Genomic DNA, 44,808 nt, shown 5'->3' with positions numbered 1-44,808 from the left:
GAAAAGATCACCATGCTGACCTGCTATGACGCGACCTTCGCCCACGCCTGCAACGAGGCCGGTGTCGAAGTGCTGCTGGTGGGCGACTCCCTCGGCATGGTCCTGCAAGGTCACGACAGTACTTTGCCGGTGACCACCGCAGAAACGGCCTACCACGTCGCCTGCGTCAAACGTGGCAACAGCGACGCCCTGATCCTCGCCGATCTGCCGTTCATGGCCAATGCCACCCTTGAACAAACCATGACCAACAGCGCCATGCTGATGCAGGCCGGCGCGCACATGATCAAGGTTGAAGGCGCGTTGTGGCTGGCCGAGTCGATCCGTCTGCTCGCCGAACGCGGTATCCCGGTCTGCGCGCACATGGGCCTGACCCCGCAAGCAGTGAACATTCTCGGTGGCTATAAAGTGCAGGGCCGCAACGAAAACCAGGCGCGGCAGATGCGTGCTGACGCGATTTCGCTGGAGCAGGCTGGCGCGGCAATGCTGCTGCTCGAATGCGTGCCGAGTGAACTGGCCGCTGAAATCAGTCAGGCCGTGAAAATCCCGGTCATCGGTATCGGCGCCGGCAACGCCACCGACGGTCAAGTCCTGGTACTGCACGACATGCTCGGCCTGTCGATCACCGGCCGCGTGCCGAAGTTCGTGAAGAACTTCATGAATGGCCAGGACAGCATCCAGTCCGCGCTGAAGGCATACGTCAGCGAAGTCAAAGCCACCACGTTCCCAGGCATCGAACACGGATTCTCTGCATGAACACCGTCAAAACCGTACGCGAACTGCGCGCCGCCGTAGCCCGCGCCCGTAGCGAAGGCAAGCGCATCGGCTTCGTGCCAACCATGGGCAACCTGCACAGCGGCCATGTCGCGCTGATCACCAAAGCCTCGCAACGCGTGGACTTCGTGGTGGCGAGCATTTTCGTCAACCCGCTGCAATTCGGTGCCGGCGAAGACCTCGACAAATACCCGCGCACCCTTGCAGCGGATCAGGAAAAACTGCTGGAAGCCGGTTGCGACCTGTTGTTCGCGCCGACAGTTGAAGAGATGTATCCCGACGGCATGACCGGGCAGACCCGGGTCAGCGTGCCGCAACTCTCCGAAGGTCTGTGCGGCGCCAGTCGTCCGGGGCATTTCGAAGGTGTCGCGACCGTGGTCAGCAAACTGTTCAACATGGTTCAGCCGGATCTGGCGATTTTCGGCCAGAAGGACTTCCAGCAACTGGCCGTGATCCGCGCGCTGGTGCATGACCTGAACATGCCGATCCAGATCATCGGCGAGCCGACCGTGCGTGCCGCCGATGGCCTCGCGCTGTCGTCGCGTAACGGCTTCCTCAGCGAAGAACAACGTGCCGTGGCGCCGGTGGTTTACCGCAGCCTGAACGCGATTGCCGAGTCGATCAAACAAGGGGAACGCGATTTCCCGGCGTTGATCAATGCACAGTTGCAAGCGCTGGAAGCCGCGGGCCTGCGTCCGGACTATCTGGAAATTCGCCATGCGCTGACCTTGCGGCCGGCGGTGGCTGAAGATCGTGATCTGGTGATTCTGGTGGCAGCGTTCCTGGGCACCACGCGGTTGATCGATAACCTGCACCTGAATCTCGATAGCGCTGTCTAAAAAACACCGCAATACCCCCTGTAGGAGTGAGCCTGCTCGCGATGAGGGCCTGACTTTCGACATCAATGTTGAATGACAGTCCGCTATCGCGAGCGGACTCACTCCTACAGTGCTTTTCAGCGTCCTGAAAATTGCATTTCAAGCCATATTGCCGCCCTCAAAGCCTTCGGGCACACTGCCCGCCGTTCGATTCCAACCCGGGAAACCCTCATGCACGCCATCATGCTCAAGGCCAAACTGCACCGCGCCGAAGTCACTCACGCCGTGCTCGATTACGAAGGTTCGTGCGCCATTGATGGGGAGTGGCTGGACCTGTCCGGCATCCGTGAGTACGAGCAGATCCAGATTTATAACGTCGACAATGGCGAGCGCTTCACCACTTACGCCATCCGTGGCGAAGAAGGTTCACGCATGATCTCGGTCAATGGTGCCGCCGCGCACAAGGCCAAGGTCGGCGACCGGGTGATCATTTGCGCTTACGCCCATTACAGCGAAGCGGAACTGCTGAATTTCAAGCCGCGCATGCTCTACATGGCACCTGGCAATGAGCTGAGCCATACCAGCAACGCCATCCCGGTTCAGGTCGCCTGAGCCGCTGAGCATCCAGCTCACCTTCCGTTGGTCGGCCCGTTCCCGGTATCAATGTTAAAAAAGTACAGGGAACGGGTCAGACAAAGTCAAGACAGAACGCAGCGCGAGGTTTACTGTATTCGCCCTGTGTCCAGAAACCGAGGCGACACAGTTGGCCCATGCCCAATCATGGCGTGCTGGTCTGTACCGTGTTCAAAAGGCCGTTCAAGTAAAAAGGAAAACCGCAGCGATGGCGTACTACCGCACTCCTCACGACGTTACCGCTCTGCCTGCCTGGCAAGCGTTGAAAGATCACCGCCAAGCCATGCAGGATTTCAGCATGCGCGAAGCCTTCAACGCCGATCCGCAGCGCTTCAATCAGTTCACCCTCAGCAGCTGCGGGCTGTTTCTCGATTATTCGAAGAATTTGATCAACGCCGAGACCCGCAATCTGCTGGTGGGTCTGGCTAACGAAGTCGATTTGAAAGGCGCGATCAAAGCGCTGTTCGACGGCGAAATCGTCAACGCCTCCGAAGGTCGCCCGGCGCTGCACACCGCCCTGCGCCGCCCGGTCGGCGACAAGCTGTCGGTCAACGGCGTCAACGTGATGCCGGAAGTGCATAAAGTGTTGAACCAGATCACCGATCTGGTCGGCCGCATCCACGACGGTCTGTGGCGTGGTTACACCGAGAAGCCGATCACTGACGTGGTCAACATCGGCATCGGTGGCTCGTTCCTCGGCCCTGAGCTGGTGTCAGAAGCACTGCTGTCGTACGCGCAGAAAGGCGTGCGTTGCCACTATCTGGCGAACATCGACGGCAGCGAGTTCCACGAGCTGACGCAAAAACTGCGCGCCGAAACCACGCTGTTCATCGTTTCGTCGAAGTCGTTCAATACCCTCGAAACCCTGAAGAACGCTCAAGCCGCACGCGCCTGGTACCTGGCTCAGGGCGGCTCGGAAGCCGAGCTGTATCGTCACTTCATCGCCGTGTCGAGCAACAATGCGGCAGCCATCGCGTTCGGTATCCGCGAAGAAAACATCTTCCCGATGTGGGACTGGGTAGGCGGCCGTTACTCGCTGTGGTCGGCCATCGGTCTGCCAATTGCTCTGGCCATCGGCATGTCCAACTTCAAGGAACTGCTGTCCGGTGCCTACACCATGGACCAGCATTTCCAGACCGCGCCGTTCGAACAGAACATGCCGGTGCTGCTGGCGCTGCTCGGTGTCTGGTACGGCAATTTCTGGGGTGCGCAAAGCCACGCGATCCTGCCGTACGACCACTACCTGCGCAACATCACCAAGCACTTGCAGCAGCTGGACATGGAATCCAACGGCAAGAGCGTGCGTCAGGACGGCACCTCGGTGTCGACCGATACCGGTCCGGTGATCTGGGGCGGTGTCGGCTGCAATGGTCAGCACGCTTACCACCAGTTGCTGCACCAAGGCACCCAACTGATCCCGGCCGACTTCATTGTGCCGATCGTCAGCTTCAACCCGGTGTCCGACCACCATCAGTGGTTGTACGCCAACTGCCTGTCGCAGAGTCAGGCGCTGATGCTAGGCAAGACCCTGCCGGAAGCCGAGCAGGAACTGCGCGACAAAGGCATGAGCGAAGAGCAGGTGCACAAACTCGCACCGCACAAGGTGATCCCGGGCAACCGTCCGAGCAACACCCTTGTGGTTGAGCGCATCAGCCCACGCCGTCTTGGCGCGCTGGTGGCCATGTATGAACACAAAGTGTTCGTGCAAAGCGTGGTCTGGGGCATCAATGCCTTCGACCAATGGGGCGTGGAGTTGGGCAAAGAGCTGGGCAAAGGCGTTTACAACCGTCTGGTCGGCAGCGATGAAACCACTGCTGATGATCCGTCCACCCAAGGCCTGATCAACTACTTCCGCGGTCGTCACCGCGGGTAATTGGATGTCTCTGCCCACAGGATTTGGCCCAACCCAAATCCTGTGGGCAATCAAAATCCCTTGTAGGAGTGAGCCTGCTCGCGATCGCGGTGTATCAGTCAGCATTGATGTTGAATGACACACCGCGATCGCGAGCAGGCTCACTCCTACAGTTGTTTTGGGGTGCATTCAAAATCAGCTTCAGTCATCGGATTCCGAATCCGGCTTGAACCTGTCGACCGCTCGGCGCATCTTTATTCTTCGCACAACAAGAATAAGGAACCGTCATGTTCGATATCAGCACGTTCCCCAAAGCCGATGCCGTCCGCCGGGCTGCTCAGTTGAGTCAGGACGACTACCGACGCCTGTACCGCGAATCCATTGAACACCCCAGCACTTTCTGGGCCGAACAGGCCACGCGCTTCCTCGACTGGAGCACGCCATGGCAGACCGTCCAGCGCTACGACCTGAAAACCGGTGAAGCGGTCTGGTTTGCCGGCGGCCAGCTCAACGTCAGTTACAACTGCATCGACCGCCACCTCGAACAACGCGGCGATCAGACCGCCCTGCTCTGGGAGGGCGATGACCCGGCCGAATCGGCGCAAATCACCTACCGAAAACTCCACCATCACGTCTGCCGACTGGCCAACGTGCTGAAAAGCCGTGGCGTGAAGAAAGGCGACCGGGTGTGCATCTACATGCCGATGATCCCCGAGGCCGCTTACGCCATGCTCGCCTGCGCGCGGATCGGCGCGATCCATTCGGTGGTGTTCGGTGGTTTCTCCCCGGATTCACTGCGTGACCGCATCCTCGATGCCGACTGCCGCACCGTGATCACCGCCGACGAAGGCGTGCGCGGCGGCAAGTTCGTACCGCTGAAAAGCAATGTCGACAAAGCCCTGCAAAGTTGCCCGGACGTCAGCACCGTAGTGGTGGTCGAGCGCACTCAGGGCAAGGTCGACTGGGTCGAAGGCCGCGACCTCTGGTATCACCAGGCCGTGCGCGATGTCAGTGATGATTGCCCGCCAGAGCCGATGGACGCCGAAGATCCGCTGTTCATCCTCTACACCTCCGGCAGCACCGGCAAACCCAAAGGGGTTTTGCACACCACCGGCGGCTACCTGCTGCAAGCAGCGATGACCTTCAAATACGTGCTCGATTACCGCGACGGCGAAGTGTTCTGGTGTACCGCCGATGTCGGCTGGGTCACCGGCCACAGCTACATCGTCTATGGCCCGCTGGCCAATGGCGCGACCACATTGATGTTCGAAGGCGTGCCGAGCTATCCGAGCAGCTCGCGATTCTGGCAGGTGATCGACAAACACAAGGTCAACATTTTCTACACCGCCCCCACCGCCTTGCGCGCGCTGATGCGCGAAGGTGCCGAACCGTTGAAGGAAACGTCGCGCGCCAGCCTCAGATTACTCGGCAGCGTCGGTGAGCCGATCAACCCGGAAGCGTGGGAATGGTATTTCAACGTGGTCGGCGAACAGCGCTGCCCCATCGTCGATACCTGGTGGCAGACCGAGACCGGCGGCATCATGCTCAGCCCGCTGGTCAGCGCACAAAGGATCAAACCGGGTTGCGCCACCCAACCGATGTTTGGCGTGCAGCCTGTGCTGCTTGATGAACACGGCAAGGAAATCAAAGGTGCCGGCAGCGGCGTACTGGCGATCAAATCCAGCTGGCCGGCACAGATTCGCAGTGTGTACGGCGACCCGCAACGAATGGTCGACACCTATTTCAAACCTTATCCCGGCTACTACTTCACCGGTGATGGCGCGCGGCGCGATGAGGACGGCGATTACTGGATCACCGGGCGTATCGACGACGTGATCAACGTTTCCGGGCATCGCATCGGCACGGCCGAGGTGGAAAGCGCGCTGGTGCTGCACGACAGCATCGCCGAAGCCGCCGTGGTCGGTTATCCACACGACGTCAAAGGCCAGGGCATCTACGCCTTTGTCACACCAATGAACGGTGCCGAACCGAATGACGAATTGAAGAAAGAATTGCTCGCCCACGTCAGCAAGGAAATCGGCAGCTTCGCCAAACCGGACCTGATCCAGTGGGCCCCGGCCTTGCCGAAAACCCGTTCAGGCAAGATCATGCGCCGCATCTTGCGCAAGATTGCCTGCAATGAGCTCGACAGCCTTGGCGATACCTCGACCCTGGCCGATCCGAGCGTGGTGCAGGGCCTGATCGACACGCGCCTCAATCAGTAACATCCGGGTGCGGCCAAATAGCCGCGCCCGCCCCTCATTAATGAGTGCCATGGAATTTATCCGCAGCCGTATCGAAAACCAGCTCATGAGCCTGACCGGTCTGTCCCTCGGTCAGCTCGACCTGGAAAACCCCAAGGGCGATCCCGGCCTGTTCGGCCCTGACTCGATCAGTTGGCAGGTGCACGGCGATTTCAGCAGTATGCTGATCGGCGGCATCAGCGCGTTGTTGCTGCAAGCCCTGCATCCGCTGGCGCTGGCCGGGGTCTGGGACCATTCGAATTTTCGTCAGGACATGCTCGGGCGCCTGCGCCGTACCAGCCAGTTTGTTTCCGGCACCACGTTCGGCTCGCGCCGCGACGCCGACTGGCTGATCGAGAAGGTTCGCACCATTCACCTGCAAGTGGTCGGCACCGCGCCCGATGGTCGGCCCTACGCGGCCAGCGATCCGGGTCTGCTGACGTGGGTGCATGTGGCGGAAGTCAGCAACTTCCTTGCCGCGCATTTGCGTTATCGCAATCCGCAGTTGTCAGGGGCGGACCAGGATCGGTACTACGCGGAAATCGCCGTGGTCGCCGAGCGTCTGGGCGCACGCGATGTGCCGAAGTCTCGGCTAGCCGTGGCGGATTATCTGCAACGCATGCGCCCGCAGTTGCTGTGCGATGAACGCAGCCGGGAAGTCCTGCGCTTGTTGCTCGACGCGCCGGCACCGAGCGTTCTGGCGCGACCGTTTGGCGATTTGATGATGAAGGCTGGCATTGATCTGCTGCCGGACTGGGCCAGCGACATGCTCGAGGTCCGCCAGAGTTCGCTGCAACGCCAACTGATCCGCGCCAGCGTCAAACGCAGCGCGCCGATGCTGCGTTGGGCGATGCGCAATGGTTCGGTGCAGCGGGCCAAACGCCGAATGGGCTTGATCACCTGAAAGCATCGCGAGCAGGCTCACTCCTACAGGACATTCGTATGCAACATATATCCCTTGCAGGAGTGAGCCTGCTCGCGATGGTAGCCACTCGATTGCCCGCCAAGCTGCTAAACTCCCGCGCCCCAATTCTCACCAGCAAGGCGCCCGCATGTCTTCCTTGAATCAGGCGCTGCGCGCCGCCCTCGATCAACGCCAGGACTTGCTTGCCGAACTGCACAGCCAGGGCACCGACTGCTATCGACTGTTCCACGGCAGTCAGGAAGGCGCTGGTGGTCTGACCATCGACCGCTATGGTCCGCAACTGCTGGTGCAAAGCTTTCACCAGACGCTGGAGCGTGACGATCTGCTGCAATTGCATGCCATCGTCAACCAGACTCTGGGTTTCGAAACCCTGCTGGTCTACAACGATCGTTCCCGGGGCAACTCGCGTATTGACCGTGAAGACACCGTCTACCGCGCCGACGACGCGGCGCTGGCCGATCTGGTCGGTCACGAATGGGGCCTCAACTACCGCGTACGCGGGCGCCATGCCGGGCAGGATCCGCTGCTGTTCCTTGACCTGCGAAACACCCGCGGCTGGGTCAAGGAGCACGCCAAGGGCAAATCCGTCCTCAACCTGTTTGCCTACACCTGTGGCGTTGGCCTCAGTGCGGCGGCCGGTGGCGCACGCGAGGTGTGCAACCTGGATTTTGCCGAAGGCAATCTGGCGGTCGGTCGCGAAAACGGTCAGCTCAATCCGCAACTGCCGGAGATGCAATTCATCCAGTCCGACTACTTCCCGGCAATCCGCCAGCTTGCCGGCCTGCCGATCAGTCAGCGACGCGGGCAGAAACTGCCGAGCTATCTACGCCTCGAACAGCGGCAATATGATCTGGTGTTGCTCGATCCGCCGGCCTGGGCCAAGAGTGCGTTCGGCACCGTAGATCTGCTGCGCGATTATCAAAGCCTGCTGAAACCGGCCTTGTTGACCACCGCTGACAACGGCGTGCTGATCTGCTGCAACAACTTGGCAAAAGTCAGCATGGATGACTGGCGTGAGCAGGTGCTGCGCTGCGCGGAGAAGGCCGGGCGCCCGGTGCGCGAATGGAGCGTGATGACCCCGGGCGCGGATTTCCCGTCCATGGATCAACAACCGCCACTGAAAACCCTCATCCTCCAGCTCTGACCAAAAGCTGGCAACGGCGCACAACCTATGGGAGCTGGCTTGCCAGCGATTGCGGTGGATCAGACGACATCCCTGTCGAATGAAATGCCCACATCGCTGGCAAGCCAGCTCCCACAGTGTTTTGCACTATCGGAGAAGAATCTGAACAATCCTGTGCCACGCCAGGTACTTCGGAACCAGAATCGCGTGCCATACTCCAAGGCACTCCGATTCAGACAGATGAAGCCGCACATGCCCAAAGGATTGATTCGCGCGATTGGCGCCCTGTTGACTGCTCTGGCCCTCTACAGCCTGCTGGGGTTTCTGATTTTGCCGGGCATCGCCCTGCGCATCGCCAACCAGCAACTGGCCAATTACGCCACGGTGCCTGCGCATTTGCAGCGCATCGAACTCAATCCGTTCAGCCTTGAAGTCACCTTATGGGGCCTGGTCATCGGCGAGCCGGGCAAGGAGCAGATCGGTTTCGAACGCCTGTACGCCAACCTGCAACTCGACAGCCTGTGGACAAAAGCGCTGCACCTGTCCGATATCGAGCTGGAAAAATCCAAGACCGAAATTCTCTTTGCCAAAAACGGCCAGCTCAACCTGCTGGGTCTGTTCAAGCTCCCGGCCAGCGAACCGACCCCGGCCGCCCCTGACGCCAAACCGTTCCCGCTGCGTATCGACCGCATCAAACTGGCTGGCGGCGCTCTGCACTTTCAGGATGAGCGGCCCAGCGAACCGATCGAATTCCTTTACGACAAACTCGACTTCGAACTGAAAAACCTCAGCACCCTGCCCGAAGACAGCGCCGACATGACGTTGGTCGCCGCTGGCCCGGCCGGCGGGCAGATCGACTGGAAAGGCAACTTCAGCCTGATCCCTATCTCTTCCGAAGGCACCCTGAAAATCACCGACGGGCAGATGAAGTCCTTCTGGCCTTATGTGCGCGACGCCGTGCCGCTGGTGCTGGAGAACGGCGTGGTCAGCCTCAGTACCGAGTACAAACTCAATCTGTCGAAAGAAACCGAACTGCTGCTGAACAATGTCGCGGTGAGCATCGCGCCGTTTGCGATCAAGGCACCGGACGGGCGCCCACTGGCGAAGCTCGAACGCCTCGATATCAGTGAAACCACGGTCGATCTGGCCAAACAGCAAGTGGTGGTCGGCAAGATTCGCAGCCACAAACTGGAAACCTGGGCCGCTCTGGAAGCCGATGGTCAACTGGACTGGCAGAAACTCTTCGCCAGCCAACCGTCGAAACCCGCCGCCAAAGCCGCCGCCGAGCCGGCAAGTACGCCGGCCGCCGCCGACTCGCCGAAAGCTGAACCGACCGCGCCGAGCAAGCCGTGGCAAGTGCTGCTTAAAGATGTGCAACTGCGCGACTACACCGTGCATGTGGCCGACCGCTCGGCCAATCCACCGGTAGCGCTGGATGTCGGCCCGCTGAACGCCGACCTGCAGGATTTCGACAGCCTCAACGGCTCGCCTTTCAAGGTCAAGCTCGACACCGGACTGGGCAAGCAAGGCAAGGTCATGGCCGACGGCGTGGTCAATCTCGCCCCCGTCACCGCCCAGCTCAACGTGAAAACCCAGGACATCGACCTGCGTGTCGCGCAGTCCTACATCAATCCGTTCATTCGCCTGGAACTGCGCAGCGGCATGCTCGGCAGTGATCTCAAGGTCAATCTCAAGAGCACCAATCCACTGGCGCTCAGCGTGACCGGCCGCGCTCAGGTCGATCAACTGCATACTCTCGACACCCTGAAGACCCGCGACTTCCTCAAGTGGCAGCAAGTGGTCGTGGAAGGCCTGAATTATCAGCACGGTGACAGCCTGTCGATCGACAAGGTCAACCTGTTCCAGCCGTATGTGCGCTTCATGATCAACGATGATCGCACCACCAATATCGACGACCTGCTGATTCCGCAACCAGCTGACAGCGGCACAAAAACCGCCGCGGCCAAACCGGCCAGCAAAGACAAACCGCTAGGCATCCACATCGGCGGCATTGCCATCAACGATGGTTCGGCCAACTTCGCCGACTTCAGCCTGACGCCGAACTTCGCCACCGCCGTGCAGCAACTCAACGGCCAGATTGGCACCATCGACAGTCGACAGGTGAAACCCGCCACTGTCGATATCAAGGGCAAGGTTGATCGCTATGCGCCAGTGACCATCAAGGGCGCGGTCAATCCATTCGACCCGATGGCCAGCCTCGATATCACCACCAGTTTCAAACGGGTCGAGTTGACCACGCTGACGCCCTACTCCGGCAAGTTCGCCGGTTACCGCATCCGCAAGGGCCGGCTCAACCTCGACCTGCATTACCTGATCACCAAGGGCCAGTTGAAAGCCGAGAACAAAGTGGTGGTCGAGCAACTGCAACTCGGTGAAAAGGTCGACAGCCCGGATGCCGTGAGCCTGCCGCTGAAACTGGCGATTGCCTTGCTCAAGGACGTCGATGGCAAGATCTCCATCGAACTGCCGGTAACCGGCGACCTGAACAACCCGCAATTCAGCGTGATGCCGATTGTCTGGCAAACCCTGCGCAACCTGATCGTCAAAGCCGCGGCGGCGCCGTTCAAGCTGATTGGCGGGCTGGTCAGCGGTGGCGGTTCCGAAGACCTCGGCACCGTATCGTTCGCACCGGGTTCCAGCGAATTGAACAAGGATGCCGAGGCCGCACTGGTGAAACTGTCGCAAGCCCTCAAGGAACGTCCGGCCCTGCGCCTGGAAATCGAAGGCACCGCCGCGAAAAGCAGCGACGGCCCTTTGCTCGCCGAACAGCGTCTGGAACGCGAATACCAGTACAACTACTACAAGATGCTCCAGCGTCGCGGCGACAAGGTTCCCGCCCAGGCCTCCTTGCTGCAGGTACCAGACAGCGAAAAGGGTCCACTGCTGGAAGGCATCTACCGCACGCGTCTGAAAACCCAGCCACCGGCCGAATGGAAGGACTTGGGCAAGGAAGAACGCACGGCGAAAATGCGCGCAGGTGTGATCCAGTTCTGGAGTTCGAGCGATGTGTTGCTGCGGCAGTTGGGCCAGGACCGCGCCAGCAGCATCAAGGATTATCTGGTAGACAAGGGCCAACTGGCTGACGATCGCGTGTACTTCATCGACGCCAATCTTGGCGAAGCCGAAAGCGATGGTCGGGTGGTGACGCAAATGCACCTGGATGCCGAATGATGAAGGGTAAGTGGCTCGCCGCGATGGCGCTGACGCTCGTTGCAGGGCAGGCCTCAGCGTCCGATACCCTGCGCTGCGGCAGTCAATTGGTCAGCCTTGGCGACCGCGCTAGCGAGGTACTGCAGAAGTGCGGTGAACCGGTCAGCCGCGATGCACTGGGCTACAAGAGAAGCGCCAATCGTCGAGAAGAGTTTCAGGTCGAGGAATGGACCTACGGCCCGAACAACGGCATGTATCAATACCTGCGTTTTGAGGGCAACCGCCTGCGCGAGATCACCAGCAAGCGCGGTAACTGACCCGACACCCAAACCCATATGGGAGCGAGCCTGCTCGCGAATGCGTTGCGTCAGTCGACATCTTCGTCGGCTTACAGAGCGCTTTCGCGAGCAGGCTCGCTCCCACATTGTTTTTGCGTGCCAAATAAAACAGGCCCCGACACAAGTGCCGGGGCCTGTAATGGTCACATCCGTGTGACCGTTCGCATGAACTCTAAAGTTGCGGCAGACGTATTGCTCGGCCCGTCTGTCGCGCCTTCTCCCGGTCCAGGCGAGAAGTCATGCCTTACTCGGCTTTCAGGCCGTCAGCGGAGACCGCTTTGACGCCTTTGATTTTCTTGGTGATCGCTACAGCGGTGGCTTTCTGAGCGTCAGTTACAGCAACAGTCGACGACAGGGAAACGACGCCTTTGTTGGTTTCTACTTTGATGTCGGTGCCTGGGATGCCTTTTTCGGTGACCAGGTCGCTTTTCACTTTGGTAGTGATCCAGGTATCGGAAGTAGCTTCTTTAGCCTTGGTGACTTCGCCGGCGGCCAGGGTCATAGGAGCCTGGGTAGCCTGGGTGGATTGTGCAAATGCACCGGAAGCCATGGTCAGGGTCAGCGCGGTAGCAGCAGCGGCAGTGATAGCGAACTTCTTCATACGAGTAACTCCTGTTTTTCTGGAAAGTCTGCTGGATGTCTTGTCAGCAGGGTTACTGGAGATATTGCGAACGCTGTGCCAACTTTTCAAAACATATAAAATAGTTATAAATCAATATCTTACAAATAACGCAAATTTCCGGATTCATGCAAATTGCATGACATGTGCAAAATTCACATGCAAGTTGCGGTTTTTTGGAAAGTTCCTAAAGCGCTGAAATTATTGAAGCTTTTGTGAAGTGCTACGCAATGAAAAATGCCCCGCAAAGCGGGGCATTTGACGACACTAACCCGAATGATCAGGTACCACTGCCAGGGCAACCTTTAGGCGCGTAGTCGGCGTTTACCGTCGATGCACAGCTCCAGACGCCGGCCGTGTTACCCGTCGCACCGCCAGAACGGGTCAGCGTAATGGTTTTGCCCAACACCGGAGCGGGCGCATTGGCCAATGTGCAAACGATGGTGCCTGCCCCCGAAGACGCTGTACCCGAAGCAGTCACCGTACCGCAGTTGGTCGTCACATAAGTTGCACTACCGGTTACCAGCGTCAGCGTCGGGTCGGTCCCTTGATTGATGGTGTCCTCGAACGGCACTTTCAGCGCGCTGATTTCCGCCAGCCCCGCCGTCACCTTCGACCGTGCCTGGTACTTGGTGTACTGCGGCAAGGCGATGGTCGCCAGAATCCCGATGATCGCCACCACGATCAGCAGTTCGATCAGAGTAAAACCTTGTTGTTTTTTCATAGACACGCTCCATGCATGAGTCGAAATCTCATGATCTGAGATGAACTGAGCATAGCCCATGCCAAACCGGTCAACGCCCGGAAGACTGAGCGCGTCCTCGGGACGCCGCCATTTCCTACAACCTGCAACCGCACTATCTGACACTTTTTGTCACCTGCACCGAGGGGGTTTGGCGCTGTCACTTGACTAGGCTATAAGTCATGAACTGCAAGCGTGCGGAATCCCCATGAATGACATCGCTCTGAGCGGTCTGGCCAAGCAATTGGTGCAGGCCGAACTGCTTACGGAAAAAAGCGCCCAGCAAGCCTGGCAACAGGCCCAGCGCAATCGTCTGTCGCTGGTCAGTTATCTGGTGCAGAACAAACTGGTGAAGAGCTGGCAGGTGGCCGAGATCGCTTCGGAGCACTTCGGCATGGCTTTCATGGACCTTAATTGCCTGGACAAGGAAACCCAGCCCAAAGGCCTGGTCAGTGAAAAACTGGTGCGCCAGCACCACGCCCTGCCCTTGTGGCGACGCGGCAACAAACTGTTCGTGGGCATTTCCGACCCGAGCAATCATCAGGCGATCAATGACATCCAGTTCAGCACCGGGCTGAGCACCGAAGCCATTCTGGTGGAGGACGACAAGCTCACCGATGCCATCGAAAAGTTCTTCGACACCCACGCCAGCGGCCTCGAAGACATGGCCGATGTCGACCTCGATGGCGTTGATGTCGAGTCCATCGACGACAGCAAACAGGACGCCATCGGCGGACTCGACGCCGACGACGCGCCGGTGGTGCGCTTCGTTCACAAAATGCTGCTGGATGCGATCAAAAGCGGCTCCTCCGACCTGCACTTCGAGCCCTACGAAAAGAACTACCGGGTGCGCGTACGCACCGACGGCATTCTGCGCGAAGTGGCCAAGCCGCCGATTCAACTGGCCGGGAGAATCGCCGCACGGTTGAAAGTCATGGCCAGCCTCGACATCTCGGAACGGCGCAAACCCCAGGACGGGCGGATCAAGATGCGCCTGTCGAAGAGCAAGTCGATCGACTTCCGGGTCAACACCCTGCCGACCCTGTGGGGCGAAAAAGTGGTAATCCGGATCCTCGACCCGTCCAGTGCACAGATCGGCATTGATGCGCTCGGCTATGAGCCGGCGCAGAAAGACCTGTACATGGCCGCACTCAAACAGCCACAAGGCATGATTCTGGTCACCGGCCCCACCGGCTCAGGCAAGACCGTGTCGCTGTACACCGGGCTTAACATTCTCAATACCGTCGACATCAACATCTCCACCGCCGAAGACCCTGTGGAGATAAATATGGAAGGCATCAACCAGGTCAACGTCAATCCCAAACAGGGGCTGGATTTCGCTCAGGCCCTGCGTTCATTTCTGCGTCAGGACCCGGACGTCATCATGGTCGGTGAGATCCGTGACATCGAAACCGCCGAGATCGCCATCAAGGCCGCGCAAACCGGCCACCTTGTGCTTTCGACCCTGCATACCAACAGCGCGGCGGAAACCCTGACCCGCCTGCACAACATGGGCATCCCCGGCTTCAATATCGCCACCTCGGTCAGCCTGATCATCGCCCAGCGACTGGCGCGCAAGCTGTGCAGCCATTGCAAGAAAGCCATCGAGATTCCCCGCGAAACCCTGATCAAGGAAGGTTTCCCCGAGGAACGCATCGGCAGTTTCACGATCTACGAACCGGTCGGATGCGATCACTGCAACGGCGGCTACAAGGGGCGCGTGGGGATTTATGAAGTGGTGAAGAACACACCCGAACTGCAGCGACTGATCATGGCCGAGGGCAACTCGCTGGAAATCGATATCCAGATGCGTCGCGACGGTTTCGATGACCTGCGCACTTCCGGCCTGCACAAGGCCATGCAAGGCATCACCAGCCTGGAAGAAATCAACCGGGTCACCAAGGACTGAACATGGCGGTCAAGGCAGCGAAAACCAGTGTTTATGCCTGGGAAGGCACGGACAGGAAAGGCAGCAAAATGACTGGTGAGCTGAGTGGGCTCAACCCGGCGCTGATCAAGGCGCAGTTGCGCAAACAGGGGATCAACCCGGGCAAGGTGCGCAAGAAATCCGCCTCGATACTGAGCTTTGGTAAACGCATCAAGGCGCAGGACATCGCCCTGTTCACGCGGCAGATGGCGACCATGATGAAGGCTGGCGTACCGTTGTTGCAGTCATTCGACATCATCGGCGAAGGTTTCGAAAACCCGGCGATGCGCAAAGTGGTCGACGAGGTAAAACAGGAAGTCGCCGCCGGTAACAGTTTCGCCAACGCGTTGCGCAAGAAGCCGCAGTATTTCGACGAGTTGTACTGCAACCTGGTGGATGCCGGCGAACAGTCCGGTGCCCTCGATACGTTGCTTGAGCGGGTCGCGACCTATAAGGAAAAAAGCGAAGCGCTCAAGGCCAAGATCAAGAAAGCCATGACCTACCCTACCGCTGTGGTGCTGGTCGCGGCGGTGGTGACCGGGATTCTGCTGGTGAAAGTGGTGCCACAGTTCCAGTCGGTGTTTTCCGGCTTCGGTGCCGAGCTGCCGGCGTTCACCCTGATGGTCATCAGCCTCTCGGAATTCATGCAGCAATGGTGGTGGGCGATTCTCGGTGTATTGGCGGCGGCCATTTTCGGCACCCGCCACGCCCTGAAAACGTCTCAGGCCTTGCGCGACCGCAAAGACACCTGGCTGCTGAAACTGCCGCTGGTGGGCACACTGATGTACAAGTCGGCCGTCGCCCGATTCGCCCGCACCCTGTCGACGACTTTTGCAGCCGGCGTACCGTTGGTGGAGGCCCTCGACTCGGTGGCCGGCGCCACCGGCAACGTGGTGTTCAAGCGCGCGGTGTTGCGTATTCGCCAGGATGTTTCCACCGGTATGCAGTTGAATTTTTCGATGCGCACCACCGGCGTCTTTCCCAATATGGCCGTGCAAATGACGGCGATCGGCGAAGAGTCTGGCGCGCTGGACGAGATGCTCGACAAGGTCGCAGGGTTTTACGAGGACGAAGTGGATAACATGGTCGACAACCTCACCAGCCTCATGGAGCCGTTCATCATGGTGGTCCTGGGGGTGATCGTCGGCGGTCTGGTGGTGGCCATGTACCTGCCGATTTTCCAACTCGGCTCAGCGATCTGACATGCCTATAGACGAACTGTTTGCCCTCTATCCGTTGGCTTTTGTCTGCACGGCGTTGCTGCTCGGCCTGGTGGTCGGCAGTTTTCTCAATGTACTGATCTGGCGCCTGCCGAAAATGCTCGAGCGCGATTGGCGCCAGCAGGCCCAGGACGTCCTCGGTCTGCCCAGCGAAACACCGTTGCCCACCTACAACCTGATGCTGCCCCACTCCGAGTGCCCGCATTGCGCACATCGAATCCGTGCCTGGGAGAACATTCCGCTACTCAGTTATCTGTGGCTGCGTGGACGCTGCTCGGCCTGCGCCACGCCCATCAGCAAACGCTATCCACTGACCGAACTGGCCTGTGGACTGCTCTCGGCATTCATCGCCTGGCATTTCGGATTTGGCTGGCCGGCCTGTCTGTTGATCTTTCTCACCTGGGGCTTGCTGGCGATGAGCCTGATCGACACCGAGCATCAACTGCTGCCCGATGTGCTGGTGCTGCCGTTGTTGTGGCTGGGGCTGATCGTCAACAGTTTCGGCATGTTCGTGTCGTTACACGAGGCATTATGGGGTGCGGTGGCCGGGTATCTGGCGCTGTGGTCGGTGTTCTGGCTGTTCAAGCTGCTGACCGGCAAGGACGGCATCGGTCACGGTGATTTCAAGCTGCTGGCGCTGCTTGGCGCTTGGGGAGGTTGGCAGATTCTGCCGCTGACGATCCTGCTGTCATCGTTGGTGGGGGCGATCATCGGGGTGATTCTGCTGCGTGTGCGTGAACAGAAAACCTCGGCGCCGATCCCCTTTGGCCCCTTTCTGGCAATTGCCGGCTGGATTGCCTTGCTCTGGGGTGGTCAAATAACCGACTTCTATTGGCAGTTTGTCGGTTTGCAATGAATACCCCTGTGGAAAAACCCTGGATTCTCGGCCTGACCGGCGGCATCGGCAGCGGCAAAAGCGCTGCGGCCCAGCACTTCATCGACCTTGGCATCCATGTGGTCGACGCCGATCACGCGGCGCGCTGGGTGGTCGAGCCGGGGCGCCCAGCCTTGGCGAAGATTGCCGAGCACTTTGGTGCTGGCGTATTGCAGGCTGACGGCACGCTGGATCGCGCCGCCCTGCGCAAGCTGATCTTTGAGGTCCCGGAGGAACGCCGCTGGCTCGAAGCCCTGCTGCATCCGCTGATCGCCGAGGAAATCGCTGATCATCTGGCACAGGCAAAATCGCCCTACGCGATTCTGGTTTCGCCGCTATTGATCGAGTCCGGGCAATACGCCATGACCCAGCGCATCCTGGTGATCGACGCCCCGCAACAACTGCAGATCGAACGCACCTTGCAGCGTGACCAGACCAGCGAACAGCAGGTTCAGGCGATCCTCGCGGCCCAGTCGAGCCGTGAAGACCGTGTGAGCCGTGCCGACGACGTGGTGGTCAACGACCGCGACCTCGCCTGGCTGCACAGCGAGGTCGAGCGCCTGCATGACTTTTACCTGACTTTAAGTGGAGGCCAATCATGAGCCCGATCCCAACCGTTGAATGCCCGACCTGCGGCGCACCCGTGGAATTCACCCCCGAGAACAAATTCCGCCCGTTCTGCTCCGATCGCTGCAAACTGATCGACCTCGGCGCCTGGGCGTCGGAAGAGCACAAGATCCCGGTCGCACCGGACGCCGAAGATGAAATGTTTTCCGGCGATTTCGACCCGCGTCACTGATTCCGATCAGGGGCGCATGAAGCCGTAGTCCTGATCATCGTCGAGGTTTTCCGCGAGAAAGCGCAACTCGTCGGCCAAGTCCTCGGCATTACGCACCGCCTTGCTCTGTTGCACCACCGCACTGAGCAAGGCGCGCAAGCTCAAGCCCGGATCGAACCCCACCTCCTGCGCCATCTCCAGACTCTGCCGGGTTTCCTGCCTCGCCCACTCGTAAACACTCATGCCGCTGCTCCTGAAGGGATTTGCGCGAGCATGAAATTTCCGGCGCGTGGCGGGTTTGATGTGGATCAAGACTTCGGATCGTCGTCCTTCCACGGCGCCGAAAGGTAGCGCGTGCGGTTGAAGGTCTCCAGCCATTCCGGGCAGAACACCACCAGTGCGCTGATCACCATGCCGTTGATGAACGCTTCGGGAAACAGCAGCAACCACAGATACCCGATGAAATCTTCCAGCCACTCCGGCATGGCAAAAAGACCGTCGTACCACAACAGTGTCAGGCTCAGGATCAAGCACAACAGGGCTGAAAGCGCCGCAGCGAAGAATCCTGAACAGAAGATGTACACGAACGGATTACGGGGCTGAGCGCGCTCGACGAGAATCGCCACGCACTCGGTGATCAGCACCGGCAGCAGAATAAACAGGGCACCGTTGACCCCAAGCGCCGCGAGATCCTGACGCCCAAGCAGCAACAAACCAACTTGCGCCACCACTCCGCCGACAATCGCCAGCGGCCAGTCGAGCAGCAGCGTCACGGCAGTCATGCCGATGAAGTGATACGACACACCGGTGTCGAAATCCCTGCGCACCAGCCACAACAGAAACAACGCGAACACCGTGCCGAACAGTAAATGCTGACGGCGGCTGTCACTGAACAACTCGACCCACGGTGCGCGAAAGATCGCCCAGAGCAGCACTGGCACATAAATCAGCCAGCCCAGCACCAGGCTTGCATTTGACAGCACCTCGGCACCGATCATGGCCGCGCCTTCTCCAAAGCCTCGCGCAGTTGGATCGCGTTGGCGTACTGATGTTGTTCGAGCAGTCGGCCGTCCTTCAGTTGCAGCCACAACACCTGGCCTTCTACGCCGGGATAGCGCGATGCGACCCGGCCCTCTCGGTCGAGCATGACCCGATAGTTGTAGTCACGCATGGCGGGCACGGCAAACATCTTGGCGATCAGCGCCGGCATGCGCTGGATATCTGCAACGAATACCGCGTGGCGCGCCTCCAGATAGCCCTTGGGCTGATCTTTCAAGGCTTCCTTGATCAGTTTGGCGGCATCCATGTCCCGCGCCACCAACAGCGTTGTGGCGCCGTTATCGAGTGTGTAGGCCTTATCGTACTGATCCAGCAATGTCCAGGGTGCGAGTCGTTCGCCGGTATCGAGTGCATGGGCAAACAGCGGAACTAAAGCAAACAACAGTAGCCAGCGTGAATTCACGTTCAATCTCCTCGATTTGGTATCAATGGACGCTTTCCACCAGTCTATACCGCCTCTTCGGATTGCCCACTGACGCACTTTGCCACGCAAGGCTTTCTGCTTGTCGCATTTGAACGCTAAGCTTGGGCCTATGGATGACTCAGATTATTTACGCCTGCTGACCATCGCGGCCGAGCAGGCCAACGCGTTCCTGTCCAATGCCCGCAAATGGGAGCGTGAGCGTTGGGTCTGTCAGCGCCTGCTGCAAGGCCTGAACATTCCCTACCGCGCCGACGAATTCGCGCCCGCCGGCGAGCCGCCGGATGTGCTGTTTCGTGATGCCAATTTCGAGGTGTTCTTCGTCCTTGATGAAGGCCGACGCCTCAACGACGAATGGCGCGATGAATTGCAGCGTCGCCGTAGTGCCTTCTCCCTCAGCCAACTGGTGCGCCGTGAAGCCAAGCCGCGACGGATCCCGGCCAACGAATTTCTGATGAGGCTGGCGCCGACCCTGCGCAAAAAAGCGCACAACTACAAGGAGCGCGGGATGGATCTGGGCGAACTGGACATCATTGCCTTCGCCAGCCTCAAACGTGAGGTGCTCGACCTGAACAGTCATTTCCCGCCGCCCACCGAATATTTGCGTCAGGGCTGGCGTTCGCTGTCACTCGTCGGCCCGACTTTCGCCCGCGTGCTCTTCGCCCACCCGGATGCACCGGATTTCCTGCGCAGCAACCTGGGCCGCAGCATTGTTTTTGATGTCGGGATCAGCCTGTGACGCCACTTCAGCAGTTGATCGCCGATGTTCCGCAAACCGGCACGGTGCGCTGGATTGGTGTGCGTCCTGAATCCCGGGGGCCGATGATCGAACTCGATGCCGTGGAGGCGCGGCTGGAAGCCGGACTGACCGGCGATCACGCCCGCCCCGGCGTGCGCAACGCGCGGCAGGTGACGCTGATTCAGTGGGAACATCTGGCGGTGATCAGCGCATTGATGGGGCGCCCGGCCGATCAACCGGTGAAGCCTGAAGATCTGCGGCGCAATCTGGTTATCAGCGGTATCAATCTGTTTAGTCTCAAGGGTCGGCGCTTTCGCATCGGTCAGGCAATATTCGAAACCACCGGCTGGTGTCAGCCCTGCGCACGCCTGCAAAACAACCTCGGCCCCGGCACTTTTCAAGCAGTGCGCGGGCATGGCGGAATTACTGCGCGAGTGTTACAAAGCGGGATCATTCGCCTTGATGATGGCGTGTCCGTCGAGCCTGTTCCGGACAGCGGCTATGCTGCGTTCAACCCCGGTTGAAAACCGCTGTAGCTTCTGCACATTCAGCAACGTCTACCTGACGAGGCCAATATGACCAGCCGCCTGAACCCCGAAGACCAAAAGCATGTCGAAGAGTACCTGCAACTGTCCCAACACCGTGTCGAGCGCCGGCCTTTCCGGCCGTGGATGCTCCTGGTGCTGGTGCTGGCAGTGACCATTGGTCTGGGCCTGTTGAGCCGGCTTATCAGTTACCTGACGCTATGAGCTGCCTCGCGCTCGCTCGGTTAACTGCACCGATTTCCTTTAAAAACCTTGCGAGTTATCCCCATGTCCCATCGTATTGTTATTGTCGGCGGCGGCGCCGGCGGTCTGGAGTTGGCTACCCGTCTGGGTAAGACTCTGGGCAAGCGTGGCACGGCCAGTGTGATGCTGGTCGACGCGAACCTGACGCATATCTGGAAACCGCTGCTGCATGAAGTGGCCGCCGGATCGCTGAACTCTTCCGAAGACGAACTCAACTATGTTGCCCAGGCCAAATGGAACCACTTCGAGTTCCAGCTGGGGCGCATGAGCGGGCTCGATCGCGCACAGAAGAAAATCCAGCTGGCCGCCACCTACGACGAAAACGGCGTTGAACTCGTCCCGGCGCGTGAAGTTCAGTACGACTCGCTGGTGATCAGCGTCGGCAGCACCACCAATGATTTCGGTACTCAGGGCGCGGCGCAGCACTGTCTGTTCCTCGATACGCGCAAACAGGCCGAGCGTTTCCACCAGCAACTGCTCAACCACTATCTGCGGGCGCACGCCGGGCAGACCGATGTGGTCGAGCAGATCAGCGTGGCCATCGTCGGCGCCGGCGCCACCGGTGTCGAACTGGCGGCAGAACTGCACAACGCCGCCCATGAACTGGCGGCTTATGGCCTGGACCGGATCAAACCGGAAAACATGCACATCACCCTGATCGAAGCCGGTCCGCGGGTACTGCCTGCCCTGCCGGAGCGCATCAGCGGACCGGTACACAAGACCCTGGAGAAACTCGGGGTCAATGTGATGACCAATGCCTCGGTCAGCGAAGTGACGGCCGACAGCCTGATCACCGCCGACGGCAACGAGATCAAGGCCAGCCTGAAGGTCTGGGCAGCCGGTATTCGCGCACCGGGTTTCCTCAAGGACATCGACGGCCTGGAAACCAATCGCATCAACCAGCTGCAAGTGCTACCGACACTGCAAACCACCCGCGACGAGAACATCTTCGCTTTCGGTGACTGCGCAGCCTGCCCGCAACCGGGAACCGACCGCAACGTACCGCCACGGGCGCAAGCGGCGCACCAGCAGGCTTCGTTGCTGGCCAAATCGCTAAAGCTGCGCATCGAAGGCAAGACCCTGCCGGAGTACAAGTACACCGACTACGGCTCGCTGATTTCGCTGTCGCGTTTTTCGGCTGTGGGTAACTTGATGGGCAACCTGACTGGCAGCGTGATGCTTGAGGGCTGGCTGGCGCGGATGTTTTACGTGTCGCTGTATCGCATGCACCAGATGGCGTTGTACGGGCCGTTCCGCACGGCGATGCTGATGCTGGGCAGCAAGATTGGTCGTGGTACTGAACCGCGCCTGAAGCTGCACTAAAAACCCGTAGGAGTGAGCCTGCTCGCGATAGCGCTGTGTCAAATGACAAATATGTCCTCTGACACAGCGCTATCGCGAGCAGGCTCACTCCTACATTTGCTTCGCAATTCTGTCTCGTAGTGTATCTGCGCCCTCTATATCCCGACTTCGCTTACAAACTCCCCCGCTCCGCGACACAGACGCGATACACCGCCACCGCTTAATGGCCACACCCGAGCAACACCTGCTCAGGCGAACGTCCATAACGTGTGGTTGCGCTGTGCAGCCCAGGAGAATGCAATGTCCCGTACTTCGACTCTCGGCAAAAAATCCATTGGCCTGCTCGGCGCTGCGCTGGCTGGCGGTCTGATGCTGTCCGGCTCGGTATTTGCCGCGCAGCCACTGGCTCAGGGCTACATGGTCGCTTCGGCAGAAACTTCGGTGAAAGCCCCTGAAGGCAAATGTGGCGAAGGCAAATGCGGCGACGCTTCGATGGCCAAGACCGACAGTGATGGCGACGGCAAGGTTTCCCGTGCCGAATTTCTGAAAGTTGCGCCAAAGTCCGACTTCGACAAAATCGACACCAACCACGATGGCTTCATCGACGAGCAAGAGGCCTACAACAACGTGAAGGCCAACTTTGAAGCCAATGGCAAGAAAATGCCCAAAGGTCTGTTCGAACACCTCAAAGACCAAGACGGCGCCTGATTGCCGGAAAAACCAAGCCGCGCTCTCTTTCGGGAAGCGCGGCTTTTTTGTGTCTGCCTGTTCATGAATTTCAGGCAAAAAAAATCCCCGTATCTTTCGATACGAGGATTTTTAATATGGTCGGGGTAAGGGGATTCGAACTCCTGACATCCTGCTCCCAAAGCAGGCGCGCTACCGGACTGCGCTATACCCCGGCTTGAAATTGGCTCCGTGACCAGGACTCGAACCTGGGACCCAATGATTAACAGTCATTTGCTCTACCGACTGAGCTATCACGGAACTACATATTTCAATTTACAACGGTGAAACTTACAGCTCTTAGACTTCGTTCGCATCGCTGCGTTCGTGTGTCTGAGGCGCGCTATTCTACAACCTAGATCACCTCTGTCAACCCCCTAAATTGCTTTCAAGTTAATGATTTGCAACTTATTTCAGATTTCTGCTCAGTGAGCTGAAACCCTGTGGGTGACTGACTGCGGGGCGCACTTTACAAGCCTTTTCCTTTGAGTTCAACAGCCTAACGAAAAAAAAGGCCCCACGATGTGGGGCCTTCCAATTTTCATTGACGCTTGAACTCAGCTGAAAACGATTTCGTCGTTCTCGACAGTGCCGGTCGCCGTGTCGCCTGGCATGAAGTGACCCGAAAGGATCAACTGCGCCAGCGGGTTTTCGATCCAGCGTTGAATCGCCCGTTTCAAAGGACGCGCGCCATAGACCGGGTCGTAACCGACAGCAATCAGCTTGTCCATTGCTTCCGGACTCAGCTCCAGTCTCAATTCACGCTCGGCCAGACGCGTACGCAGACGACCCAACTGGATCTCGGTAATGCCCGCGATCTGATCCCGCGCCAGTGGCTCGAAGATCACCACCTCGTCGACCCGGTTGATGAACTCCGGACGGAAGTGCGACGTCAGCGCATCCATTACCGCTGCACGCTGCGCCTCACGATCACCGACCAGTTCCTGGATCTGCACCGAACCGAGGTTAGAGGTCATGACGATCACGGTATTGCGGAAGTCCACCGTGCGGCCATGGCTGTCAGTCAGGCGACCATCCTCAAGCACCTGCAGGAGAATGTTGAACACATCCGGGTGCGCCTTCTCGACTTCGTCCAGCAGGATCACCGAGTAAGGCTTGCGGCGTACCGCTTCGGTCAGATAACCACCCTCTTCGTAACCGACGTATCCCGGTGGCGCACCGATCAAGCGAGCCACGGAATGTTTCTCCATGAACTCGGACATGTCGATCCGCACCATCGCCTCTTCGGTATCAAAGAGGAATTCGGCCAGCGCCTTGCACAGCTCGGTTTTACCGACACCGGTCGGGCCGAGGAACATGAACGAGCCGCTCGGGCGATTCGGGTCGGACAACCCGGCACGCGAACGCCGCACTGCGTTGGCCACCGCCACCACGGCTTCGTCCTGACCGATCACACGTTGGTGCAACAGGCTTTCCATCTTCATCAGCTTGTCGCGCTCGCCTTCGAGCATTTTCGACACGGGGATGCCGGTCCACTTCGAGACGACTTCAGCGATTTCTTCCTCAGTCACCTTGCTGCGCAGCAACTGGTTTTCGCTCTTGCCGTGCTGATCGACCATTTGCAGACTGCGCTCCAGATCCGGGATCACCCCGTACTGCAACTCGGCCATGCGATTCAGGTCGCCTTTGCGGCGTGCAGCTTCCAGTTCCTGACGCGACTGTTCGATCTTCTGCTGAATCTGCGCAGAACCCTGCACCTCGGCCTTTTCCGAGTTCCAGATTTCTTCCAGATCCGAGTACTCACGCTCGTGACGCTCGATTTCTTCCTGAAGTTTTTCCAGGCGTTTCTTCGCCGCGTCGTCGCTTTCTTTCTTCAGCGCCTGGGATTCCACCTTGAGCTGAATCAGGCGACGTTCCAGACGATCAAGCACTTCCGGCTTGGAATCGATTTCCATGCGGATGCGGCTGGCGGCCTCGTCGATCAGGTCGATGGCCTTGTCCGGCAGTTGCCGATCAGTGATGTAACGATGGCTGAGCTTCGCTGCCGCAATGATCGCGCCGTCGGTGATCGCCACCTTGTGGTGAACCTCGTAACGCTCCTTGAGGCCACGCAGGATGGCGATGGTGTCTTCTTCGCTTGGCTCATCCACCAGAACTTTCTGGAAGCGTCGCTCGAGCGCTGCGTCCTTCTCTATATATTGGCGATACTCGTTGAGCGTGGTCGCGCCGACGCAATGCAACTCGCCGCGAGCCAGTGCAGGCTTGAGCATGTTGCCGGCGTCCATCGAACCTTCGCCCTTACCGGCGCCGACCATGGTGTGCAGTTCGTCGATGAACAGAATGATCTGCCCTTCCTGCTTCGACAGCTCGTTGAGCAGCGATTTCAGGCGTTCTTCGAACTCACCGCGATACTTCGCACCGGCAATCAGCGCGCCCATGTCCAGCGACAGCAGACGCTTGCCTTTGAGGCCATCCGGCACTTCGCCGTTGATGATGCGCTGGGCCAGACCTTCGGCGATGGCGGTTTTACCCACACCAGGCTCACCGATCAGCACCGGGTTGTTTTTGGTGCGGCGTTGCAGAACCTGAATGGTGCGACGAATTTCGTCGTCACGGCCGATCACCGGGTCAAGCTTGCCGTCTTCGGCACGCTTGGTCAGGTCAACGGTGTACTTGTCCAACGCCTGACGCGACTCTTCGTGGTTGGCGTCATTGACAGCCTCACCGCCGCGCAGGTTGTTGATCGCGTTTTCCAGGGCTTTCTTGCTCACGCCCTGGCCGAGCAGCAACTTGCCGAGCTTGCTGTTCTCGTCCATCGCGGCGAGCAGCACCAGTTCGCTGGAAATGAACTGGTCGCCCTTCTGCTGGGCCAGGCGATCGGCCTGATTGAGCAGGCGCGCCAGATCCTGCGACATGTTGACGTCGCCGGTCGGATTCTGGATTTTCGGTAATTGGTCGAGCTCTTTGGTCAGCTCTTTGCGCAAGCTGTTGACGTCGAAGCCCACCTGCATCAGCAGAGGTTTGATCGAACCACCCTGCTGTTCAAGCATGGCTTGCATCAAATGCGCTGGCTCGATGGCCGGATGATCGTGGCCAACGGCCAGGGATTGGGCGTCGGATAACGCCAACTGTAATTTGCTGGTTAAACGGTCTATACGCATGGGTCACCTTCCTTTTGAGCAGGCCGGACCTAAGAAACCATCCTGAATAAAGAAACCTGCCAGATACCACTGTACATGCGGTCGATTCTGGGAGATTCAAGCGTCAGAGAGTTGATTCAGGTCAGGCAAGTCTAGCGGGTGAGCCAAACGAGGGAGGCAAAGCGACCGGTGCGCGACGCACGGCGGTAAGAAAAGAAGCGCGGATCGTTCACGGTGCAGAAACCGCCGCCATAAACCGCAGTGACACCTCGCTCAGCCAGACGCAGGCGCGCCAGCATATAGATGTCAGCCATGAACTTGCCGGCATTGCTGCTCGGTACAAAGGCATCGGCTGCTTCAGGCAATTGATTGATGAAGACCTCCCGAACTTCCGGGCCAACTTCAAATGCTTGCGGACCGATAGCCGGACCGAGCCAGACCAGCACGTCTTCTGCCGGTACATCCAACGTGTCGAGCGTCGCTTCCAGCACGCCCGCCGCCAGACCACGCCAACCGGCGTGCGCAGCGGCTACGCGAGTACCCGCGCGGTCGCAGAACAATGCCGGCAGGCAATCCGCCGTCATCGCCGCACAGGCAATTCCGGGGGTGGCCGTCCAACTGGCGTCGGCGGTCGCCACCACGCCTGGATCAGCATGGGTTACGGTGATTCCGTGCACTTGCTGCAACCAGGCAGGCTTTATAGAGAAGTGCTCAGTCAGACGCCGACGGTTCTCGGCAACGTCCTGCGGGCGGTCATCAACATGATCGCCCAGATTGAGACTGTCGAACGGCGCCTCGCTGACACCCCCCTCGCGGGTGGTGACACAGGCCCTGACGCTGGCCGGCGCGGGCCAGTCCGGCGTCAGCCAGTTCATCCGACGAAAGCCTCGCGATCCTGCTTGAGCAGGGTCAACAGCCAGACGAAGTCTTCCGGCAGTGGCGATTCCCAGCTCATGCGCTGACCGCTCGTCGGGTGATCGAGTTCAAGGAACCGCGCGTGCAAAGCCTGCCGCGGGAAGTTCTTGAGGGTTTCGACCATGTTCAGGTTCGCCGCCGGCGGAATGCGGAAACGACCGCCGTACGCCGGGTCGCCCACCAACGGGAAGTTGATGTGCGCCATGTGTACGCGGATCTGGTGAGTTCGGCCGGTTTCCAGTTTCACCCGTACGTGGGTGTGGGAACGGAAACGCTCCAGCACGCGATAGTGGCTGACGGCAGGCTTGCCGCCCTCCATCACCGCCATGCGCTGGCGCTGCTGGCCGTGACGACCGATCGGCGCGTTGATCTTGCCGCCGGCAGTCACCACGCCAATCACGATGCATTCGTAGATCCGGCTGACACTGCGGCTCTGCAACTGCGCAACCAGTTTTGTCTGTGCCTGAATGGTCTTGGCCACCACCATCAGACCGGTGGTGTCCTTGTCCAGACGATGCACGATACCGGCGCGCGGAACATTGATGATGTCCGGCACATGGTGCAGCAAGGCGTTGAGCAAGGTGCCATCGGCGTGACCGGCAGCCGGGTGCACCACCAGGCCCGCAGGCTTGTTGATTACCAGGATGTCGTCATCTTCATAGACGATGTCGAGCTCGATGTCCTGGGCGATCCACTCGCCCTGGGCTTCCTGCTCGGCAGTCAGCTCAAGGATGGCACCGCCATGCACAATGTCGCGAGGGCGGATGACCGCCCCGTCCACAGTCAGGCGACCTTCTTTGATCCAGGCGGAAAGGCGCGAGCGAGAGTGCTCAGCGAAGAGTTGGGCAGCGACTTGATCGAGGCGTTGGCCGCCCAATTCGGACGGCACCTCTGCGCGAAGTTCAATTTTATCGGACATGCTCTGACTGTGCGTCGGCACAGCTTTTGGTTTCGGCTGCGCGCTTGTGGTTAAATACGGCGTCTTTTGCCCCGAGGCTTTTCAACGGGGCGCTCATCATAACAGGACGGCCCCGCCCAAGACAGCGGCCGTCATAGGGACGCAAGCCGCCATGCAAGTGAAACACCTGCTGCTGATCGCCATCCTCGCATTGACCGCTGCTTGCTCATCGAAGGAAGTCGTAGACGAAAACCTCAGCGAAGCCGAGCTGTATCAGCAGGCTCAGACTGACCTGGACAACAACAGCTACACCAGCGCCACAGCCAAGCTGAAGGCTCTGGAGTCGCGTTATCCGTTCGGTCGCTACGCCGATCAGGCGCAGCTGGAACTGATCTACGCCAACTACAAGAACGCCGAGCCGGAAGCTGCAAAGTCCGCCGCCGAGCGTTTCATTCGTTTGCATCCGCAGCACCCGAACGTGGATTACGCGTACTACCTCAAAGGTCTGACTTCTTTCGACCAGGACGTCGGCCTGCTGGCGCGCTTCCTGCCGCTGGACATGACCAAGCGTGACCCGGGCGCCGCGCGCGACTCCTACAACGAGTTCGCCCAGCTGACCAGTCGTTACCCGAACAGCCGCTACGCGCCGGACGCCAAGCAGCGCATGATTTACCTGCGCAACCTGCTGGCGGCCTACGAGATCCACGTGGCCGACTACTACCTGACCCGTCAGGCTTACGTCGCCGCCGCCAACCGTGGCCGTTACGTAGTGGAAAACTTCCAGGAAACCCCATCGGTCGGCGACGGCCTGGCGGTCATGACTGAAGCCTACCAGCGTCTGCACCTGGACGATCTGGCGGCCACCAGCCTGGAAACCCTGAAGCTCAACTACCCGAACCACCCGAGCCTGCAAGACGGCCAGTTCGTGCCACGGGTTGCCGAGGCCGACAACCGTTCGTTCCTGAGCAAGGCGACTTTGGGTCTGATCGAGTCGCGTCCACCGCTGCCGCCGGGTGAAACCCGCGCCAACCAGGACGTGCAGAAGCAGTTCCAGGACGCGAAAGATGCGATCCCGAACGAGCTCAAGCCTAAAGACGAGAACGGCGACGTGATCGAAGAGCCGGAGCCGGAATCGAGCAACACCGACCGCTCGTGGTTCAGCTACATGACTTTCGGCGTGTTCGACTGATCACACCGGATGTACGGAAAAGGGAGATCTGCGGATCTCCCTTTTTCATTTCCGCGCTTTAATCCGCTGTGCGCTGATCAGGTCCTTGGCTAAACTGCCGGATCATCAATCGAAAAGCGGCTCATCATGCTTCGTTTATTATTCTGGATCGCCCTGATTTTTGCTGCGGTATGGCTGTGGCGCAAATTCAAGGCCCCTGCATCGTCCGCGCCCTCCCCTCGCCAGCAAGACGCTTCGCCGATGGTGCGCTGCGCCCATTGTGGCGTACACCTGCCCCGCGACCGTGCGCTGAGCCTTCAACAACAGTGGTATTGCAGCCAGGCTCACCTCGAGCAAGGCCCGGGTGCCAGTGATCGCTGAGGCCGCCAACGCCGATCAGAAACAGGCTCAGCGTCTGCTGCGCCTTTATCATCTCTACCGCTTGAGTGTCGGCATCACGCTGGTGCTGCTGATCTCCAGCAATATGGACAATCGCCTGCTGACGTCGGCCAACGACGATCTGCTGCGCGGCGGCAGTTGGCTGTATCTGGTGCTGAACATCCTGCTGGTGGTGTTCCTTGAGAACACCCGGCGCCCGGCCCAGCTATTCAGTCTGGCGCTGGTGGATGTGCTGCTGTTGTGTGGCCTGTTCTATGCGGCGGGTGGCGTGGCCAGTGCCCTCGGCAATTTGCTGGTGGTCTCGGTGGCGATCAGCAACACCCTGCTGCGCCGACGCATCGGCCTGCTGATCGCGGCCATTGGCGCCCTCGGCATTGTCGCCTTGAGCTTTCTGCTGAGTTTCAGCCATCCCCTGAGCGCCAATGAATATTTGCAGGCCGGCACCCTTGGCGCATTGTGTTTTGCCGCGTCGTTGCTGGTGCAGGGGCTGATCCGGCGACTGGAAGTCAGTGAAACCCTGGCCGAGCAGAAAGCCAGTGAAGTGGTCGGACTGGAAGCCCTCAACGCGCTGATCCTGCAACGCATGCGCACCGGGATTCTGGTACTCGACGCGCAACGTCGGGTGCAACTGGCCAACCAGAGCGCGCAGACCTTGCTCGCGCAGTCGCATCTTCAAGGCCATTTGATCGACGATTACTCCACCGCGCTGGTCGATCGCCTGCAACTGTGGATGAACAACCCGACCCTGCGTCCGCAAAGCCTGAAAATCCCCGGTAACGGCCTGGAACTGCAGCCGAGCTTTATCGCCCTCGAACAGAGCCCCAACCAGCAAACCCTGGTGTTTCTCGAAGACCTCGCGCAAATCGCCCAACAGGCCCAGCAACTGAAACTCGCTGCGCTGGGGCGTTTGACCGCCGGTATCTCTCACGAAATTCGCAATCCACTGGGCGCCATCAGTCACGCCGCGCAGTTGCTGGGCGAATCCGAGGAACTCGATGGCGCAGATCGGCGTCTGACGCAGATTATTCAAGATCACTCCAAACGCATGAATCGAGTCATCGAAAACGTCCTGCAACTGTCTCGTCGCCAGCAGAGCGCCCCGCAACGCCTGGATCTCAAACCATGGCTGGAAAACTTCGTCGCCGAAAGCCGCGAACAGGCCACCGAGCGCCAGCAGATTCATTTGCGGATCAACTCGGGGGACTTCACCACCCTGATGGACCCGAATCAGCTCACACAAATTCTCGACAATCTGTTACGTAACGGCTGGCGTCACAGCGGACTTCTGCATGATCAAGCCGAAGTCTGGCTGGCCCTGTTTATTGACCCCGACAGCCAGTTGGCGGTGCTCGAAGTGCAGGACAACGGTCCAGGCGTGGCGCTTGATGAACAGGCCCATCTATTCGAACCGTTCTTCACCACCAGCAGCCAGGGCACCGGCCTTGGGCTTTATCTGTCCCGTGAGCTGTGCGAAAGCAACCAAGCGCGCCTAGACTTCAAACCACGCCAAGGCGGCGGCTGCTTTCGCATCACCTTTGCTCACGGACGGAAACAAAGTTGAACACGAGCCCACGGCAAAAAATCCTCATCGTCGACGACGAACCGGATATCCGCGAACTCCTGGAAATCACCCTGGGACGGATGAAACTCGACACCTTCAGCGCACGCAATCTGACGGAAGCCCGGGCGCTGTTGCACCGCGAAACGTTCGACTTGTGCCTGACCGACATGCGCCTGCCCGACGGCACGGGTCTGGAGTTGGTACAGCACATCCAGCAACGTTATCCACAATTGCCGGTGGCGATGATCACCGCCTATGGCAGCCTCGAAACGGCAATCAACGCGTTAAAGGCCGGGGCGTTCGACTTCCTCACCAAACCGGTGGATCTGACCCGGCTGCGCGAACTGGTCGCAACGGCCCTGCGCATGGCGGCGGGAGGGGTTTCGACCACGATTGATCGACGGCTGCTGGGTGATTCATTGCCAATGCGTAATCTGCGCAAGCAAATCGACAAGCTCGCTCGCAGCCAGGCACCGGTGTACATCAGCGGCGAATCCGGCAGTGGCAAAGAGTTGGTGGCGCGACTGATCCACGAACAAGGCCCGCGTGCCGGTCAGCCATTCGTGCCGGTGAATTGCGGGGCGATTCCGTCGGAGCTGATGGAAAGCGAGTTTTTCGGCCATCGCAAAGGCAGCTTCACCGGGGCTGTCGAGGACAAACCGGGGCTGTTTCAAGCCGCGCAGGGCGGCACGCTATTTCTTGATGAGGTGGCGGACTTGCCACTGTCGATGCAGGTGAAACTGCTGCGAGCAATTCAGGAGAAAGCCGTGCGCAGCGTGGGCGGTCAGCAGGAAACCGTGGTTGATGTGCGGATTCTCTGTGCAACCCACAAGGACCTCGATGCGGAGGTCACCGCCGAGCGCTTTCGCCAGGACCTCTATTACCGTCTCAACGTGATCGAACTGCGTGTGCCGTCCCTGCGCGAACGCCGCGATGACATTGAAGTGCTGGCGGCGCACATGCTCAAGCGCTTGGCCAAGGATACCGGTCAACCGGCGGCACGCCTGCATCCGCAGGCCCTGGAGGCACTGAAGAGTTACCGCTTTCCAGGCAATGTGCGGGAACTGGAAAACGTCCTCGAGCGGGCACATACCTTGTGCGAGAACCGCGTGATCGAGACTGAAGATCTACGATTGAGCGAGGGTAACTGCGCGGCGGATGGCGCGATTGCCGATCTGACGCAGATCGACAATCTGGAAGATTATCTGGAGAACGTCGAACGCAAACTGATCTTGCAGGCACTGGAGGAAACCCGCTGGAACCGGACGGCAGCGGCGCAGCGGTTGAGCCTGTCGTTCAGGTCGATGCGTTATCGCCTGAAAAAACTCGGTCTGGACTGAAGACCTCATCGCGGGCAAGCCCGCTCCCACAGTGGTCCGAGGCTTCCGCTAAATTGCGTAAGCTGAAAAGCCTGTGGGAGCGGGCTTGCCCGCGATAGCGGCCTTACACAAACCCATAAACATCAGACTAGATGCGCCCGGTCGGCGCATACGGCGCCGGATCAATAATCGGCGTGCGCCCCAGCATCACATCGGCAAACAACTGACACGACGCCGGCGCCAGCACCAGGCCGTTGCGGTAATGACCGCAGTTCAGCCACAAGCCCTCATGCCCCGGCACACGGCCAATGTACGGAATCCCTTCGGGTGATCCTGGCCGCAATCCAGCCCAATGCCCGACCACTTCGGCATCCGCCAAAGCAGGTATCAGCTCCTCGGCCGAAGCCTTGAGGCTTTGCAGCGCCACATCGGTCGGCGTCTTGTCGTAGCCTTCGTGCTCCAGCGTACTGCCGATCAGGATGTGCCCATCACGACGCGGAATCGCATAACGCCCCTTGGCCAGCACCATGCTCGGCAGGAAATCCGCCGCACATTTGTAAAGGATCATCTGGCCCTTGACCGGTTCGACCGGCAACGACAGGTTCAACGTCTTGAGCAGATCACCGCTCCACGCACCCGCGGTCAGCACCACCTGATCGCCAGAGATCACGCCCGTGGACGTCTGTACGCCAACCACCCGCTCATCCTCGCGAACAAACCCGCTGACTTCGCACTGCTCGTGGATGGTCACGTTCGGCAGCGCCAACAGCGCGGCTTTCAGTGATTTGACCAATCGCGGGTTTCTGACATTTGCCACATCAGCCATGTAGATCGCCCGCGAAAATCCACTGCCAAGCACCGGCACCGCTTGGTGCGCCGCCGAGATATCCACAGCCCGCAACGGGCGATTCTCGCGCTCGCCCCAAGCCAGGGCTTCAGCTTCGTCATCCAGATCCAGCCAATACAGGCCGGTGGTGTGAACCTCAGGATCAACCCCGGTATCAGCCAACAGGCGCTCGCCGAGCTGTGGATAAAAATCCTGCGACCAATGCGCCAGCGCGGTGACTGCCGGGCTGTAGCGCCACGGATACAGCGGAGAAACGATGCCGCCACCGGCCCAGGACGATTCCTGGCCGACGCTCGAACGATCCAGCAGCACCACGCTGCGCACTTCGGAAGCAAGATTGTAGGCGGTCAGCAGGCCAATCACCCCGCCACCGACAATCACCACTTGCTGTTGCCTGGTCATGTTTGATCCAACCGTAAAAAAGACAGTGGGCGCAAAAGGCGCCCGAAAGAAAGCGCCTCAGCGGCCCCAGCAATCCTTGGTGGTCAGCCCGGTAGTCGCGTTGTTCATGCTTCTGACACCCGTGTTGGTCAGGGTGAAATCCCCGCACTTGTCAGTCGCCATGGCCGTGCCCGTCTTGCGGGTAGCGGTCAGCAGGAAGGTCTGGTCGGTGATGGTCGGCGTGATCGTATAAAAATCGTTGCCTGCACTCAGACCGGTGATGCCGGTGTAGATATTGCTCTTGGTGTAGAAACGTTCGAGGCTCTGCGCCTGTTCCGACAGCAGCGATACCACTTCGGCGCGACGGCCCTTCTTCACGTATTCGGTGTAGCTTGGAATGCCGATGGTGAGCATGATCCCGATGATCGCAATCACGATCATGATTTCGATCAGGGTAAAGCCTCGGTTGGATCTGCGCATGCCTCAAACTCTCGCTTACTGTATTTGTCGCCACATGATACGACGGCTGCCGCCGCCGGATTTTTCCACCAGGGTGGTAATGCCGCCACTGGAGTCGTTCACAATCTTGCGCGTTGCGCCGTTGACGATGGCGTTCAGGGTCGGAATGCCGCCGGTGAATATCACGCCACTGGAAATCGTGTCATTGCTGTCGACCACACCATCGTTGTTGGTATCGAGCACCGCGTAGTTGAGCATCTTACCGCTGAACGCATCGAGTTCGACCAGTTTGCCGGTGCCAAAACTGGAACATGGATCGGTGGTATCAACGCTCGCCGTGGTGAAGATGATCCGCCCAAGCACCAGACTGGCCTGATTGATTACCCGCTCGCCAGTCAGCGCGTTGTTATACACCAACGGCAGGTACCAACCCTTCTCGCCCGGGTACGTCGTGTCGTTCTGGGTCGTGGTGATGAATTGCCCGGTACTGCCAGAGAACACGCCCGTCACTGCCTGTGCCTGCAAACTGCTGACGGTGAGCTGCCCCGAGCCACCATCGGCATCCCACACCGAGTAGAACGCCTGCAAATCCTTGTTGGTCTTGTCAGCGGTTTCGTTGAACTTGCCGGTGCCGACGAAAATCTGTTTGCCGCCCAGAGAATTGTCAGCCAGCAACGGTTGCGCAGTAATTGGCTGAGTCGCCCCACCCGCCGTTGTGAATAACGGCTTGCCGGAAAACGCCACGCCCCAACTGTCGGTCGATGTCGCGCTCAGGTCGAACTTCCACAGTCGCCCTTTCAAGTCACCGCCATAGGCAGCCTGCACGACATTTTGCGAATTGACCTTGAGCTTCACCGAGGACAGGCCATTGGTGGTTTCCGTACTGTCGATGACGATTTTCTTGATCAGTGACCCATCCCGCACATCCAGCACGTACAGCGCCGCCACGCCCGAGTTGCTGCCGTAACCGTTGGCGATAAAGGCTGCCCAACGCCCATCGGCCAAGCGTGCCACTTCCGGCCGCGCATAGCCGTAACCCAGATCATTAAAAGCGTTGGCGGTGCTGGCGGTGGCCGGTGCACTGACTTCCCAAAGTGCGCGAAGGACGTTGCCTGCCGAAGCGTCGAACAGTTGCAATGCATAGAATGTCTTGCCGCCAGCACCGGTGCCGCCGATGGCGAGGGTTTTCCAGGCACTGTTGAGTTGCGCGTCAAACACGCCAACCTGGCCGTCCACCAGAAACTTGTGGCTGACGCCGTTGATGTAGGTCGGATCGGCAATCAGGCGCAGAGACGGCAACACGCTGGACGGCATGTAGGCGTAACGCCGGGTGCCGTTGGCCGAGTTGATCACGTTGACGAAACCGTCGTTGGCGTTCACCACCAGACTGGCACTCATGTTCGCCGCCTTAGTGGTCAGGTAACTGGTGTAAGTGGTATCGCCAGACAGGTCGGAGGCGGTTTTATCCGTAGGTGAAGCCAGCACCAGTGGCGAGTTGATGATGTCGCCCAGCAACACACTGCGCACCTTGAGCCCGGTCTTGTTGGTGCCTTTGCTCCATTCCACCAGATCATTGCCGGTGATGCCGGTGGGCAGACCTTGGCCCAGCGTGGTCTGTTGTGTCGCGGAAAAATTGCCGTAAGCCAGCGTCACCGCCGCGTTACTGGTGGTATTCCACGACTGGTAAGCCGGCGCGGTAGCGCTCGGAACGATGGTGGTGTCGGTGGTCCAGAGGGTCGCAGATGTATTGACCGCGCCCGCCGAGTTAAAGCCGAAGGACTTGATCGTGCCACGCCAGTCCTTGGGGTCGTAACTGGTCTGGAAATAACTGGTGCCGCTGGCCAGTGTGGTGCCGCTGGTAACACCGCTACCGCCGGAACCCGCCTTGGAGGTGATGTCGCTGAGTGCCGACGACAATGCGGCATTGAGACCGGTGCTGTCGGTCGCCTGATAGTAGCGGCCCTGCCCGTAACTCGCCGCATCCGAGAGCATGTCGTTATCAGCGGTGAAACCCACGGTGTAGGTGTTCATGTTCTGCTTGGGAAAATCCACCGCGTTCCAGCTCTTGCCTGCCGCGTCGGTGCCGGTCGAGCGCATGTCGATATCGAAGGCGAATTTGGCGATGTCATCCAGATACAGCGTGTCGCCTTCGTTATCGCCATTGAGGTTATTGCCGTCATTGTTGACGCCGTCCCAGTTCGGCAATCGGGTACCGCCGAGCGGATCGTTAGTTGGAAAGGTTCGGTCATAGGTCGGCAAGCCGTCAGTAATCACCACGCCGTAGTTTCTCTGGCAGCGGTACTGAATCGGGCTGGTATAGGTGGCTGGCGTGGAGTTGTAATACGGCGCCATGCCGCGCATGTAGCGGGTGATTTCGTAATAGGTTTCGGCCAATGGCGTGTTGGCCACGGCACTCAAGTTATTGATCGCTGAAATGAGCGCGTTGTAGTTGGTGTCCGCCTGGGCCTGGGTGACGCTACCGGAGACTGGCGACAGATCGGCGATGGAGCGGGCAATGTAGCCGCCATTGCCGGAGTTGTTGCTGGTGGCCGGATTGAAAGTCGACAGGCCCATGCGCAGGGTCCGGTTACTGGTAACCAGCGCCGTGGAAACGTTGCGCGCAACGTTGATGCGGTAGTCGTTGGGGATTGCCCCGTTGGTGAAATCCCGGGTGCCGTTATTGATGGCCAGCCCGACCACGTAAGAAATGTAATCCCCTGAATAGCGGGTGTTGCCGCTGCCCACAGGATCCGGCAGTTTCAGGCATAGCGGCGCCAGGCTGTTGTTGTAGAACGCGTATGCCCCGCCGGAACATCCCGAAGTCGGCAAGCTCGATAGAAATATCGGATCACCGGTGATCGCCGTCGAACTCAGGCACAAGCCGAGCAAGGCGTTACATTGCCGGGCCGGTGTGCGATCGACAGTCGGATCGAACCCCGCCGCGTAAATGATGCTGTTCATACTCCCCGAGTCGTCGATCAGCAGCATGACGTTGGGTGGCACCGCCGCCGCACTCAGCAGCGGCGAGTCGGACGGCGTGAACGCCCAGGCCGGTGCGGCCAGATACAAACTCATCAGTATGCCAATCAGCAGCGATCCGCAGCGTTCAATACTTCGCATAGACACTCTCCACCACGCTACGCGAAGTGCCGGCAATGCCGACAGCGGTCACCCGATACAGCGTTGCCGAAGTGTTGCTCGGTACATTGACGGCGGTGAGTGTCGTCCCGATGTTCTGCACACCATAAAAGCCATTGCCCGCTGCGATCCAGGTCACCCCCGAGGTCGAATTGAGCCCCGCCGCACTGACCACTGATGACTCTGCCGGAGGCGCACATTGCGTCGTGCCGCTGCACACCGCCAACGAATAACTGTCCAGTTGCACTGCGCTCTCGCCCACGCGCAACGCTGCTTCGGCGGTCTGGAACGACTGATTGCGCAGGCTCACGCTACCGGCCATTTTTTCCTGCAGGTTGGCACTCTGCATCGACGACAGCCCGATCAGCGTCAGCAGCAGCAGAAACACCAGACTGACCAGAAGCACCATGCCGCGCTGTGCCTGTCGCTGATGCAAAGAAATCATCATCGCTCAGGCCCTCATTGCAAGCGGTTGCGCAAGGCGGCAACCACGTTGAAGGTTTGATTGCTCACCCGGTTATTCGGATCGGTGAGGGTCAGGCTCAGACGCACACTGCGAATACGTGCCGGATCGCTGGGATTGGCGCTGTAAGTCGATGCCGCGACATCCGTCGCAGAACTGGCCAGACCAAACGTCACGTTGAACGCACTGACGTTGTTGACCAGCACCTGCTGGGTTGGCGTGCCGCTGCCGGTACCCATCAGGATCTGGTTGTTACTGAAGTTGTAGATCAGACGCCGGATCGGGAAAGCGATCTGCCCGGTCGCCGGACTACGCAAGCCGGTATAGGCCGTCGCGCTGTTACGGCAATCGGACAGCACCGTCCAGGTAGGCGTGCCACCGCCACTGCCGACATCCGAGGTCACCAGGGTCAGTTTGAGGTTGGCATTGTCCCAACTGATCGGTGTGATCTGCGCCGCATTGAAATCCCCGGCCGTGCTCGAGTCGGTGATAGTGCCCAGGCATCCGAACATGCCCACCATGCGTATTTCCTGAATCATCTTGCTCAACACAAAACGTGCGTCCTCCTGCATGGCGGCGGCGCTGTTCTGACTGACATAGGTGTTTTTTGCCGCGATGAACGTCTGCACCACGCCCAATACCACGATCAGCCCCAGTGCCAGAGCGATCAGCAATTCAATCAGACCGAAGCCTTGGTTTTGGCGCTTCATGGTGTGGCCACCGGATCCACCGCAGCGCGGCTGCTCAGCACGAAACTGCGCTGGGCACTGGCGGTATTCGCTGCCCGGGCGTCACTCCAGGTGATGGTGATCGTGTAGACCCGTTGGTTGAGAGTGATGCTGCCGGTGGCCGTCGGCCCGCCGAAATTGACGATGTTGGTGGTGAAGTCGTAGAGATCCTGATCACGTGTCACGCCGAGGTTACCGGAGGTCGGTGGCGTGACCGTGTAATCGGCGCCGGAGTTGGCGCGGATGCGGTCCATCATCTCGTAGGCGATGAAACTGGCCTGACTGGTCATGCGTGAACTGTCGGTGTACTTCAGTGCATTCAATTGCACCGCCGCCGCCCCCAGCAGTCCGACCGTCAGAATCAGCAACGCGACCAACACTTCAATCAGCGTCATGCCTTGCTGTACGCCCTTGCTCCCAGCCCTCATCCGCAACTTCCACCCAGTTGAATTCGTCCGTTCAAACACACGTTCAGCGTCCTGCTTTGCGTGCCCAACGTGTAACTGATGGCCACCGCCGTGGACGGCGCCGCCAGACCTCCCAGATTGTTGAAATCCAGCGCGGTCACTCCAGAGGTTAGCGTCAGAGTCGCACCACTGCTCATTGCCGGAACAACCCGCAACACATTGGCCGGAGTGCCAGTACTGTCGTAGACCGACAATTCGCCGGTCCAGACGCTGCCCCCGGCGGTTGGCCGCAGGCGGGTGGTCACGCCTCGATCAATGGCCTCAAGTCTTGCGAAATTGATTGCCCGCTGCAGGTCGCCCATTTCCGTATCGGCTTTGCTGCCTTGTATCGAGCGGGTAAATGCCGGCACCGCCAGAGTGATCATGATCACGAAGATGGCAATCGCGACCAGCAACTCGATCAGCGTGAAACCTTTTGTACGATGATCCATCGGTGCCCTCCGTTGCCGTCGGCTATACCTGCTTCTACACGCTAGAACATTCAACCGACCTGTGTCGGTTGATTTGCCCTGCCCGGCGCACGGATCGCGTCAACCACCGCACTCCATGGAGGGAGTTTTCATGTCGCAACAGGGATTCAGCCTGATCGAACTGCTTATGGGACTGGCGATTGGCGCAATTGTTCTGCTGCTGGTCAGTCCGGCGTTTGCCACACTCACGGAGTCGAACCATCGGGATGAGGCCGCGCAATCCCTGCTCTACGGTATTCGCCATGCCCGAACGCTGGCGCTCACCCACAATCAGAGTGTGGTGATTCATGCCATCAACGGCGACTGGGGTCAGGGCTGGCGGATCGTTCTGGATATCAGCGGCAAGGGGCCGGGAGACAGCAGCAATCCGCTGCTGGTAGAGCGTGCGATTGACGCGAAGGTGCCCATTGTCGGCAACTGGTCGGTGAGTCGTTATGTGCGGTTCAGCAATCTGGGCCAACCGCTGATGCCCGGGCGGGCCTTTCAGGCAGGGACTTTACATGTCTGTTCGATTCACAAACCGGTCAGCCAGCATCAGATCGTACTGGCGGCGACCGGTCGGGTGCGCCTGGGCAGTGACAAGACTGAACAGGCGCTGTGTCAGAAAACCAAAAACGTCAGATCGAACGGACGCGCAGCTCTTTAGGCATCGAGAACGTGATGTTCTCTTCGCGACCGGCCAGCTCATCGGCACCGGTAGCGCCCCAGGCCTGCAACTGCTGAATCACACCACGCACCAGGACTTCCGGAGCAGAGGCACCGGCGGTGATGCCGATGCGCTCGACGCCATCGAACCAGCTCTTTTGCAGGTCTTCGGCGCCGTCGATCAGGTAGGCCGGTGTGGTCATGCGTTCAGCGAGCTCACGCAAGCGGTTGGAGTTGGAACTGTTCGGGCTGCCGACCACCAGCACCACGTCGCATTCGTCGGCCAGTTGCTTGACCGCGTCCTGACGGTTTTGCGTGGCGTAGCAAATGTCGTCCTTGCGTGGGCCGCCGATAGCCGGGAAGCGCGTGCGCAACGCATCGATGACCCGGCTGGTGTCATCCATCGACAGGGTGGTCTGGGTGACAAAGGCCAGTTTTTCCGGGTTATGCACTTGCAGTTCGGCGACGTCTTTTTCGTCTTCGACGAGATAGATCGCGCCACCGTTGCTGGCGTCGTACTGACCCATGGTGCCTTCGACTTCCGGATGACCGGCGTGGCCGATCAGGATGCATTCACGACCGTCGCGGCTGTATTTCGCCACTTCGATGTGCACCTTGGTCACCAGTGGGCAAGTGGCGTCAAACACCTTCAGGCCACGGCCGGCGGCTTCGGTGCGCACGGCTTGCGATACGCCGTGAGCACTGAAAATCACGATGACATCGTCCGGCACCTGATCCAGTTCTTCGACGAAAACCGCGCCACGACTGCGCAGGTCTTCGACGACGAACTTGTTGTGCACCACTTCATGACGCACGTAGATCGGCGGCCCGAAGACTTCCAGGGCGCGGTTGACGATTTCGATCGCCCGGTCCACGCCGGCGCAGAAGCCACGGGGGTTGGCGAGTTTGATTTGCATGCTGTGCCTCGTGTCTTGCGCGCAAGAAAATAGATCATTGCAGTCCCTGTGGGAGCGGGCTTGTTGTGGCGAGGAGATTTATCCCCGATCGATTACGAAGCAATCGTAAAACCCGACAGCGCTTTCCCGTTAAAGATCTCGGTGCCTGATTTTGGGAAGCTTCGCCCCCCATCGAGGATGAATCCCCTCACCACAACAAGTCCACTTCCACAGTGGTTATGCGTTGTTGCTTACAGCGCTTTGACGTTGATGATCTCGACGTCAAAGGTCAGCGTCTTCCCCGCCAGCGGGTGGTTGAAGTCGACGGTCACTTGCGCGTCATCGAATTCTTTCACCACGCCCGGCAGCTCAGTATTGGCCGCATCGTTGAAGATCACCAGCAAACCCGGCGACAGTTCCATGTCGGCAAACTGCGAACGTGGAATAACCTGCACGTTCTGCGGGTTCGGCTGGCCGAAGGCGTTTTCCGGCTCGACGGTCAGCGTACGCTTGTCACCGGCCTTGAAACCGAACAGCGCCGCTTCGAAACCCGGCAGCAGGTTGCCGTCGCCGACCTTGAAGGTCGCCGGGGCCTTGTCGAACGTACTGTCGACGGTGTCGCCGTTCTCCAGGCGCAATGCAAAGTGCAAAGTGACTTCCGTGTTCTGGCCGATGCGTTGCTCAGCCAATACCTGTTCAGTCATGAACGGCTTCTCCGGTCTTTTTACTTTTGAACATATCCAGTGCCAGCATCACCGCACCCACGGTGATGGCGCTGTCGGCGAAGTTGAACGCCGGGAAGTACCATCGATTCTGCCAGTGCACCAGAATGAAATCGATCACATGGCCCAGGGCAATGCGGTCATACAGATTGCCCAGCGCCCCGCCCAGCACCAGCGCCAAAGCGATGGCCAGCCAGGTTTCGTTACGGCCAAGACGTTTGAGCCAGACCACCAGCACCGCACTGACCACAATCGCGATCAGGGCGAACAACCAGCGCTGCCAGCCGGAGCTGTCAGCCAGGAAGCTGAACGCAGCGCCGGTGTTGTAGGCCAGGGTCCAGCTGAAGTAATCGGGAATGATCACGATCTGCTGGAACATTTCGAGCTTGTTTTCGAAGTAGAACTTGCTGGCCTGGTCGATGACCAGAACCAGCAAGCTCAACCAGAGCCAGCTCAACCGTCCGAAACGGCCAAGGGAATCAGGCATAGTGACGAACCTCGCCTGCGCCGCTGATGTTGTCGACGCAACGACCGCAGATCTCCGGATGCTCCGGGTTCACGCCGACGTCTTCACGGCAGTGCCAGCAACGGGCGCATTTCGGGAAGGCCGATTTGACGATCTGCAGCTTCAGGCCGCTGACTTCGGTGACCACCGCGTCAGCCGGAGCCTGTACAAACGGCGCGACGCTGGCGGTCGAAGTGATCAGAACGAAGCGCAGTTCGTTGCTCAGCTTGGCCAGATCGGCGCTCAGCGCCTCTTCGGCGAACAGCGTCACTTCGGCCTGCAGGTTGCCACCGACGGCCTTGGCCGCGCGCTGGATTTCCATCTCTTTGTTGACCGCAACCTTCACTTCCATGATGCGATCCCAGTAGGCGCGACCCAGCTCGAAGCCTTCCGGCAGCTCGGTCAGACCCTCATACCAGGTGTTGAGCATGACGGATTCATTGCGCTCGCCCGGCAGGTACTGCCACAGCTCATCGGCGGTGAACGCCAGGATCGGTGCGATCCAGCGCACCAGCGCTTCGGAGATATGGAACAGCGCGGTCTGGCACGAACGACGAGCCTTGCTGTCGGCGCCAGTGGTGTACTGACGGTCCTTGATGATGTCGAGGTAGAAACCACCCAGCTCCTGCACGCAGAAGTTGTGGATCTTCGAGTAGACGTTCCAGAAACGATATTCGCCGTAATGCTCTTGCAACTCGCGTTGCAGCAGCAGGGTGCGGTCTACCGCCCAACGATCCAGCGCGAGCATTTCTTCAGCCGGCAGGATGTCAGTGGCCGGGTTGAAGCCGGTCAGGTTCGAGAGCAGGAAGCGCGCGGTGTTACGGATACGACGATAGGCGTCCGCGCTGCGTTGCAGGATCTGTTCGGAAACCGCCATTTCACCGGAGTAGTCGGTCGAAGCCACCCACAGACGCATGATGTCGGCGCCCAGAGTGTCGTTGACTTTCTGCGGCGCGATCACGTTGCCCAGCGACTTGGACATCTTGCGACCGGACTCGTCGACGGTGAAACCGTGGGTCAGCAGCTCGCGGTACGGCGCGTGGTTGTCGATGGCGCACCCGGTCAGCAGCGACGAGTGGAACCAGCCACGGTGTTGGTCGGAGCCTTCCAGGTACAGGTCGGCACGCGGGCCGGTCTCGTGGCCCATCGGATGCGAACCACGCAGGACGTGCCAGTGCGTGGTGCCCGAATCGAACCAGACGTCGAGGGTGTCGCTGATCTTGTCGTACTGCGGTGCTTCATCACCCAGCAGTTCGGCGGCGTCGAGCTTGAACCAGGCTTCGATGCCTTCGACTTCAACGCGCTTGGCGACTTCTTCCATCAGCTCGACAGTGCGCGGGTGCAGTTCGCCGCTTTCCTTGTTGAGGAAGAACGGGATCGGCACGCCCCAGTTGCGCTGACGGGAGATGCACCAGTCCGGACGGTTGGCGATCATCGAGTGCAGACGCGCCTGGCCCCAGGCCGGAACGAACTTGGTGTCTTCGATGGCTTTGAGCGAGCGCACACGCAGGGTGTCGCCGCTGACCGGCTCTTTGTCCATGCCGATGAACCACTGCGCGGTGGCGCGGTAGATCAGCGGGGTCTTGTGGCGCCAGCAGTGCATGTAGCTGTGCTCGATGACGGTGGTGTGCATCAGCGCACCGACTTCGGTCAGCTTGTCGACGATGGCCGGGTTGGCCTTCCAGATGAACTGACCACCGAAGAATTCCAGCGACGGCACGTAAACGCCGTTGCTTTGCACCGGGTTGAGGATGTCGTCGTTGACCATGCCGTATTTCTTGCAGGTCACGAAGTCGTCCACACCGTAGGCCGGAGCGGAATGAACCACGCCGGTGCCGGCGCCCAGTTCGACGTAGTCAGCCAGATACACTGGCGACAGACGGTCGTAGAACGGGTGACGGAAGTTGATCAGTTCCAGTTCTTTACCGGTGGTGGTCGCGATGACCGAGCCTTCGACGCCATAGCGCGCCAGGCAGGCCTCAACCAGCTCTTCTGCCAGCACCAGCAGCTTGTCGCCGATATCAACCAGCGCGTAGTTGAATTCCGGGTGAACGTTCAGTGCCTGGTTGGCCGGGATGGTCCACGGGGTGGTGGTCCAGATCACGATCGAGGCAGGCTTGCTCAGCGACGGCAGACCGAACGAGGCGGCCAGTTTGGCCTCGTCAGCGATCGGGAAAGCCACGTCGATGGTCGAGGACTTCTTGTTCTCGTACTCGACTTCGGCTTCGGCCAGGGCCGAACCGCAGTCGAAGCACCAGTTCACTGGCTTGAGGCCCTTGAACACGAAGCCGCCCTTGACGATTTCGGCGAGGGCACGGATTTCACCGGCCTCGTTCTTGAAGTCCATGGTCTTGTACGGATTGGCGAAGTCGCCCAGCACGCCGAGGCGGATGAACTCGGTCTTCTGACCTTCGATCTGCTCGGTGGCGTAGGCACGGCACAGTTCGCGGGTCTTGTCCGCGCCCAGGTTCTTGCCGTGGGTCACTTCAACCTTGTGCTCGATCGGCAGGCCGTGGCAGTCCCAACCCGGAACATACGGCGCGTCGAAACCCGAAAGGGTTTTCGAGCGGATGATCATGTCCTTGAGAATCTTGTTCAGTGCGTGACCGATGTGGATCGTGCCGTTGGCATACGGTGGGCCGTCGTGCAGGACGAAC

Annotated in this window: 43 protein-coding genes and 2 tRNA genes; 24 read left to right on the top strand and 21 right to left on the bottom strand. The window is 59.5% G+C overall.

What is annotated here, in order from left to right:
• From panB to ACIONG_RS17540, 9 genes are all read left to right on the top strand, one after another.
• A partial coding sequence (panB, locus tag ACIONG_RS17580; RefSeq protein WP_401301433.1) for a 3-methyl-2-oxobutanoate hydroxymethyltransferase occupies positions 1-753 on the top strand: 753 nt, incomplete at its 5' end.
• A complete protein-coding gene (gene panC, locus ACIONG_RS17575) occupies positions 750-1,610 on the top strand; it encodes a pantoate--beta-alanine ligase (protein WP_401301430.1) in 861 nt (286 codons plus the stop codon). The genes panB and panC, both read left to right, overlap by 4 nt.
• A 210-nt stretch (positions 1,611-1,820) precedes the next feature.
• Positions 1,821-2,201, top strand: a complete 381-nt coding sequence (panD, locus tag ACIONG_RS17570; RefSeq protein ID WP_003228271.1) for an aspartate 1-decarboxylase — start codon at positions 1,821-1,823, stop codon at positions 2,199-2,201.
• 229 nt (positions 2,202-2,430) lie between these two features.
• Positions 2,431-4,095 carry a glucose-6-phosphate isomerase gene (gene pgi, locus ACIONG_RS17565; protein ID WP_103306545.1) on the top strand — a complete coding sequence of 555 codons (1,665 nt, stop codon included), beginning with the start codon at positions 2,431-2,433 and terminating at the stop codon, positions 4,093-4,095.
• A 266-nt stretch (positions 4,096-4,361) separates the two neighbouring features.
• Complete coding sequence (gene acs / locus ACIONG_RS17560; RefSeq protein WP_401301427.1) at positions 4,362-6,299, top strand: acetate--CoA ligase; 1,938 nt, start codon at positions 4,362-4,364, stop codon at positions 6,297-6,299.
• A 49-nt stretch (positions 6,300-6,348) separates the two neighbouring features.
• Positions 6,349-7,221: an oxygenase MpaB family protein gene (locus ACIONG_RS17555; RefSeq protein ID WP_401301424.1), complete on the top strand. Its 873-nt coding sequence runs from the start codon at positions 6,349-6,351 to the stop codon at positions 7,219-7,221.
• A gap of 148 nt (positions 7,222-7,369) precedes the next feature.
• Complete coding sequence (locus ACIONG_RS17550) at positions 7,370-8,386, top strand: class I SAM-dependent rRNA methyltransferase (protein WP_103306541.1); 1,017 nt, start codon at positions 7,370-7,372, stop codon at positions 8,384-8,386.
• Between the two features lie 219 nt (positions 8,387-8,605).
• Positions 8,606-11,557, top strand: coding sequence for a DUF748 domain-containing protein (locus tag ACIONG_RS17545; RefSeq protein ID WP_401301421.1), 2,952 nt, complete (start codon positions 8,606-8,608; stop codon positions 11,555-11,557).
• A complete protein-coding gene (locus ACIONG_RS17540) occupies positions 11,557-11,853 on the top strand; it encodes a DUF2845 domain-containing protein (RefSeq protein ID WP_103306539.1) in 297 nt (98 codons plus the stop codon). The genes ACIONG_RS17545 and ACIONG_RS17540 overlap by 1 nt, the downstream gene beginning before the upstream one ends.
• 265 nt (positions 11,854-12,118) lie before the next feature.
• Here the strand turns inward: ACIONG_RS17540 and ACIONG_RS17535 are convergent, their stop codons facing one another.
• Positions 12,119-12,475: a BON domain-containing protein gene (locus tag ACIONG_RS17535; RefSeq protein ID WP_103306538.1), complete on the bottom strand. Its 357-nt coding sequence runs from the start codon at positions 12,473-12,475 to the stop codon at positions 12,119-12,121.
• Positions 12,476-12,773: 298 nt separating this feature from the next.
• Positions 12,774-13,217: a pilin gene (locus ACIONG_RS17530; protein WP_103306537.1), complete on the bottom strand. Its 444-nt coding sequence runs from the start codon at positions 13,215-13,217 to the stop codon at positions 12,774-12,776.
• Between the two features lie 226 nt (positions 13,218-13,443).
• On the opposite strand from ACIONG_RS17530, the gene pilB reads away from it, so the two are divergent.
• The 5 genes from pilB to yacG are packed head-to-tail and all read left to right on the top strand — an operon-like array spanning position 13,444 to position 18,055.
• Complete coding sequence (gene pilB / locus ACIONG_RS17525; protein ID WP_103306536.1) at positions 13,444-15,144, top strand: type IV-A pilus assembly ATPase PilB; 1,701 nt, start codon at positions 13,444-13,446, stop codon at positions 15,142-15,144.
• Between the two features lie 2 nt (positions 15,145-15,146).
• On the top strand, positions 15,147-16,364 hold the full coding sequence (locus ACIONG_RS17520; RefSeq protein ID WP_401301417.1) for a type II secretion system F family protein: 1,218 nt from the start codon (positions 15,147-15,149) through the stop codon (positions 16,362-16,364).
• Between the two features lies 1 nt (position 16,365).
• Positions 16,366-17,238 (top strand): A24 family peptidase, encoded by an 873-nt coding sequence (locus ACIONG_RS17515; RefSeq protein ID WP_103306534.1) that lies wholly within the window; start codon positions 16,366-16,368, stop codon positions 17,236-17,238.
• Complete coding sequence (gene coaE / locus ACIONG_RS17510) at positions 17,235-17,858, top strand: dephospho-CoA kinase (protein WP_401301414.1); 624 nt, start codon at positions 17,235-17,237, stop codon at positions 17,856-17,858. Before ACIONG_RS17515 ends, coaE begins: the two co-directional genes overlap by 4 nt.
• Positions 17,855-18,055, top strand: coding sequence for a DNA gyrase inhibitor YacG (gene yacG / locus ACIONG_RS17505; protein ID WP_213026619.1), 201 nt, complete (start codon positions 17,855-17,857; stop codon positions 18,053-18,055). The genes coaE and yacG overlap by 4 nt, the downstream gene beginning before the upstream one ends.
• 6 nt (positions 18,056-18,061) lie before the next feature.
• Here the strand turns inward: yacG and ACIONG_RS17500 are convergent, their stop codons facing one another.
• The 3 genes from ACIONG_RS17500 to ACIONG_RS17490 all read right to left on the bottom strand — a co-directional run bounded on the left by ACIONG_RS17500 (position 18,062) and on the right by ACIONG_RS17490 (position 19,496).
• Entirely contained in the window at positions 18,062-18,277 is a 216-nt protein-coding gene (locus tag ACIONG_RS17500; RefSeq protein ID WP_007959584.1) for a hypothetical protein, read from the bottom strand.
• A 65-nt stretch (positions 18,278-18,342) separates the two neighbouring features.
• Positions 18,343-19,032 carry an energy-coupling factor ABC transporter permease gene (locus ACIONG_RS17495; RefSeq protein ID WP_401301410.1) on the bottom strand — a complete coding sequence of 230 codons (690 nt, stop codon included), beginning with the start codon at positions 19,030-19,032 and terminating at the stop codon, positions 18,343-18,345.
• The gene (locus ACIONG_RS17490) at positions 19,029-19,496 is read right to left on the bottom strand and encodes an FAD/FMN-containing dehydrogenase (RefSeq protein WP_103306530.1); all 468 of its coding nucleotides are present in this window, start codon (positions 19,494-19,496) and stop codon (positions 19,029-19,031) included. The genes ACIONG_RS17495 and ACIONG_RS17490 overlap by 4 nt, the downstream gene beginning before the upstream one ends.
• A 130-nt stretch (positions 19,497-19,626) precedes the next feature.
• Here ACIONG_RS17490 and ACIONG_RS17485 point away from each other — a divergent pair, with 130 nt between their 5' ends.
• The 5 genes from ACIONG_RS17485 to ACIONG_RS17465 all read left to right on the top strand — a co-directional run bounded on the left by ACIONG_RS17485 (position 19,627) and on the right by ACIONG_RS17465 (position 23,051).
• Entirely contained in the window at positions 19,627-20,253 is a 627-nt protein-coding gene (locus ACIONG_RS17485) for a DUF1780 domain-containing protein (RefSeq protein ID WP_103306529.1), read from the top strand.
• Positions 20,250-20,777 (top strand): MOSC domain-containing protein, encoded by a 528-nt coding sequence (locus tag ACIONG_RS17480; RefSeq protein ID WP_103306528.1) that lies wholly within the window; start codon positions 20,250-20,252, stop codon positions 20,775-20,777. Before ACIONG_RS17485 ends, ACIONG_RS17480 begins: the two co-directional genes overlap by 4 nt.
• A gap of 51 nt (positions 20,778-20,828) precedes the next feature.
• A complete protein-coding gene (locus tag ACIONG_RS17475) occupies positions 20,829-21,002 on the top strand; it encodes a DUF3094 family protein (protein ID WP_003228304.1) in 174 nt (57 codons plus the stop codon).
• A gap of 63 nt (positions 21,003-21,065) precedes the next feature.
• Complete coding sequence (locus ACIONG_RS17470) at positions 21,066-22,364, top strand: NAD(P)/FAD-dependent oxidoreductase (RefSeq protein ID WP_016986237.1); 1,299 nt, start codon at positions 21,066-21,068, stop codon at positions 22,362-22,364.
• 279 nt (positions 22,365-22,643) lie between these two features.
• A complete protein-coding gene (locus ACIONG_RS17465) occupies positions 22,644-23,051 on the top strand; it encodes a hypothetical protein (protein WP_103306526.1) in 408 nt (135 codons plus the stop codon).
• A gap of 117 nt (positions 23,052-23,168) precedes the next feature.
• Here the strand turns inward: ACIONG_RS17465 and ACIONG_RS17460 are convergent.
• From ACIONG_RS17460 to rluD, 5 genes are all read right to left on the bottom strand, one after another.
• Positions 23,169-23,245 (bottom strand) — tRNA-Pro (locus ACIONG_RS17460).
• Between the two features lie 9 nt (positions 23,246-23,254).
• Positions 23,255-23,330 (bottom strand) — tRNA-Asn (locus ACIONG_RS17455).
• A gap of 296 nt (positions 23,331-23,626) precedes the next feature.
• Positions 23,627-26,191: an ATP-dependent chaperone ClpB gene (gene clpB / locus ACIONG_RS17450; protein WP_401301405.1), complete on the bottom strand. Its 2,565-nt coding sequence runs from the start codon at positions 26,189-26,191 to the stop codon at positions 23,627-23,629.
• Positions 26,192-26,322: 131 nt separating this feature from the next.
• Positions 26,323-27,045: a peptidoglycan editing factor PgeF gene (gene pgeF, locus ACIONG_RS17445; RefSeq protein ID WP_401301402.1), complete on the bottom strand. Its 723-nt coding sequence runs from the start codon at positions 27,043-27,045 to the stop codon at positions 26,323-26,325.
• Positions 27,042-28,004 carry a 23S rRNA pseudouridine(1911/1915/1917) synthase RluD gene (gene rluD / locus ACIONG_RS17440; RefSeq protein ID WP_103303582.1) on the bottom strand — a complete coding sequence of 321 codons (963 nt, stop codon included), beginning with the start codon at positions 28,002-28,004 and terminating at the stop codon, positions 27,042-27,044. Before rluD ends, pgeF begins: the two co-directional genes overlap by 4 nt.
• 151 nt (positions 28,005-28,155) lie before the next feature.
• On the opposite strand from rluD, the gene ACIONG_RS17435 reads away from it, so the two are divergent.
• The 4 genes from ACIONG_RS17435 (at position 28,156) to ACIONG_RS17420 (ending at position 32,451) form a co-directional block, all read left to right on the top strand.
• Positions 28,156-29,172 carry an outer membrane protein assembly factor BamD gene (locus tag ACIONG_RS17435; RefSeq protein WP_093434846.1) on the top strand — a complete coding sequence of 339 codons (1,017 nt, stop codon included), beginning with the start codon at positions 28,156-28,158 and terminating at the stop codon, positions 29,170-29,172.
• Positions 29,173-29,298: 126 nt separating this feature from the next.
• On the top strand, positions 29,299-29,532 hold the full coding sequence (locus tag ACIONG_RS17430) for a PP0621 family protein (RefSeq protein WP_103303583.1): 234 nt from the start codon (positions 29,299-29,301) through the stop codon (positions 29,530-29,532).
• The gene (locus tag ACIONG_RS17425; protein WP_401301397.1) at positions 29,522-31,111 is read left to right on the top strand and encodes a sensor histidine kinase; all 1,590 of its coding nucleotides are present in this window, start codon (positions 29,522-29,524) and stop codon (positions 31,109-31,111) included. Before ACIONG_RS17430 ends, ACIONG_RS17425 begins: the two co-directional genes overlap by 11 nt.
• Complete coding sequence (locus tag ACIONG_RS17420) at positions 31,108-32,451, top strand: sigma-54-dependent transcriptional regulator (RefSeq protein ID WP_401301394.1); 1,344 nt, start codon at positions 31,108-31,110, stop codon at positions 32,449-32,451. The genes ACIONG_RS17425 and ACIONG_RS17420 overlap by 4 nt, the downstream gene beginning before the upstream one ends.
• A gap of 127 nt (positions 32,452-32,578) precedes the next feature.
• Here ACIONG_RS17420 and thiO read toward each other — a convergent pair whose 3' ends face one another.
• Genes thiO through ACIONG_RS17385 form a run of 7 tightly spaced genes read right to left on the bottom strand, consistent with a single transcriptional unit; the run spans position 32,579 to position 39,344 of the window.
• Complete coding sequence (gene thiO / locus ACIONG_RS17415; protein ID WP_401301391.1) at positions 32,579-33,679, bottom strand: glycine oxidase ThiO; 1,101 nt, start codon at positions 33,677-33,679, stop codon at positions 32,579-32,581.
• 57 nt (positions 33,680-33,736) lie between these two features.
• Positions 33,737-34,138 (bottom strand): type IV pilin protein, encoded by a 402-nt coding sequence (locus tag ACIONG_RS17410; protein ID WP_315446318.1) that lies wholly within the window; start codon positions 34,136-34,138, stop codon positions 33,737-33,739.
• 15 nt (positions 34,139-34,153) lie between these two features.
• Positions 34,154-37,237, bottom strand: a complete 3,084-nt coding sequence (locus tag ACIONG_RS17405; RefSeq protein WP_401301388.1) for a pilus assembly protein — start codon at positions 37,235-37,237, stop codon at positions 34,154-34,156.
• A complete protein-coding gene (locus ACIONG_RS17400) occupies positions 37,224-37,703 on the bottom strand; it encodes a PilX N-terminal domain-containing pilus assembly protein (RefSeq protein ID WP_103303589.1) in 480 nt (159 codons plus the stop codon). Before ACIONG_RS17400 ends, ACIONG_RS17405 begins: the two co-directional genes overlap by 14 nt.
• Positions 37,704-37,714: 11 nt before the next feature.
• Positions 37,715-38,428 (bottom strand): PilW family protein, encoded by a 714-nt coding sequence (locus tag ACIONG_RS17395; protein ID WP_103303590.1) that lies wholly within the window; start codon positions 38,426-38,428, stop codon positions 37,715-37,717.
• Positions 38,425-38,874 carry a type IV pilus modification protein PilV gene (pilV, locus tag ACIONG_RS17390; protein ID WP_401301383.1) on the bottom strand — a complete coding sequence of 150 codons (450 nt, stop codon included), beginning with the start codon at positions 38,872-38,874 and terminating at the stop codon, positions 38,425-38,427. Before pilV ends, ACIONG_RS17395 begins: the two co-directional genes overlap by 4 nt.
• Positions 38,871-39,344: a GspH/FimT family pseudopilin gene (locus ACIONG_RS17385; RefSeq protein ID WP_103303592.1), complete on the bottom strand. Its 474-nt coding sequence runs from the start codon at positions 39,342-39,344 to the stop codon at positions 38,871-38,873. The genes pilV and ACIONG_RS17385 overlap by 4 nt, the downstream gene beginning before the upstream one ends.
• A gap of 130 nt (positions 39,345-39,474) precedes the next feature.
• Here ACIONG_RS17385 and ACIONG_RS17380 point away from each other — a divergent pair, with 130 nt between their 5' ends.
• Positions 39,475-40,029: a GspH/FimT family pseudopilin gene (locus ACIONG_RS17380; RefSeq protein ID WP_401301380.1), complete on the top strand. Its 555-nt coding sequence runs from the start codon at positions 39,475-39,477 to the stop codon at positions 40,027-40,029.
• On the opposite strand, the gene ispH is transcribed toward ACIONG_RS17380, so the two are convergent.
• The 4 genes from ispH to ileS all read right to left on the bottom strand — a co-directional run.
• Entirely contained in the window at positions 40,001-40,945 is a 945-nt protein-coding gene (gene ispH, locus ACIONG_RS17375; protein WP_401301377.1) for a 4-hydroxy-3-methylbut-2-enyl diphosphate reductase, read from the bottom strand. The two genes, ACIONG_RS17380 and ispH, sit on opposite strands and share 29 nt — an antisense overlap.
• A gap of 230 nt (positions 40,946-41,175) precedes the next feature.
• On the bottom strand, positions 41,176-41,613 hold the full coding sequence (gene fkpB, locus ACIONG_RS17370) for an FKBP-type peptidyl-prolyl cis-trans isomerase (RefSeq protein ID WP_177431389.1): 438 nt from the start codon (positions 41,611-41,613) through the stop codon (positions 41,176-41,178).
• 7 nt (positions 41,614-41,620) lie between these two features.
• Positions 41,621-42,133 (bottom strand): signal peptidase II, encoded by a 513-nt coding sequence (gene lspA / locus ACIONG_RS17365; protein WP_401301374.1) that lies wholly within the window; start codon positions 42,131-42,133, stop codon positions 41,621-41,623.
• Positions 42,126-44,808 (bottom strand): isoleucine--tRNA ligase (gene ileS / locus ACIONG_RS17360; protein WP_401301371.1); only part of this gene is annotated, 2,683 nt, incomplete at its 5' end. The genes ileS and lspA, both read right to left, overlap by 8 nt.

It is taken from the genome of Pseudomonas sp. NPDC087817, assembly GCF_044742875.1.
Lineage (GTDB): Bacteria > Pseudomonadota > Gammaproteobacteria > Pseudomonadales > Pseudomonadaceae > Aquipseudomonas.
Note: the sequence above shows the minus strand (reverse complement) of the source record. Positions and strands in the feature narration are given on the sequence as shown.

Coding starts and splice junctions, on each gene's coding strand:
- ACIONG_RS17380 (WP_401301380.1), top strand. CDS start 39,475: ATGTCGCAACAGGGATTCAGCCTGATCGAACTGCTTATGGGACTGGCG.
- pgi (WP_103306545.1), top strand. CDS start 2,431: ATGGCGTACTACCGCACTCCTCACGACGTTACCGCTCTGCCTGCCTGG.
- ACIONG_RS17385 (WP_103303592.1), bottom strand. CDS start 39,344: ATGGATCATCGTACAAAAGGTTTCACGCTGATCGAGTTGCTGGTCGCG.
- ACIONG_RS17485 (WP_103306529.1), top strand. CDS start 19,627: ATGGATGACTCAGATTATTTACGCCTGCTGACCATCGCGGCCGAGCAG.
- ACIONG_RS17470 (WP_016986237.1), top strand. CDS start 21,066: ATGTCCCATCGTATTGTTATTGTCGGCGGCGGCGCCGGCGGTCTGGAG.
- clpB (WP_401301405.1), bottom strand. CDS start 26,191: ATGCGTATAGACCGTTTAACCAGCAAATTACAGTTGGCGTTATCCGAC.
- ACIONG_RS17515 (WP_103306534.1), top strand. CDS start 16,366: ATGCCTATAGACGAACTGTTTGCCCTCTATCCGTTGGCTTTTGTCTGC.
- ACIONG_RS17405 (WP_401301388.1), bottom strand. CDS start 37,237: ATGCGAAGTATTGAACGCTGCGGATCGCTGCTGATTGGCATACTGATG.
- ACIONG_RS17410 (WP_315446318.1), bottom strand. CDS start 34,138: ATGCGCAGATCCAACCGAGGCTTTACCCTGATCGAAATCATGATCGTG.
- coaE (WP_401301414.1), top strand. CDS start 17,235: ATGAATACCCCTGTGGAAAAACCCTGGATTCTCGGCCTGACCGGCGGC.
- ACIONG_RS17465 (WP_103306526.1), top strand. CDS start 22,644: ATGTCCCGTACTTCGACTCTCGGCAAAAAATCCATTGGCCTGCTCGGC.
- acs (WP_401301427.1), top strand. CDS start 4,362: ATGTTCGATATCAGCACGTTCCCCAAAGCCGATGCCGTCCGCCGGGCT.
- rluD (WP_103303582.1), bottom strand. CDS start 28,004: ATGTCCGATAAAATTGAACTTCGCGCAGAGGTGCCGTCCGAATTGGGC.
- ACIONG_RS17520 (WP_401301417.1), top strand. CDS start 15,147: ATGGCGGTCAAGGCAGCGAAAACCAGTGTTTATGCCTGGGAAGGCACG.
- ACIONG_RS17400 (WP_103303589.1), bottom strand. CDS start 37,703: ATGATGATTTCTTTGCATCAGCGACAGGCACAGCGCGGCATGGTGCTT.
- ACIONG_RS17535 (WP_103306538.1), bottom strand. CDS start 12,475: ATGAAGAAGTTCGCTATCACTGCCGCTGCTGCTACCGCGCTGACCCTG.
- panC (WP_401301430.1), top strand. CDS start 750: ATGAACACCGTCAAAACCGTACGCGAACTGCGCGCCGCCGTAGCCCGC.
- ACIONG_RS17530 (WP_103306537.1), bottom strand. CDS start 13,217: ATGAAAAAACAACAAGGTTTTACTCTGATCGAACTGCTGATCGTGGTG.
- ispH (WP_401301377.1), bottom strand. CDS start 40,945: ATGCAAATCAAACTCGCCAACCCCCGTGGCTTCTGCGCCGGCGTGGAC.
- panD (WP_003228271.1), top strand. CDS start 1,821: ATGCACGCCATCATGCTCAAGGCCAAACTGCACCGCGCCGAAGTCACT.
- lspA (WP_401301374.1), bottom strand. CDS start 42,133: ATGCCTGATTCCCTTGGCCGTTTCGGACGGTTGAGCTGGCTCTGGTTG.
- yacG (WP_213026619.1), top strand. CDS start 17,855: ATGAGCCCGATCCCAACCGTTGAATGCCCGACCTGCGGCGCACCCGTG.
- ACIONG_RS17475 (WP_003228304.1), top strand. CDS start 20,829: ATGACCAGCCGCCTGAACCCCGAAGACCAAAAGCATGTCGAAGAGTAC.
- ACIONG_RS17500 (WP_007959584.1), bottom strand. CDS start 18,277: ATGAGTGTTTACGAGTGGGCGAGGCAGGAAACCCGGCAGAGTCTGGAG.
- ACIONG_RS17550 (WP_103306541.1), top strand. CDS start 7,370: ATGTCTTCCTTGAATCAGGCGCTGCGCGCCGCCCTCGATCAACGCCAG.
- ACIONG_RS17540 (WP_103306539.1), top strand. CDS start 11,557: ATGAAGGGTAAGTGGCTCGCCGCGATGGCGCTGACGCTCGTTGCAGGG.
- pilV (WP_401301383.1), bottom strand. CDS start 38,874: ATGAGGGCTGGGAGCAAGGGCGTACAGCAAGGCATGACGCTGATTGAA.
- ACIONG_RS17430 (WP_103303583.1), top strand. CDS start 29,299: ATGCTTCGTTTATTATTCTGGATCGCCCTGATTTTTGCTGCGGTATGG.
- ACIONG_RS17435 (WP_093434846.1), top strand. CDS start 28,156: ATGCAAGTGAAACACCTGCTGCTGATCGCCATCCTCGCATTGACCGCT.
- pilB (WP_103306536.1), top strand. CDS start 13,444: ATGAATGACATCGCTCTGAGCGGTCTGGCCAAGCAATTGGTGCAGGCC.
- ACIONG_RS17555 (WP_401301424.1), top strand. CDS start 6,349: ATGGAATTTATCCGCAGCCGTATCGAAAACCAGCTCATGAGCCTGACC.
- ACIONG_RS17545 (WP_401301421.1), top strand. CDS start 8,606: ATGAAGCCGCACATGCCCAAAGGATTGATTCGCGCGATTGGCGCCCTG.
- ACIONG_RS17495 (WP_401301410.1), bottom strand. CDS start 19,032: ATGATCGGTGCCGAGGTGCTGTCAAATGCAAGCCTGGTGCTGGGCTGG.
- ACIONG_RS17395 (WP_103303590.1), bottom strand. CDS start 38,428: ATGAAGCGCCAAAACCAAGGCTTCGGTCTGATTGAATTGCTGATCGCT.
- thiO (WP_401301391.1), bottom strand. CDS start 33,679: ATGACCAGGCAACAGCAAGTGGTGATTGTCGGTGGCGGGGTGATTGGC.
- pgeF (WP_401301402.1), bottom strand. CDS start 27,045: ATGAACTGGCTGACGCCGGACTGGCCCGCGCCGGCCAGCGTCAGGGCC.